General features: G+C 70.9%; 57 protein-coding genes and 1 pseudogene (1 of these 58 cut by a window edge). 32 read left to right on the top strand and 26 right to left on the bottom strand.

The genetic code is table 11. The features are described from left to right. The 5 genes from gap to AC1DE0_RS13780 all read left to right on the top strand — a co-directional run. Nucleotides 1–1,001 carry the 3' portion of a type I glyceraldehyde-3-phosphate dehydrogenase gene (gene gap / locus AC1DE0_RS13800; RefSeq protein ID WP_478101440.1) on the top strand. It extends 4 nt beyond the left edge of the window, so the window shows 1,001 of its 1,005 coding nt (coding positions 5–1,005); the start codon falls outside the window, past its left edge; it ends in the stop codon at nt 999–1,001. Between the two features lie 105 nt (nt 1,002–1,106). Next, the gene (locus tag AC1DE0_RS13795) at nt 1,107–2,315 is read left to right on the top strand and encodes a phosphoglycerate kinase (protein ID WP_478101438.1); all 1,209 of its coding nucleotides are present in this window, start codon (nt 1,107–1,109) and stop codon (nt 2,313–2,315) included. Then, on the top strand, nt 2,315–3,133 hold the full coding sequence (tpiA, locus tag AC1DE0_RS13790) for a triose-phosphate isomerase (RefSeq protein WP_478101436.1): 819 nt from the start codon (nt 2,315–2,317) through the stop codon (nt 3,131–3,133). Before AC1DE0_RS13795 ends, tpiA begins: the two co-directional genes overlap by 1 nt. A gap of 168 nt (nt 3,134–3,301) precedes the next feature. After that, entirely contained in the window at nt 3,302–3,547 is a 246-nt protein-coding gene (gene secG / locus AC1DE0_RS13785) for a preprotein translocase subunit SecG (RefSeq protein WP_045192358.1), read from the top strand. A 12-nt stretch (nt 3,548–3,559) separates the two neighbouring features. After that, nucleotides 3,560–3,910: an RNA polymerase-binding protein RbpA gene (locus AC1DE0_RS13780; RefSeq protein WP_081633871.1), complete on the top strand. Its 351-nt coding sequence runs from the start codon at nt 3,560–3,562 to the stop codon at nt 3,908–3,910. Nucleotides 3,911–4,007: 97 nt separating this feature from the next. Here AC1DE0_RS13780 and pgl read toward each other — a convergent pair whose 3' ends face one another. The 6 genes from pgl to tkt are packed head-to-tail and all read right to left on the bottom strand — an operon-like array spanning nt 4,008 to nt 12,837. Next, nucleotides 4,008–4,751 carry a 6-phosphogluconolactonase gene (gene pgl, locus AC1DE0_RS13775; protein WP_478101432.1) on the bottom strand — a complete coding sequence of 248 codons (744 nt, stop codon included), beginning with the start codon at nt 4,749–4,751 and terminating at the stop codon, nt 4,008–4,010. Continuing rightward, nucleotides 4,748–6,181 carry a glucose-6-phosphate dehydrogenase assembly protein OpcA gene (opcA, locus tag AC1DE0_RS13770; protein ID WP_478101431.1) on the bottom strand — a complete coding sequence of 478 codons (1,434 nt, stop codon included), beginning with the start codon at nt 6,179–6,181 and terminating at the stop codon, nt 4,748–4,750. Before opcA ends, pgl begins: the two co-directional genes overlap by 4 nt. Beyond that, on the bottom strand, nt 6,178–7,719 hold the full coding sequence (gene zwf, locus AC1DE0_RS13765; protein WP_478101429.1) for a glucose-6-phosphate dehydrogenase: 1,542 nt from the start codon (nt 7,717–7,719) through the stop codon (nt 6,178–6,180). The genes opcA and zwf overlap by 4 nt, the downstream gene beginning before the upstream one ends. Next, the gene (locus AC1DE0_RS13760) at nt 7,716–9,371 is read right to left on the bottom strand and encodes a glucose-6-phosphate isomerase (RefSeq protein WP_478101428.1); all 1,656 of its coding nucleotides are present in this window, start codon (nt 9,369–9,371) and stop codon (nt 7,716–7,718) included. The genes zwf and AC1DE0_RS13760 overlap by 4 nt, the downstream gene beginning before the upstream one ends. Next, the gene (tal, locus tag AC1DE0_RS13755) at nt 9,368–10,480 is read right to left on the bottom strand and encodes a transaldolase (protein WP_478101426.1); all 1,113 of its coding nucleotides are present in this window, start codon (nt 10,478–10,480) and stop codon (nt 9,368–9,370) included. The genes AC1DE0_RS13760 and tal overlap by 4 nt, the downstream gene beginning before the upstream one ends. Nucleotides 10,481–10,482: 2 nt before the next feature. Then, nucleotides 10,483–12,837 (bottom strand): transketolase, encoded by a 2,355-nt coding sequence (gene tkt / locus AC1DE0_RS13750; protein WP_478101424.1) that lies wholly within the window; start codon nt 12,835–12,837, stop codon nt 10,483–10,485. 222 nt (nt 12,838–13,059) lie between these two features. Here tkt and AC1DE0_RS13745 point away from each other — a divergent pair, with 222 nt between their 5' ends. Continuing rightward, the gene (locus AC1DE0_RS13745; RefSeq protein ID WP_478101422.1) at nt 13,060–14,034 is read left to right on the top strand and encodes a heme o synthase; all 975 of its coding nucleotides are present in this window, start codon (nt 13,060–13,062) and stop codon (nt 14,032–14,034) included. Nucleotides 14,035–14,181: 147 nt separating this feature from the next. Here the strand turns inward: AC1DE0_RS13745 and AC1DE0_RS13740 are convergent, their stop codons facing one another. The 5 genes from AC1DE0_RS13740 to AC1DE0_RS13720 all read right to left on the bottom strand — a co-directional run bounded on the left by AC1DE0_RS13740 (nt 14,182) and on the right by AC1DE0_RS13720 (nt 18,312). Beyond that, nucleotides 14,182–15,195 carry an NUDIX hydrolase gene (locus AC1DE0_RS13740; RefSeq protein ID WP_478101420.1) on the bottom strand — a complete coding sequence of 338 codons (1,014 nt, stop codon included), beginning with the start codon at nt 15,193–15,195 and terminating at the stop codon, nt 14,182–14,184. 46 nt (nt 15,196–15,241) lie between these two features. Then, nucleotides 15,242–16,207 (bottom strand): COX15/CtaA family protein, encoded by a 966-nt coding sequence (locus tag AC1DE0_RS13735; protein WP_478101418.1) that lies wholly within the window; start codon nt 16,205–16,207, stop codon nt 15,242–15,244. Nucleotides 16,208–16,277: 70 nt separating this feature from the next. Next, entirely contained in the window at nt 16,278–16,760 is a 483-nt protein-coding gene (locus AC1DE0_RS13730) for a DUF2231 domain-containing protein (RefSeq protein WP_478101416.1), read from the bottom strand. Between the two features lie 74 nt (nt 16,761–16,834). Then, nucleotides 16,835–17,605 carry an ABC transporter permease gene (locus AC1DE0_RS13725; protein WP_478101414.1) on the bottom strand — a complete coding sequence of 257 codons (771 nt, stop codon included), beginning with the start codon at nt 17,603–17,605 and terminating at the stop codon, nt 16,835–16,837. Beyond that, on the bottom strand, nt 17,602–18,312 hold the full coding sequence (locus tag AC1DE0_RS13720; RefSeq protein WP_478101412.1) for an ABC transporter ATP-binding protein: 711 nt from the start codon (nt 18,310–18,312) through the stop codon (nt 17,602–17,604). The genes AC1DE0_RS13725 and AC1DE0_RS13720 overlap by 4 nt, the downstream gene beginning before the upstream one ends. 68 nt (nt 18,313–18,380) lie before the next feature. Between AC1DE0_RS13720 and AC1DE0_RS13715 the strand changes: the two genes are divergently transcribed. The 10 genes from AC1DE0_RS13715 to AC1DE0_RS13670 are packed head-to-tail and all read left to right on the top strand — an operon-like array spanning nt 18,381 to nt 27,293. Beyond that, a complete protein-coding gene (locus AC1DE0_RS13715) occupies nt 18,381–19,046 on the top strand; it encodes a phosphatidylserine decarboxylase (RefSeq protein ID WP_478101410.1) in 666 nt (221 codons plus the stop codon). Next, the gene (locus AC1DE0_RS13710; protein WP_478101408.1) at nt 19,043–20,059 is read left to right on the top strand and encodes a CDP-alcohol phosphatidyltransferase family protein; all 1,017 of its coding nucleotides are present in this window, start codon (nt 19,043–19,045) and stop codon (nt 20,057–20,059) included. Before AC1DE0_RS13715 ends, AC1DE0_RS13710 begins: the two co-directional genes overlap by 4 nt. A gap of 46 nt (nt 20,060–20,105) precedes the next feature. Next, on the top strand, nt 20,106–20,951 hold the full coding sequence (locus tag AC1DE0_RS13705) for a helix-turn-helix transcriptional regulator (RefSeq protein WP_478101406.1): 846 nt from the start codon (nt 20,106–20,108) through the stop codon (nt 20,949–20,951). After that, complete coding sequence (gene sufB, locus AC1DE0_RS13700) at nt 20,948–22,369, top strand: Fe-S cluster assembly protein SufB (protein ID WP_478101404.1); 1,422 nt, start codon at nt 20,948–20,950, stop codon at nt 22,367–22,369. The genes AC1DE0_RS13705 and sufB overlap by 4 nt, the downstream gene beginning before the upstream one ends. A gap of 8 nt (nt 22,370–22,377) precedes the next feature. Beyond that, complete coding sequence (sufD, locus tag AC1DE0_RS13695; RefSeq protein ID WP_478101752.1) at nt 22,378–23,652, top strand: Fe-S cluster assembly protein SufD; 1,275 nt, start codon at nt 22,378–22,380, stop codon at nt 23,650–23,652. Nucleotides 23,653–23,656: 4 nt separating this feature from the next. After that, nucleotides 23,657–24,442, top strand: coding sequence for a Fe-S cluster assembly ATPase SufC (sufC, locus tag AC1DE0_RS13690; protein WP_478101402.1), 786 nt, complete (start codon nt 23,657–23,659; stop codon nt 24,440–24,442). Nucleotides 24,443–24,447: 5 nt separating this feature from the next. Then, entirely contained in the window at nt 24,448–25,824 is a 1,377-nt protein-coding gene (locus tag AC1DE0_RS13685) for a SufS family cysteine desulfurase (protein ID WP_478101399.1), read from the top strand. Continuing rightward, nucleotides 25,824–26,315, top strand: coding sequence for a Fe-S cluster assembly sulfur transfer protein SufU (sufU, locus tag AC1DE0_RS13680; RefSeq protein ID WP_478101395.1), 492 nt, complete (start codon nt 25,824–25,826; stop codon nt 26,313–26,315). Before AC1DE0_RS13685 ends, sufU begins: the two co-directional genes overlap by 1 nt. Beyond that, the gene (locus tag AC1DE0_RS13675; protein WP_478101393.1) at nt 26,312–26,647 is read left to right on the top strand and encodes a metal-sulfur cluster assembly factor; all 336 of its coding nucleotides are present in this window, start codon (nt 26,312–26,314) and stop codon (nt 26,645–26,647) included. The genes sufU and AC1DE0_RS13675 overlap by 4 nt, the downstream gene beginning before the upstream one ends. Nucleotides 26,648–26,666: 19 nt before the next feature. After that, nucleotides 26,667–27,293, top strand: coding sequence for an acVLRF1 family peptidyl-tRNA hydrolase (locus AC1DE0_RS13670; protein ID WP_478101391.1), 627 nt, complete (start codon nt 26,667–26,669; stop codon nt 27,291–27,293). A 55-nt stretch (nt 27,294–27,348) separates the two neighbouring features. Here AC1DE0_RS13670 and ypfJ read toward each other — a convergent pair whose 3' ends face one another. Together ypfJ and AC1DE0_RS13660 are read right to left on the bottom strand one after the other, a co-directional pair. Next, nucleotides 27,349–28,317 carry a KPN_02809 family neutral zinc metallopeptidase gene (ypfJ, locus tag AC1DE0_RS13665; protein WP_478101389.1) on the bottom strand — a complete coding sequence of 323 codons (969 nt, stop codon included), beginning with the start codon at nt 28,315–28,317 and terminating at the stop codon, nt 27,349–27,351. Then, nucleotides 28,314–29,405: a helix-turn-helix transcriptional regulator gene (locus AC1DE0_RS13660; RefSeq protein WP_478101387.1), complete on the bottom strand. Its 1,092-nt coding sequence runs from the start codon at nt 29,403–29,405 to the stop codon at nt 28,314–28,316. Before AC1DE0_RS13660 ends, ypfJ begins: the two co-directional genes overlap by 4 nt. A 222-nt stretch (nt 29,406–29,627) precedes the next feature. Between AC1DE0_RS13660 and AC1DE0_RS13655 the strand changes: the two genes are divergently transcribed. From AC1DE0_RS13655 to AC1DE0_RS13645, 3 genes are all read left to right on the top strand, one after another. After that, nucleotides 29,628–30,599, top strand: a complete 972-nt coding sequence (locus tag AC1DE0_RS13655) for a hypothetical protein (RefSeq protein ID WP_478101385.1) — start codon at nt 29,628–29,630, stop codon at nt 30,597–30,599. A 120-nt stretch (nt 30,600–30,719) separates the two neighbouring features. Further along, nucleotides 30,720–31,142 (top strand): YciI family protein, encoded by a 423-nt coding sequence (locus tag AC1DE0_RS13650; RefSeq protein ID WP_478101383.1) that lies wholly within the window; start codon nt 30,720–30,722, stop codon nt 31,140–31,142. 171 nt (nt 31,143–31,313) lie between these two features. Next, the gene (locus AC1DE0_RS13645) at nt 31,314–31,928 is read left to right on the top strand and encodes a GNAT family N-acetyltransferase (RefSeq protein WP_478101381.1); all 615 of its coding nucleotides are present in this window, start codon (nt 31,314–31,316) and stop codon (nt 31,926–31,928) included. Between the two features lie 21 nt (nt 31,929–31,949). Here AC1DE0_RS13645 and AC1DE0_RS13640 read toward each other — a convergent pair whose 3' ends face one another. The 5 genes from AC1DE0_RS13640 to AC1DE0_RS13620 form a co-directional block, all read right to left on the bottom strand. Further along, nucleotides 31,950–32,882, bottom strand: coding sequence for a patatin-like phospholipase family protein (locus AC1DE0_RS13640; RefSeq protein ID WP_478101379.1), 933 nt, complete (start codon nt 32,880–32,882; stop codon nt 31,950–31,952). A gap of 15 nt (nt 32,883–32,897) precedes the next feature. Beyond that, nucleotides 32,898–33,914: an alanine racemase gene (locus AC1DE0_RS13635; protein WP_478101377.1), complete on the bottom strand. Its 1,017-nt coding sequence runs from the start codon at nt 33,912–33,914 to the stop codon at nt 32,898–32,900. A 6-nt stretch (nt 33,915–33,920) separates the two neighbouring features. Then, nucleotides 33,921–35,039, bottom strand: coding sequence for a lipid II:glycine glycyltransferase FemX (locus AC1DE0_RS13630; RefSeq protein WP_478101375.1), 1,119 nt, complete (start codon nt 35,037–35,039; stop codon nt 33,921–33,923). Between the two features lie 102 nt (nt 35,040–35,141). Beyond that, a complete protein-coding gene (locus tag AC1DE0_RS13625) occupies nt 35,142–37,835 on the bottom strand; it encodes an MGH1-like glycoside hydrolase domain-containing protein (RefSeq protein ID WP_478101372.1) in 2,694 nt (897 codons plus the stop codon). 34 nt (nt 37,836–37,869) lie between these two features. Beyond that, nucleotides 37,870–38,406 (bottom strand): winged helix-turn-helix transcriptional regulator, encoded by a 537-nt coding sequence (locus tag AC1DE0_RS13620; protein WP_478101368.1) that lies wholly within the window; start codon nt 38,404–38,406, stop codon nt 37,870–37,872. A gap of 60 nt (nt 38,407–38,466) precedes the next feature. Between AC1DE0_RS13620 and AC1DE0_RS13615 the strand changes: the two genes are divergently transcribed. The 8 genes from AC1DE0_RS13615 (at nt 38,467) to AC1DE0_RS13580 (ending at nt 46,177) form a co-directional block, all read left to right on the top strand. Continuing rightward, complete coding sequence (locus tag AC1DE0_RS13615) at nt 38,467–39,954, top strand: MFS transporter (protein ID WP_478101365.1); 1,488 nt, start codon at nt 38,467–38,469, stop codon at nt 39,952–39,954. A gap of 34 nt (nt 39,955–39,988) precedes the next feature. Then, nucleotides 39,989–40,693, top strand: coding sequence for a MerR family DNA-binding transcriptional regulator (locus tag AC1DE0_RS13610; RefSeq protein ID WP_478101363.1), 705 nt, complete (start codon nt 39,989–39,991; stop codon nt 40,691–40,693). Beyond that, nucleotides 40,690–41,025: a hypothetical protein gene (locus tag AC1DE0_RS13605; protein ID WP_478101361.1), complete on the top strand. Its 336-nt coding sequence runs from the start codon at nt 40,690–40,692 to the stop codon at nt 41,023–41,025. The genes AC1DE0_RS13610 and AC1DE0_RS13605 overlap by 4 nt, the downstream gene beginning before the upstream one ends. Nucleotides 41,026–41,110: 85 nt before the next feature. Beyond that, a complete protein-coding gene (locus AC1DE0_RS13600) occupies nt 41,111–42,709 on the top strand; it encodes an ABC-F family ATP-binding cassette domain-containing protein (RefSeq protein WP_478101359.1) in 1,599 nt (532 codons plus the stop codon). A gap of 89 nt (nt 42,710–42,798) precedes the next feature. Next, on the top strand, nt 42,799–43,029 hold the full coding sequence (locus tag AC1DE0_RS13595; RefSeq protein ID WP_478101357.1) for a hypothetical protein: 231 nt from the start codon (nt 42,799–42,801) through the stop codon (nt 43,027–43,029). A 25-nt stretch (nt 43,030–43,054) separates the two neighbouring features. Next, entirely contained in the window at nt 43,055–43,828 is a 774-nt protein-coding gene (locus tag AC1DE0_RS13590; protein WP_478101355.1) for an enoyl-CoA hydratase/isomerase family protein, read from the top strand. 117 nt (nt 43,829–43,945) lie between these two features. Beyond that, nucleotides 43,946–45,871, top strand: coding sequence for an ABC transporter ATP-binding protein (locus AC1DE0_RS13585; RefSeq protein WP_478101751.1), 1,926 nt, complete (start codon nt 43,946–43,948; stop codon nt 45,869–45,871). Between the two features lie 54 nt (nt 45,872–45,925). Continuing rightward, entirely contained in the window at nt 45,926–46,177 is a 252-nt protein-coding gene (locus AC1DE0_RS13580; RefSeq protein WP_478101353.1) for an N-acetyltransferase family protein, read from the top strand. A gap of 8 nt (nt 46,178–46,185) precedes the next feature. On the opposite strand, the gene AC1DE0_RS13575 is transcribed toward AC1DE0_RS13580, so the two are convergent. From AC1DE0_RS13575 to AC1DE0_RS13560, 4 genes are all read right to left on the bottom strand, one after another. Beyond that, on the bottom strand, nt 46,186–46,740 hold the full coding sequence (locus tag AC1DE0_RS13575) for an SRPBCC family protein (RefSeq protein ID WP_478101351.1): 555 nt from the start codon (nt 46,738–46,740) through the stop codon (nt 46,186–46,188). A gap of 41 nt (nt 46,741–46,781) precedes the next feature. After that, nucleotides 46,782–47,582 (bottom strand): SURF1 family cytochrome oxidase biogenesis protein, encoded by an 801-nt coding sequence (locus AC1DE0_RS13570; RefSeq protein WP_478101348.1) that lies wholly within the window; start codon nt 47,580–47,582, stop codon nt 46,782–46,784. 108 nt (nt 47,583–47,690) lie between these two features. Then, on the bottom strand, nt 47,691–48,755 hold the full coding sequence (locus tag AC1DE0_RS13565) for an ANTAR domain-containing protein (RefSeq protein WP_478101344.1): 1,065 nt from the start codon (nt 48,753–48,755) through the stop codon (nt 47,691–47,693). Between the two features lie 119 nt (nt 48,756–48,874). Next, nucleotides 48,875–49,294, bottom strand: a complete 420-nt coding sequence (locus tag AC1DE0_RS13560; RefSeq protein ID WP_478101340.1) for a nitroreductase family deazaflavin-dependent oxidoreductase — start codon at nt 49,292–49,294, stop codon at nt 48,875–48,877. A 114-nt stretch (nt 49,295–49,408) separates the two neighbouring features. Between AC1DE0_RS13560 and AC1DE0_RS13555 the strand changes: the two genes are divergently transcribed. Then, nucleotides 49,409–49,549, top strand: a complete 141-nt coding sequence (locus AC1DE0_RS13555; RefSeq protein ID WP_478101338.1) for a hypothetical protein — start codon at nt 49,409–49,411, stop codon at nt 49,547–49,549. Nucleotides 49,550–49,585: 36 nt separating this feature from the next. On the opposite strand, the gene AC1DE0_RS13550 is transcribed toward AC1DE0_RS13555, so the two are convergent. Then, nucleotides 49,586–49,786, bottom strand: coding sequence for a LuxR C-terminal-related transcriptional regulator (locus tag AC1DE0_RS13550; RefSeq protein ID WP_478101749.1), 201 nt, complete (start codon nt 49,784–49,786; stop codon nt 49,586–49,588). A gap of 2 nt (nt 49,787–49,788) precedes the next feature. Continuing rightward, a pseudogene (locus tag AC1DE0_RS13545) lies at nt 49,789–50,139 on the bottom strand (AAA family ATPase); the annotation flags it as partial. 96 nt (nt 50,140–50,235) lie between these two features. Here AC1DE0_RS13545 and moaA point away from each other — a divergent pair. Continuing rightward, nucleotides 50,236–51,258 (top strand): GTP 3',8-cyclase MoaA, encoded by a 1,023-nt coding sequence (gene moaA / locus AC1DE0_RS13540; protein ID WP_478101336.1) that lies wholly within the window; start codon nt 50,236–50,238, stop codon nt 51,256–51,258. 48 nt (nt 51,259–51,306) lie between these two features. Here moaA and AC1DE0_RS13535 read toward each other — a convergent pair whose 3' ends face one another. Further along, entirely contained in the window at nt 51,307–51,552 is a 246-nt protein-coding gene (locus AC1DE0_RS13535; RefSeq protein WP_478101334.1) for a hypothetical protein, read from the bottom strand. Beyond that, nucleotides 51,549–51,812 (bottom strand): DUF3099 domain-containing protein, encoded by a 264-nt coding sequence (locus AC1DE0_RS13530; RefSeq protein WP_478101332.1) that lies wholly within the window; start codon nt 51,810–51,812, stop codon nt 51,549–51,551. Before AC1DE0_RS13530 ends, AC1DE0_RS13535 begins: the two co-directional genes overlap by 4 nt. Before the next feature lie 145 nt (nt 51,813–51,957). Between AC1DE0_RS13530 and fabG the strand changes: the two genes are divergently transcribed. The 3 genes from fabG (at nt 51,958) to AC1DE0_RS13515 (ending at nt 55,859) form a co-directional block, all read left to right on the top strand. Then, the gene (fabG, locus tag AC1DE0_RS13525) at nt 51,958–52,692 is read left to right on the top strand and encodes a 3-oxoacyl-[acyl-carrier-protein] reductase (RefSeq protein ID WP_478101330.1); all 735 of its coding nucleotides are present in this window, start codon (nt 51,958–51,960) and stop codon (nt 52,690–52,692) included. 80 nt (nt 52,693–52,772) lie between these two features. After that, nucleotides 52,773–53,534: an enoyl-ACP reductase FabI gene (fabI, locus tag AC1DE0_RS13520; protein ID WP_478101328.1), complete on the top strand. Its 762-nt coding sequence runs from the start codon at nt 52,773–52,775 to the stop codon at nt 53,532–53,534. A 63-nt stretch (nt 53,535–53,597) separates the two neighbouring features. Next, a complete protein-coding gene (locus tag AC1DE0_RS13515) occupies nt 53,598–55,859 on the top strand; it encodes a tetratricopeptide repeat protein (protein WP_478101326.1) in 2,262 nt (753 codons plus the stop codon). Nucleotides 55,860–56,158 lie beyond the last annotated feature (299 nt).

Genomic DNA, 56,158 nt, shown 5'->3' with positions numbered 1-56,158 from the left:
CCGTTCGCGTTGGTATCAACGGCTTTGGCCGCATCGGCCGCAACTTCTTCCGCGCCATCGTGGCGTCCGGAGCCGACATCGAGGTCGTGGCAACCAACGACCTCATGGACAACAAGACCCTCGCCCACCTGCTCAAGTACGACTCGATCCTGGGTCGATTCCCGGGCGAGGTCTCCTTCGACGACACGTCCCTCACGGTCGACGGCAAGTCGATCCGGGTGTTCGAGGAGCGCGACCCGTCCAAGATCGACTGGGCCGGCGTCGGCGCCGACATCGTCGTCGAGTCCACCGGCTTCTTCACCGACGCGGCGAAGGCCAAGGCCCACGTCGACGGCGGTGCCAAGAAGGTCATCATCTCGGCGCCCGCGTCCAACGAGGACATCACCATCGTGATGGGTGTCAACGACGACGCGTACGACGCGTCGAAGCACACGATCATCTCGAACGCGTCGTGCACGACGAACTGCCTCGGCCCGATGGCCAAGGTGCTCAACGACGAGTTCGGCATCGTCAAGGGCCTCATGACGACGATCCACGCCTACACGCAGGACCAGAACCTGCAGGACGCGCCGCACAAGGACCTCCGTCGCGCCCGCGCCGCGGCGCTCAACATCGTGCCGACCTCGACCGGCGCCGCCAAGGCCATCGGCCTCGTGCTCCCCGAGCTCAAGGGCAAGCTCGACGGCTTCGCGCTGCGCGTGCCGGTGCCGACCGGCTCGGCCACCGACCTCACCTTCGAGGCCAGCCGCGAGACCACCGTCGAGGAGGTCAACGCCGCGGTCAAGGCCGCCGCCGAGGGCCCGCTCAAGGGCGTCCTCGTCTACACCGAGGACCAGATCGTCTCCAAGGACATCGAGACCGACCCCGCCTCGTGCATCTTCGACGCCGGCCTGACCAAGGTCATCGGCAACCAGGTCAAGGTCGTCGGCTGGTACGACAACGAGTGGGGCTACTCCAACCGCCTCGTCGACCTCGTCGCTCTCGTCGGCCAGTCGCTCTGAGCCCACCCGGCCACCGCCCCCAGGACCCCACCCCGACCGGGAGGTTCACTGGGGCGGTGGCCGCACCCTTGCCCGGCTGATCCCCACCACTGAAGAGGCATCCGCGTGAAGACCACCAGCGACCTCGGCGACCTGCGCGGCAAGCGCGTGCTCGTCCGGTCCGACCTCAACGTGCCGCTCGACGGCTCCACCATCACCGACGACGGCCGCATCCGCGCCTCGGCCCCGACGATCAAGGCCCTCGCCGACGGCGGCGCCCGCGTCATCATCTGCGCCCACCTCGGACGCCCCAAGGGCGCTCCCGAGGCCAAGTACTCCCTCGCCCCGGTCGCGAAGCGACTGGGTGAGGTGCTCGGCACCGACGTCGTCTTCGCCGACGACACGGTCGGTGACGACGCGAAGGCCAAGGCCGCCGCTCTCGAGGACGGCCAGGTGCTGCTCCTCGAGAACCTCCGCTTCAACGCGGGAGAGACGGCCAAGACCGACGACGAGCGCGCCGAGTTCGCGGGCGAGCTGGCTTCTCTCGCAGACGTCTTCGTCTCCGACGGCTTCGGCGTCGTGCACCGCAAGCAGGCCTCTGTCTACGACGTCGCCCGGCTGCTGCCGCACGCCACGGGCGACCTCGTCTCCACCGAGGTCGACGTGCTGCGGCGCCTCACCAAGGACCCCGAGCGCCCGTATGCCGTCGTGCTCGGTGGGGCCAAGGTGTCCGACAAGCTCGGCGTCATCGGCAACCTGCTCGGCACCGCCGACCGCCTCCTCATCGGTGGCGGCATGGTGTTCACCTTCCTCGCGGCGCAGGGTCTCGAGGTCGGCAAGAGCCTGCTCGAGGCCGACCAGGTCGACACGGTCAAGGGCTACCTCGAGCGCGCCGAGAAGGAGGGCATCGAGATCGTCCTGCCCGTCGACGTCGTCGCAGCCGACGCGTTCAGCGCCGACGCCGCCCACGACGTCGTCGCGGCCGACGCGATCCCGGCCGACCGGATGGGGCTCGACATCGGCCCCGAGTCGAGCCGCCTGTTCGCCGAGAAGCTCGTCGACTGCCGCACCGTCTTCTGGAACGGCCCGATGGGTGCGTTCGAGATGGCCCCGTTCGCCGACGGCACCAAGGCCCTCGCGCAGGCGCTCGTCGACATCACCGCCAAGGGTGCGCTCACCGTCGTCGGCGGCGGCGACTCCGCTGCGGCGGTGCGCCAGCTCGGCTTCGAGGACTCCGACTTCGGCCACATCTCCACCGGCGGCGGCGCGAGCCTCGAGTACCTCGAGGGCAAGGAGCTGCCCGGGCTCACCGTGCTCGAGGAGGGCGACGCCTGATGGCCAAGGACACCAAGACCGTCCCCAGCGGGCGCATCCCGCTCATGGCGGGCAACTGGAAGATGAACCTCGACCACCTGCAGGCGACCCACCTCGTGCAGAAGCTCGACTGGACGCTGCGCGACGCGAAGCACGACCACGCGGCCGTCGAGGTCGCCGTGCTCCCGCCGTTCACCGACCTGCGGTCCGTGCAGACGCTTGTCGAGGGTGACAAGCTCGACCTGAAGTACGGCGCGCAGGACCTGTCGCCGCACACGTCGGGCGCCTACACGGGCGACATCTCGGGTGCGTTCCTGGCCAAGCTCGGCTGCACCTACGTGACCATCGGGCACAGCGAGCGACGCGAGGGCCACGGCGAGACCGACGAGGTGGTCAACGCCAAGGTGAAGGCCGCCTACACACACGGGCTCACTCCGATCCTCTGCTGCGGCGAGGCCCTCGACGTGCGCAAGGAGAGTCGCCAGGTCGAACACGTCGTCGAGCAGCTTCGCGCCGACCTCGACGGCGTCGCCAAGGAGCAGGCCGCCAGCATCGTCATCGCCTACGAGCCCATCTGGGCCATCGGCACGGGCGAGGTCGCGACCCCCGACGACGCGCAGGAGGTGTGCGCCGCCATCCGCACGCTGCTCGCGGAACTCTACAGCGGCGACGTCGCCGACGGCATACGCGTGCTCTACGGCGGCAGTGTCAAGGCTGGGAACGTGGCCTCGATCATGGCCCAGGAGGACGTCGACGGCGCCCTCGTCGGGGGTGCGTCCATCGACCCGGCCGAGTTCGCGTCGATCTGTCGCTACCGCGACCATCTGACGACCAGCTGACGCGCGTCCGAGACGACGCCGAGGCATTCCCATCGGCCGGGCGGCACCCGTGAGGGCCGTTCGGCCGATGGGGCCTCGGGCAGGTATCCTTGCCCGAGCCCCGAAAGAGCCGGGGGAGGGGCCCACCGGCCCGAACACCCCGAGATCCCGACGATTTGGAGTCACCACGTGGATGCGGTTCGCATCGTGCTTCAGGTCCTGCTGGTGCTGTCCAGCCTGGTCCTGACCCTGTTCATCCTGCTGCACAAGGGCAAGGGTGGCGGCCTGTCCGACATGTTCGGTGGGGGCATGTCCACGTCCCTCGGCGGCTCGTCCGTCGCGGAGCGCAACCTCGACCGCTTCACCGTGGCCGTGGCCGCTGTCTGGGCGGCATCCATCATCGGTCTGGGCCTGCTGGCCCGCTTCGCGAGCTGAGAGGAGACGTAGATGGCCAGCGGTAACGCCATTCGTGGAAGCCGGGTCGGCGCCGGCCCGATGGGCGAGGCAGAGCGCGGCGACGCCGCCCCCCGCGTCCACATCTCCTACTGGTGCTCCAACGGGCACGAGACGCGTCCGAGCTTCGCCGAGGAGCCCGGCATGGTGCTCCCCGAGACGTGGGACTGCCCGCGCTGCGGCTTCCCGGCCGGGCAGGACAAGGACAACCCTCCGGCCCCGCCGAAGGTCGAGCCCTACAAGACGCACCTCGCCTACGTGAAGGAGCGCCGCAGCGACGCCGACGGCGCCGCCATCCTCGACGAGGCCCTGAGCACTCTGCGCGAGCGCGGCCTCATCCAGTGACCTGAGCGTCCGCACCTGTGTCGGGTGCCCGCACCGAAGTGCCCACTCGATCGTGAAGACGGTCGAGTGGGCACTTTGCTGGGTTGGTCGGGTGCGGTCAGTCGGGTTTGCCGAGACCGGAGGCAGCGTCGGCGTCGACGAGCCAGAGGGTGGCGTCGGTGCCTCGCACCCCGGCGGCCGGCACGTCCCAGCGATCGGCGCCGGGTGCCAGCGCTGCGGCGACCGCCTCGGCCTTGTCTGCCCCCGCGACGAGGAACCAGACCTCGTGGCTCCGGTCGAAGCACTCGAAGGTGAGGCTGACCCGGTCGGGCGGTGGTTTGGGGGAGTCGTGCACCGCGACGGCGATCGCGTCCTCGATGCGCTGGGCCGGGTGGTGCGGGAAGAGCGACGCGACGTGGCCGTCGGGCCCGACGCCGAAGAGCACGACGTCCCAGGCCTTCTGGCCGTGCTCGCGGATGGTCTGGGCGTATGCCGTCGCGCTGGCCTCGGCGTCGGCGGACGCCTCGGGCCCGGCGACCCGGTGCACCTTGGCAGGGTCGAGCCCCAACGCCGACAGCCCGGCCTCGTCGTTCTGGGTGTCGTTGCGGTCGGGGTCGCCTGCCGGCAGGTACCGCTCGTCGCCCCACCACACGCGTACGCGGGTCCAGTCGACCGCAGACCGGCCCGGGACCGTGGCTATCGCAGCGATGATCGCCGAGCCCATCGACCCGCCGGTCAGGGCGAGCTGCGCCTCGGGCTTGCGCGTCTGGGCGTCGATGATCGCGGTGACGAGCCGGGCGGCCGCCGCGTCGGCGAGCGACTGCTTGTCGGGGTGGACGACGACCCGCGGCTCCGCGCTCACGAGCTCGCCTTCGTCGTGGCCGACTTGGCCGCGGCGGTCTTGGCCGTGGCTGCCTTGGCCGTGGCTGCCTTGGTCGCGGGCGTCGTGCGTGCGGTGGTCTTACGCGCGGTGGTCTTACGCGCGGTCGTCTTGCGCGTCGTGGTCTTGCGCGCGGAGGACGAGCTCGTGGCCGCCGCCTTCGTGGCGGTCGTCGACGCGGCACTCGACTTCCGGGCAGCGGCCTTGCGCGTGCCCGCCGTCTTCGCGGCCCCGCCGGAAGCGGCGCCGGCCTCGACCGCCTTCTTGCGGTCCTTGGCGGCCTGCTTCTCGCGCGGCGTGCGCTTGCCGGCGAGCTTGCGCACGGTGGCGGCCCGCACGTCGGCGGTCTCGGCGTGCGAGGGCGGCGCGGAGGCCGTGATCATCGCGCTGGCCTCCTGGGCCGACTCGTCGCGGCTCAGGCGTGCGGCGAGACGGCGCGACTCGGCCGGGTCGGGGGCCTTGCCGGCCTTGGCGGCCGCGGCTGCCGTGAGCCGCACCGGCTGGAGGGCGCCCAAACCGTGCAGGAGCGCGTCCTCGTACGCATCGTCGGGGTCGAGGCGACGCAGCTCGTCGGCCAGGCACTCCGGCAGCTCGCGCCGCGGAAGGCTGATCCGACGGTCGGGCTGGCCCGACTGCGACAGGGTCGCGACCGAGTCGCCGGGGCGCACGAGGTCGATGGGTCCGCTCTTGCGCTCGAGGCGCACGGCGGCGATCCCTGACCCGCGAGGCGTCGACACGCGGTGCACGGGCACCCTGAGCCGCCGCGAGAGCCACGCCGCGAGCAGGTCGGACGACGGGGAGTCTGGCGCGCCGCTCACGACGGCGCCCGTGATCGGTTCGTATGGCGGCTGGTCGAGGGCCGCTGCGAGCAGGCCACGCCAGCGGGTGATGCGCGTCCAGGCGAGGTCGGTGTCGCCGGGCGCGTAGGTCGCCGCGCGCTTCTTGAGCATGAGCCGGGGGTTGCGGTGCTCGGCCACGTCGGTGATGCGACGTTGAGCCATGGCGCCGATCGGGTCCTTGGCGACGTCGGCGGGGGCCTCGCCGGGCCACCAAGCGACGATGGGGGAGTCGGGCAGCAGCAGCGGCACGACGACGCTCGGGCCGTGGTTGGCCAGGGCGCCGTAGAGCCGCAGCACGACGATCTCGCTCGCACCCGCGTCGCCGCCGAGGCGGATCTGGGCATCGAGGCGGTTCTTGCCGCGGCGGTCGCCGGCGATGACCACGATGATGCGGCAGGGGTGCTGTCGGCTCGCCTGGTTGGCGACCTCGATGGCGTTCTGGGCATCGGTGTCCTCGACGACGACGACGAGTGTCAGCACCCGCCCGAGTGCCAGAGCGCCCACCTCGTTGCGCAGGCGCACCAAGGTCTTGCTGATCCCTGTGGTGCTGGTGTCGGTCAGGTCGCGGATCACGGCATCCTCCACGTGCGTCTGTCGCGTTCGAGCATCCGGTCGGCCGACGGCGGTCCCCACGTGCCGGCGGGGTACTGCTCCGGCTTGCCGCCCTTGGCCCAGTGGCGCATCAGAGGGTCGAGGATGCGCCAGGACGACTCGACCTCCTCGTGCCGTGGGAAGAGCGGCGGGTCGCCGAGGAGCACGTCGAGGATGAGGCGTTCGTACGCCTCGGGCGAGGCCTCCGTGAACGACGAGCCGTATCCGAAGTCCATAGTCACGTCGCGCACCTCCATCTGCGCACCCGGCACCTTGGAGCCGAAGCGCAGCGTGACGCCCTCGTCTGGCTGCACCCGGATGACGATGGCGTTCTGGCCGAGCTCCTCCGTGGCGGTGTGCTCGAAGGGCAGGTGCGGCGCCCGCTTGAAGACAACGGCGATCTCGGTGACCCGCTTGCCCAGGCGCTTGCCGGTGCGCAGGTAGAACGGCACGCCTGCCCAGCGTCGGGTGTCGACCTCGAGCGTCACCGCGGCGAAGGTCTCGGTCACCGACTTCGGGTCGACGCCGTCCTCCTGGAGGTAGCCGACGACCTCCTCGGCGCCCTGCCAGCCACCGGCGTACTGCCCGCGCGCAGCGCCCTTGTCGAGGTCCGCTGGAAGGCGAACGGCCGAGAGCACCTTCTCCTTCTCGGCCCGAAGGTCCTTGGCGTCGAAGGAGACCGGCTCCTCCATGGCCGTGAGCGCGAGCAGCTGGATCAGGTGGTTCTGGATGACGTCACGAGCGGCGCCGATGCCGTCGTAGTAGCCCGCTCGTCCCGCGATGCCGATGTCCTCGGCCATCGTGATCTGCACGTGGTCGACGTAGTTGGCGTTCCACACCGGCTCGAAGAGCTGGTTGGCGAAGCGGAGCGCCAGCAGGTTCTGGACCGTCTCCTTGCCGAGGTAGTGGTCGATGCGGAAGACGGAGTCGGGGGTGAAGACGCCCTCGACGATCTCGTTGAGCTCCTGGGCGCTCTTGAGGTCGTGGCCGAACGGCTTCTCGATGATGACGCGCCGCCAGCTGTCGCCCTCGGCCCTCGTCAGTCCGCAGCGCTCGAGCTGCTCGCAGACCGTCGCGAAGAAGCCCGGCGGGATGGAGAGGTAGAAGGCGTGGTTGCCGCCGGTGCCGCGGTCGCGGTCGAGCTCCTCGACCGTCTTGGCGAGCAGGTCGAACGCGGCGGGGTCGTCGAAGGTGCCTGGCACGAAACGGAATCCCTCGGACAGGTTGCGCCACACGTCCTCGCTGAAGGGCGTGCGCGCGTGCTGCTTCACCGCGTCGTGGACGACCCGCCCGAAGTCCTGCGTGGCCCAGTCGCGCCGGGCGAAGCCGACGAGAGAGAAGCCCGGCGGCAGGAGCCCGCGGTTGGCGAGGTCGTAGATCGCCGGCATCAGCTTCTTGCGGGCGAGGTCGCCGGTGACTCCGAACAGCACGAGACCACAGGGGCCCGCGATGCGCGGGATGCGCTTGTCCTCGGCCGTGCGAAGCGGGTTCTGTCCGTGGGCGATCCGCGCTGGACTCATCCACGACCTCCTTCTGGGGACGAGTCCGAGAGGGCCTCGCGCAGCTGCGCCAGCCCTGCGTCGTGGTCGGTGAGGTGCAGCTGGAGCACGGGTCGGCCGTGGTCGGCGAGCACCGCCGCGTCTCCGCCGGCCTGGGAGGCGATGAAGTCGCCGAAGGTGAACTCCCGACCGGGGATCGGGAGGTCCTGCTTCGGCGCTGCCGTGACCTGCAGGTAGACGCCGACCGCCGGGCCACCCTTGTGGAACTGACCGGTGGAGTGCAGGAAGCGCGGGCCCCAGCCGAACGTCACCGGTCGCTCCGTGCGACGCGCCAGCGGAACCCGGCACTCCGCCAGGTCGGCGTCGGCGAGCCGGTCGAGGTAGGCCATGACGGCGACGTAGCCCCGGGCCGGGTCGAGCTGCCCGATGAGGGCGTCGAGCGCCGCCGCGACCGTCTGGGCGTCGCCCAGCCACGAGCCGTCGCCGCCGAGCGCGCGGATCTCGATCGCTCCGTCGGTCGCGGCCGGTGCCTCCGCGGAGCCGGTGCCCTGGTCGAGCAGCTCGCGTGCGGCCTTCTTGGCACTCTCGACGTCGGGCTGGTCGAACGGGTTGATGCCGAGCAGACGCCCCGCGACGGCCGTCGCCACCTCCCAGAGGAGCAGCTGGGCGCCGAGGGCGCCGCCCACGCGTACCTCGGAGTCGGCGTCGCCCGAGGGCGTGTCGTCGTCGGTGTCGGACGCGACGAGCCGAGCCACGGTGATGTCGGCGGCCGGCCACGCGACCTCGGGGTCGGCGTCTCCGGCGGCGACGACCGGCAGCACGCCGGTGCCGTTCTTGCCGGTGGACTCGGCGATGAGCTGCTCTGCCCAGTCGGCGAACCCGACGATGCCGGAGCCGTCGTCGACGAGCACGAGCTTGTCGCGCAACGGCTCGGTGCCACCCATGGCGGCGCCGAGGCGAAGGCCGGGGTTGGCGTCGTCGTCGGCCGCGAGCAGGTCGGCGACCGACTCCGCCTCGTCGAGGAGGGCCTCGACGTCGACGCCGGCCAGCCCACTGGGCACGAGGCCGAACGCCGTGAGGGCCGAGTAGCGCCCACCGACGTTCGGGTCGGCGTTGACGACGCGGTAGCCCTTCTCTCGCGACGCCTTGTCGAGCGGGCTGCCCGGGTCGGTGACGATGACGATGCGCGACGCGGGGTCGATGCCTGCGTCGGTGAACGCCTGCTCGTACGCGCGTCGCTGCGAGTCCGTCTCGACCGTGGACCCCGACTTGCTCGACACGACGACGACGGTGCGCTCGAGATCGTCACCCAGCGCGCGGCGTACGTAGTCGGGGTCGGACGAGTCGAGGATGACGATCGGCTTGCCCGCGGTGGCGCAGATGACCTCGGGGGCCAGGGACGACCCACCCATGCCGCAGAGCACGACGTGGTCGAGGCCCTGCTCGGCGAACGAGTCGCGCAGGGCGGCGATCTCGCCGACGAGCGGACGCGACGAGCGGGGGAGCCCGACCCAGGAGAGGCGGATCCGCGACTCGGACTCGGCGTCGGGCCCCCACAGGGTCGCGTCCTGGGCGAAGAGCTTGCTCGCGACGGAGTCCTCGACGAGGGCCGGCACGTGCTGCCCGATCGCGTCCGCCGCTGCACCTGACGCGGTGACGGACAGTGAGCTCATGCGCTCACCTTCTCCATCTCCGCCGTCACGCCCTCGAGCAGCTCGCCCCATGCCTTCTCGAACTTGTCGACGCCCTCGACCTCGAGCAGGTCGACGACCTCGTTGTAGGAGACGCCGACGCCCTCGAGGTCGTCGAGCACCTTGCTCGCCTCGGCGTAGCCGCCGGTGATCGTGTCGCCGGTGACCTTCCCGTGGTCGGCCGTGGCCTCGAGCGTCTTCTCCGGCATCGTGTTGACGACGCCCGGCGCGACGAGCTCGGTGACGTAGAGGGTGTCGGGGTAGGCGGGGTCCTTGACGCCGGTGGAGGCCCACAGCGGACGCTGCGGGTTGGCGCCCGCATCGGCCAGCGACGTCCAGCGCGGCGTCGAGAACACCTCCTCGTAGGCCTGGTAGGCCAGGCGCGCATTGGCGACGCCGGCCTTGCCCTTGAGCGCGACGGCCTCGTCGGTGCCTATGGCATCGAGACGCTTGTCGATCTCGGTGTCGACGCGGGAGACGAAGAACGAGGCGACCGAGTGGATCTTCGACAGGTCGTGGCCGTTCGTCTGTGCCTTCTCGAGCCCCTCGAGGTAGGCGTTCATGACGGCCCGGTAGCGCTCGAGCGAGAAGATCAGGGTCACGTTGACGCTGATGCCCTCGGCGATGGTGGCCGTGATGGCCGGAAGGCCAACCTTGGTGGCAGGGATCTTGATGAGGACGTTCGGGCGGTCCACGGCGGCATACATCTGCTTGGCCTGCTCGACCGTCTTTTCGGTGTCGTGCGCGAGGCGCGGGTCGACCTCGATGGACGCGCGACCGTCGACGCCCTTGCTCGACTCGTAAATCGGCAGGAAGAGGTCGCAGGCCTCGCGCACGTCGGCGGTGGTCAGCTCGAAGACGACGTGCTCGACGTCGTTGCCGTCCTTGGTGAGCTTCGCCAGGTCGTCGTTGTAGCGGTCGCCCTTGGACATGGCCGCCTGGAAGATCGACGGGTTCGACGTGAGGCCGACGACGTTGCGCTCCTCGATGAGGTCGGAGATCTTGCCGGTCTCGAGGAGGTCGCGCGAGAGGTCGTCGAGCCAGATCGAGACTCCGGCGTCGGAGAGGGCCTTGGTGTTCGGGTTGGTCATGTTCACTTCCCCTTGCTGGTGGCGGAGGCGGCAGCTTTCTTCGCTGCCGGGGTGCCGAGCTCGGCACCCATGACATCGGTGGCGGCGCTCTGGGCGGCGCGGGCCGGGTTGGTCTCGGTGACGCCGGGGGCCTTCGTCGCGGCGGCCTTCGCGGCCTTGACGGAGTCCTTGGCCGCCTTGACGACGGCCTCGGCGGTGATGCCGAACTTGCGGTAGAGCGTCTGGAAGTCGGCAGAGGCACCGAAGTGCTCGATGCTCACCACGCGGCCGGCGTCGCCGACGATGTCGTGCCAGCCCATCGAGACACCCGCCTCGACGCTGACGCGGGCACGCACCGACGGCGGCAGCACCTTGTCCTGGTAGGAGCGCGACTGCTTCTCGAACCACTCGCGGCACGGCATCGACACGACACGCGTCGAGACCTTCGACTTCTCGAGCGTCTCGGCGGCCTGGACGGCCAGCTGCACCTCGGAGCCGGTGGCGACGAGGACGACGTCGGGGTCGCCTGCGCGGGACTCCTCGACGAGCACGTAGGCGCCCTTGGCGACACCGCTCACCTTGCCGTAGGTCGAGCGGTCCCAGGTGGGCACGGGCTGACGCGTCAGGCACAGCGCGGCCGGACCGTCGGTGCGGGTGAGGATCTGGGCCCACGCGGCAGCGGTCTCGTTGGCGTCCGCGGGGCGCACGACGTCGAGGCCGGGGATGGCGCGCAGGGCGGCGAGGTGCTCGATCGGCTGGTGCGTCGGGCCGTCCTCGCCGAGACCGATCGAGTCGTGGGTCCACACGTAGGTGACCGGCGCCTGCTGGATCGAGGCGAGACGTACGGCGGGGCGCATGTAGTCGGAGAAGACGAGGAACGTGCCGCCGTAGGGGCGGGTCAGGCCCTCGAGCGCGATCCCGTTGAGGATCATGCCCATCCCGTTCTCGCGGATGCCGAAGTGCAGGGTGCGGCCGTAGGGTCCGCCCTTCCACTCGCGGGTCTGCTTGCCGCTGGGGATGAACGACGGCTCACCCTCCATCGTCGTGTTGTTCGACTCGGCGAGGTCGGCCGAGCCGCCCCACAGCTCGGGCATGACGTCGGCCAGCGCGCTGAGCACCTTGCCTGACGCGGCGCGGGTGGCGATGCCCTTTGCGTCGGCCGGGAAGGTCGGCAGGGCCTTCGCGAGGCCGGCCGGCGCCTTGCCGGAGACGACGCGGTCGAGCAGGGCGGCACGGTCGGGGTTGGCCTTGCGCCACGCCTTGTACGCCTTGTCCCACTCGCGGTGGGCGGCCTTGCCGCGCTTGACGACGTCGCGGGCGTGCTTGAGCACGGCGGGCTCGACGGCGAAGGACTTCTTCGGGTCGAAGCCGAGCAGCTCCTTGGTGGCGCCGATCTCGGCGTCGCCCAGGGCAGAGCCGTGCGACTTGCCGGTGTTCTGCTTCGTCGGGGCGGGCCACGCGATGATCGTGTGGAGCACGACGAGCGTCGGCTTGTTGCTGACCTTCTCGCCGCTCTTGATGGCAGCCAGGAGGGCGTCGACGTCCTCGACGTACGTGGACCCGTCGGCGTCCTTGCGCCAGTCGACCTCGACGACGTGCCAGCCGTAGGCCTCGAAGCGAGCGCCGACGTCCTCGCTGAAGGCGATGTCGGTGTCGTCCTCGATGGAGATCTGGTTGGCGTCGTAGACGACCGTCAGGTTGCCGAGCTCCTGGTGGCCGGCCAGGGCGCACGCCTCGTGCGAGACACCCTCCTGCATGTCGCCGTCGGAGGCGATGACGTAGATGTTGTGGTCGAAGGGGCTGGTGCCTGCCTTCGCGTCGGGGTCGAAGAGCCCGCGCTGGCGACGCTGTGCCATGGCCATGCCCACGGCCGACGCGAGACCCGAGCCCAGCGGGCCAGTGGTGATCTCGACACCCGCCGTGTGGTGGACCTCGGGGTGGCCCGGCGTCAGCGAGCCCCACGTGCGCAGCGACTTGAGGTCGTCGAGCGAGAGGCCGTAGCCGGAGAGGTAGAGCTGGACGTACTGCGTGAGGCTCGAGTGCCCGCACGAGAGCACGAAGCGGTCACGGCCGAGCCAGCTCGGGTCGGACGGGTCGTGGGTCATGACGTTCTGGTAGAGCAGGTACGCGAGCGGCGCGAGCGACATGGCCGTGCCGGGGTGGCCGTTGCCGACCTTCTGCACGGCGTCCGCTGCCAGCAGACGGGTCGTGTCGACGGCTCGGACGTCGAGGTCAGTCCACCCGGCCTTCTTCGCGACGGGCAGCGGCAGACCCGGGTCACGCTGTGCCAGCACGCCCTTCGCCTTCGTCGCCCGCGTGCTGCCGGATCGGGTGGGCTTCTTCGCCTTGGTGGCGGTGCTGGACGCAGCGGTTGGCACGGAACGGGTCTCCTTCGGAAAACGTGGATCGCGTACGGCCACGAGCCTAGTCCGTGCGTTGTGAGCGACGACACCTCGCCCGAGGGGCGGTACCGGCGCGCTGCCGGACGCTGGACGGCTGTGCGTCGGATGGGGACCGGCGCGTGTCGACCGGCTCCGGCGACGGTCTAGACTTGCGACGCAATGCTCACGTACCCAACGGGTCGGAGCGACGTACCAGCGGTGAGGATCTCAGTGACAACGGTGGACCCCCGCGCCGACCTGTCGGCGCTGCACGGTCCGGACGGCAGTGGGCTGAAGTTCCGCCTGGGACAGTACGTCTCGCTGATGAAGCCGCGGATCATCGAGCTGCTCCTCATCACGACCATCCCCGTGATGTTCCTTGCCGAGCAGGGCGTGCCCGACCTCTGGCTGGTGATCGCCACCGTCGTGGGCGGCACGCTCTCGGCGGGCGCGGCCAACACGCTCAACTGCTACATCGACCGCGACATCGACGCGGTGATGCACCGCACCAGCCGGCGGCCGCTGGTGACCGGCACGATCAGCCCGCGGGGTGCCCTCGTCTTCGGCGCGGCCCTCACCGTGGCTTCGACGCTGTGGCTCGGGCTGCTCGTCAACTGGCTCAGCGCCTGGCTCGCGCTCGGGGCGCTGCTGTTCTACGTGTTCGGCTACACGCTGCTGCTCAAGCGGCGCACGGCCCAGAACATCGTCTGGGGCGGCGCGGCCGGTTGCATGCCGGTGCTCATCGGCTGGTCGGCGGTGACCGACTCGATCAGCTGGTCGGCCTTCATCCTCTTCATGGTGATCTTCTTCTGGACGCCGCCGCACTACTGGCCGCTGTCCATGCGCTACAAGGACGACTACACCGCCGCGCACGTGCCGATGCTGCCCGTCGTCGAGCGCTTCGTCGTCGTGGCCAAGCAGGTCGTGGCCTACTCGTGGGCCATGGTCCTGACGTCGCTCGCCCTCATCCCCGTCCAGCGGGTCGGCTGGGTGTACGCCGTCGCAGCCGTCGTCTCGGGCGTGCTGTTCCTGGGCGAGGCGCACCGCCTGCTGTCGCGGGCACGCGCCGGTGCCGCCGAGGACGTCCTCAAGCCGATGCGTCTCTTCCACTTCTCCATCACGTACCTGACGATCCTGTTCGTCGGCGTGGCCCTTGACCCCGTCTGGCACCTGCCGCTCCCGTTCTTCTCCTGAGCCCCGGCCCGTCAGCAATCGAGAGAACACTCCGTCACATGACGGAGTGTTCTCTGGATCAAAGGGGTGGGCCGTCCTTCCCGATCGAGGGAACAGGTCGTCACGCATCTGTGGTGACGGAGTGTTCTGTCGATCGGGGAAGGGGGCTCAGCTGACGGGGGAGCCGCCCTCGAGGTAGAGGGTGCCCCCGGTGTGGCCGTCGAGCACACTGAGCAGGCGCTCGTTGTAGGGCGCCACACGTCCGGCCCAGTCGCCCCGGGACGTCCAGTGCACGGCTCGGATCTCGCGCGCCTGCAGGTGCGCCCGCTCGACGACGGACGCGTCGACCGTGCCGAGGTCGAAGACGAACACGGTCGCGTCGGTCCACCCATGCAGGGCGGGGAGCCAGTTGACGGCCAGGAGCGGCCCGGCGCGCACCACGAGGTCGAGCTCCTCGCGGATCTCGCGCACGACGCAGGCAGCCGGCGACTCGTGCCGGTCGACGACGCCGCCGGGCAGGTCCCACTCGCGCTTGTAGACGAGCTCGCAGAGGAGCAGCTCGCCGGCGGGTGAGCGCAGCATCCCCTGGGCGATGGCGCGCTTGGTCGGCAGGGTCGAGTCGAGCATCGCGGTGAAGCCGTCGCGGGTGTCGGGGTGCGCGTCGTCACGGCGGCGGCCCAGCACGACGGTGTCCTGGCGTATGCCGCCGAGTGTCGCGTTGCCGCGCAGCAGCCCTTCGCGTCGCAGCCCGGCTCGCAGGGCGGTGCGCAGGGAGGCTCGGTTCTCGGGGTTGACGTGGGCCTCGACCCGTTCGAGGTCGAGCGCCTCGAACGCCCACTCCACGAGCATGCGGACCGCTCGCCAGGCGAGCCCTCGCCCGCGGAACGGCGCGTAGACGGCCCACGAGAGCACGCCGACGCCGGGGTCGCCGACGCGCACGTCGACCGATCCGGCCGGTCGCCCACGCCACTCGACGAGGAAGGTGGCCTTGCGTCGTTCGGTCCACTCGACGCCGGTCTGCGCGATCCAGTCAAGGTGCTGCTGCTCGGGCGGCACGACGTCGGGGAAGTCGAACCAGCGCGCGATCTCGGCGTCGTGGAGCGTCCGGGTGGCGTCGCTGTCGTCGGGAGCCCACGGCCGGAGGACGAGGTCGCCGTCGCGCAGGGTGGGCTGGTCGGTCACGACGCCAGCCTAGGCAGCAGCGGTGCCGGGTGGGCGCTCGGCAGGCTCAGACGGGGTGGCGTCGAGTGGCGAGCACCCCGAAGGTCAGGGTGACGACGAGGAGGCTGGCGCCGAGCATGTGCACCAGCACGAGGAGCTCGGGCAGCTTCGTGAAGTACTGGACATAGCCGATGAGGCCCTGGGCGAGCGTGACGACCAGAACCATGTCCCACGCCCGCTTCGCCTCGTCGGTGGTCGCGGTGATGCGCACCGCGACGAGGGTGGCGATGACGAGGCCGCAGAAGAGCATGACCGCGTCGGCGTGCATCCACGACACGAACCGCGGGTCGAAGCCGGTGCGTGCGGGTTTGTCGGCGTCGCCCGAGTGCGGACCCGAGCCAGTGACGATCGTGCCGAGCAGGAGCACGACCGCCCCGACGGCGCTCGTTCCGAGCGCGAGTCGCCGCGCCAGGGGGTGGACGACGAGCTCGCCCGGACCGGACACGTCGTCGCGGGCGCCGCGCACGAGCGCCGTCGACAAAGCGATCAGCACCATCGACAGCAGGAAGTGCGCCATCACGGTCCACGGGTTGAGCCCGGTCAGCACCGTGATTCCACCGAGCACGGCCTGCGCCGGGATGCCGGCGAGTACGCCGATCGCGACGGCATGGAGACGCCTGCGCTGCGGCCAGGTCCTCAGCACGACGAAGAGGGACACGAGGGCGAGGACGCCGACCACGCTGGTCAGCGTGCGGTTCCCGAACTCGACGAGGTCGTGGTAGGCGCTCTCGGGAGTGCGCACGGGCGTGAACGAGCCGGGTTGGCACTCTGGCCAGGTCGTGCAGCCCAGACCGCTTCCGGTCAGCCGGACGATGCCGCCGGTGACGACGATGCCGACCTCACCGACGAGGTTGGCGAGCAGGAGCGGGCGGACCCAGCGGGCTGGCGCGGCCGGGAGGCGGCCAGCGGCACGGGCGAGACGGCCCGCGCCCGGCGCCGCGTCTGCGCCCGTCAAAGTGGGGGTGGAGGACACCCCGCAAGGGTATGCCGCCGGGTCGGGAGCGCCGAATCCGACGCCCCCCGGGGCCGAGGAGCTGCGGCGGTCAGGCCAGCCCGGTCCACACGACGGTCGACCCGGCGTGGCCGGCGACGACCACGGTCACGAGCGCGGCAACGGCCGAGAGGACGACGAGCGTGCCGATGAGCATGTCGAGCGCATGCCCTCGGGGCGCTTCCTCCTCCGGCGGCCTGACGAACCAGACGGCCACGAGTGTGAGCACCATGAAGACGAGGCAGAAGAGGCGGGCCCGGCTGCCCCATTCGGTGTGGGTGTTCAGCAGGTCGAAGTTCGTCGTGCTCGCCCGGGCCTGCGAGATCCTGCGCTGGAGTGCCTCGCCGCTCTCGGCGGCGACGAACGCGGACCCACCGGCGATGACGGCCAGGGCTGCGGTGGGCCAGCGCAGCAGCCGACGCCAGGCCGGTCGAACGACGTACGCGATGGCAGTCAGGGCAGCCAGCGGAGCGAGGATCACGACGACATGGATCACGAGGGCGTGCACGGGAAGACCGAGGATGATGTCGAACACGTCGCCTCCAGGCTCGTCGGGTCGTCGGGTCGTCGGACGGTGGGCCCGCCCGCGCTGCGGTCAGTCTGTCTGGTTCAGTCGTCGAAGCGGAACAGACGCGCCGCCAGGGCCGTCGACACCACTCCCCACGCGAGGACGACCACCAGGGCGAGAAGGTTCAGGTCGCCGTCCACCAGCGCAGACCTCAGGCCGTCGGCGAGCCCGGCCGAGGGGAGGAACGCGACGGCCTGCCCGACGCCGCCCGGCAGCTCGGTGCGCGGCACGATGACGCCGCCCACACCGAGGAGCAGCACCCAGACGAGGTTTGCGATCGCCAGCACTGCCTCGGCCCGCAGGGTGCCTGCGAGGAGCAGGGCCAGCGCCACGAAGGCCCACGTGCCCGCGACGACGAAGAGGACGGCATACGCGATCCCGGCGGCAGCCGGCTGCCAACCCAGCACGAGACCGAGGACGGCGATCACCGCGATCTGCACCACCTCTACGGCGAGCGTGGCGAGCACCTTGCCGGCGACGAGGCCGCCGCGGCCGAGGGGCGTGACGCCCAGATAGCGGAGAACGGCGTAGCGCCGGTCGAAGCCGGTGGAGATGGCCTGGGCGGTGAACGCTGCCGAGACGACGCAGAGGGCGATGACCCCGGCGGTGGCGACGTCGACGCGTCGGCCCGGCCCGAGGGACGGGGAGGAGGTGAGGCTGAGCCCGACCAGTGCGAGGGAGGGGAGCACGAGCGAGACGAGGAGCTGCTCCCCGTTGCGCAGCAGGCTGCCGAGCTCGAAGCCCGCCTGGGCCAGCACCCTCCGCCGGGGGGCAGCCGCACGGGCGGGGGTCGTGGTGGCGTCGGTGGTCACGCGGCTCCCTTACGGGTCAGGCTGAAGTAGACGTCCTCGAGCGGGCGCCCGCTGGTCACGGACTCGGGCGTGCCCTGCGCGACGGTGCGGCCGGCGTTCATGATGACGAGGTGGTCGGCGAGCCGCGCGGCCTCCTCGAACGAGTGCGTGGTGACGACGACCGTGGTTCCGCCGTCGCGCTGCTCGGCGACGAGGTCCCACACGTCGAGCCGCCCGTGCGGGTCGAGGCCTGCCGCGGGCTCGTCGAGGAAGAGCACCTCGGGTCGTCCGAGGAGCGCCGCCGCAAGGGCCAGCCGCTGCTTCTGGCCGCCGGACAGCCGGCGCACCGTCGTGGACGCGAAGTCGGTGACCCCGAGCCGCTGAGCGACCTCGTCGACGTCGACCGGGTCGGCATAGAGCCGGGCGAGGTGGTGCAGCAGGCGAAGGGGCTTCGTGCCGTTGGGCAGGCCGCCGGACTGGAGCATGACGCCGACGCGGGCCCGGTGGTCGGCGCCGGCCAGCCACGGGTCGGTGCCGAGCACGCGGACCGTGCCCTGGTCGGGGCGGCCGAGTCCGACCGCGCACTCGATGGCTGTGGTCTTGCCGGCGCCGTTGGGCCCGAGCACGGCCGTGATGCGTCCGGCGGGGGCGCTCCAGGTCAAGCCGTCGAGCGCCGTGACCCGACCGAACGCGCGGTGCAGGCCGGACAGTGTCACCGCGTCGGTCATGGCCCATGAGTCTAGGCTCGGTGCCGACGCCCCCCGACCCCGCCTCGCCCCTGACGGAGACCCCACCCGTGAAGATCGACCCAGCCGCCAGACCCTTCACCCTGATGGCTGCCATGCCGACCGTGATCGCCGCGCTGGCCCGGCGGCCCCGCACGACCGCTGCTCTCGGCCTGCTCACCGCGGGGGTGACGCTCTTCTTCCGCGACCCCGACCGCACCCCTGACCGTGCGCCCGTGGCCGACCCTGACGTCATCCTGGCCCCTGCCGACGGGATCGTGATGCACGTCGGTGAGCCGCAGCCGGGCATCGCCCCGCCCGGGCAGTGGCAGCAGGTCAGCATCTTCCTGTCGCTGCTCGACGTGCACATGAACCGATCGCCCTACGGCGGCCGCGTCATCGACGTCACCCACACTCCCGGCCGCTTCCTGGCGGCCTACCGCGCCGAGAGCGCGACGAAGAACGAGCGCAGCGAGATCATCGTCGAGCGCGTCGTCGCCGGCCGGCCGCGCCGCATCATCTACCGCCAGCTCGTCGGGCAGCTCGCCCGGCGCATCGTCACCCGCATCCAGCCGGGCGACGACATCGCGACGGGTGAGCGGATGGGCCTGATGAAGTTCGGTTCGCGCATGGACGTCTTCGTGCCGCCGGAGGTGCAGCTCGAGGTCACCAAGGGCAAGCGCGCCATCGGCGGCGAGACGGTGCTTGGGCGCTTCCCGGCCGCGGACCTGTCGTGAACGGCGATCCCGCGGGCGACGCGGCGCTCTCGGACGGCGGCGAACGCCCTCGCCGGCGAGACCGGGTGACCCGGCGCATCCGTCTGGTCTCCGCCACCGGGGCGCGGGTCATCCCGCTCGACCGGCTCAACCCCCGCGTCCGGGCCCGAGCGACCCTGCCCAGCCTGTTCACGCTCGGCAACATGCTCTGCGGCTTCTCGGCGGTACTGCTGTCGTTCCAGGGGCACTTCCGCGCGGCGGCCGTGCTCATCGGTATCTCCATCGTGCTCGACATCTGCGACGGTGCCGTGGCCCGCGCCGTCGGGGCCATCACGCCTTTCGGGCTGCAGTTCGACTCGCTCGCCGACCTCATCTCGTTCGGCATCGCCCCGGCCGTGCTCGTGTACACGTGGGCCCTGCCGGCGCACCCGGTGTGGGCGTGGGCGGGCGCGATGTTCTGGCTCGCGTGCGCGGCCTTCCGCCTCGCGCGGTTCAACGTCACCATCGACCCGCTCGCCGACAAGCGCTACTTCGTCGGCCTCGCCAGCCCCGGCGCCGCGGGCGTCGTCATCGCCACCGTGATGGCGATCGGCGAGCCGCTCTACGACTGGGCGCCCCTGCTACCCATCGCGGCGGGCGTCGTGCCGGCGGCGCTGATGGCCTCGTCGTTCCGTTTCCGCTCGTTCCGTGACCTGCTGTCGCCGAGGCACCTGCGCATCTCCGTGCCGCTGGCGGTCCTCATCGTCGTGGGGCTCGTCTTCGTCCCTGGCATCACCGGCATGGTCATCGCCTACGGCTACGTCCTCACCTGCCCGCTCGGCTGGCTCACGGCGCCCTTGCGCCGTCGGTGGTTCGGCCCGGAGGCCGTGGCCCCGCCACGCACCAGGCTCCCGTCGGTGATCATGCCGCCCGAGCTCGACGACGAGGACGACGACTGCGACGACGGTGACGACGACGAGATCGACCTCGACCACGACGAGGACAGCGACGAGAACGGCGACGAGAACGGCGACAACGGGCGTCCACGCGGTTAGGCGCACCTAACTGGAGTGTCGCCGGCAATTACGTCACAATGGTGTTGTGTTTTTCGGAGAGCACGCATCGCGTGAGACGAAGGACGGTGACGACGGTCAGCACGTCTCGCCGCTCGAGTCCCGCACGCGCTCCCGAGTGCTGCACATGGTCTCCGCCGACGGGCCGATCACGGCCGCCGAGCTCGGCCGACACCTCGACCTGACCCCCGCAGCCGTACGCCGCCACCTCGACGCGCTCGTCGAGCAGGGAGCCGTCGTTCCGCACGAGCCCACCGGTGGCCGCCGCGGTCGCGGGCGCCCGGCACGCGCGTACGTCGTCTCCGAGATCGGCCACGGCTCGCTCGAGGCGGACTACGACTCGCTCGCCGTCGAGGTGCTGCGATACCTCGAGGGCACCGCGGGGGCATCCGCCGTCACCGACTTCGCGCGCACGCGCGTGGCAGCCCTCGAGCAGCGGTATGCCGCCCGGTTGGCCCAGGCGGGTGACGACCCGACCGCACGCACGAGCGCCCTCGTCGAGGCGCTGAGCGAGGACGGCTTCGCCGCCACCGCGCGCCCCGTCGGCGCGGGCAGCCTGACCGGGGTGCAGCTGTGCCAGGGCCACTGCCCCGTCCAGCACGTCGCCACCGAGTTCCCCGCCTTCTGCGAGGCCGAGACCGACGCGTTCTCCCGACTGCTCGGCGTGCACGTCCAGCGCCTCGCCACCCTCGCCGGCGGCCACCACGTCTGCACCACCTTCGTCCCGACCGGTGGAATGACCGCACGACCCCGGAAGACCGAGGCGACCGGCGGTGTTGACGCCGACACGAGCGCCGAACGCCTCACGGGCACCAGCACGAGCACCACCCCACGAACCGACACGCTCACGCACGTCAAGGAAGGTTCCTCATGACCACCCACATCGAAGAGCTCAACCCGGGTCTGAAGGGCATCGGCACCTACGAGTACGGCTGGGCTGACAGCGACACCGCCGGCGCGACCGCTCGCCGTGGACTCAACGAGGACGTCGTCCGCGACATCTCCGCCCGCAAGAGCGAGCCCGAGTGGATGACGAAGCTGCGCCTCAAGAGCCTCTCGCTCTTCGGCAAGAAGCCGATGCCGTCATGGGGCTCCGACCTCACGGGCATCGACTTCCAGAACATCAAGTACTTCGTGCGGTCCACCGAGAAGCAGGCCGCCACGTGGGACGACCTCCCCGAGGACATCAAGAACACCTACGACCGCCTGGGCATCCCCGAGGCCGAGAAGCAGCGCCTCGTCTCCGGTGTCGCCGCGCAGTACGAGTCGGAGGTCGTCTACCACCAGATCCGCGAGGACCTCGAGGCCCAGGGCGTCATCTTCCTCGACACCGACACGGCCCTCAAGGAGCACGAGGACATCTTCCGCGAGCACTTCGCGACGGTGATCCCCGCCGGTGACAACAAGTTCGCCGCGCTCAACACTGCCGTGTGGTCGGGCGGCTCGTTCATCTACGTGCCCAAGGGTGTCCACGTCGACATCCCGCTCCAGGCCTACTTCCGCATCAACACCGAGAACATGGGCCAGTTCGAGCGCACCCTGATCATCGCCGACGAGGGCTCCTACGTGCACTACGTCGAGGGCTGCACGGCGCCGATCTACAAGTCGGACTCGCTGCACTCGGCCGTCGTCGAGATCATCGTCAAGAAGAACGCGCGCGTGCGCTACACGACGATCCAGAACTGGTCCAACAACGTCTACAACCTCGTCACGAAGCGCGCGACCTGTGAGGCCGGCGCGACGATGGAGTGGGTCGACGGCAACATCGGCTCCAAGGTGACGATGAAGTACCCAGCGGTCTTCCTCATGGGCGAGCACGCCAAGGGCGAGACGCTCTCCATCGCCTTCGCCGGCGAGGGTCAGCACCAGGACACCGGCTCCAAGATGGTCCACGCGGCGCCCAACACGAAGAGCTCGATCATCAGCAAGTCGGTCGCCCGTGGCGGCGGCCGTGCGAGCTACCGCGGCCTCGTGCAGGTGCTCGAGGGCGCGTCGCACTCGGCCTCCACGGTCCGCTGCGACGCGCTGCTCGTCGACACGATCAGCCGGTCCGACACCTACCCCTACGTCGACATCCGCGAGGACGACGTCTCGATGGGCCACGAGGCCACCGTCTCGAAGGTGTCCGAGGACCAGCTGTTCTACCTCATGTCCCGCGGCATGGCCGAGGACGAGGCCATGGCGATGATCGTGCGCGGCTTCATCGAGCCGATCGCACGGGAGCTGCCGATGGAGTACGCCCTCGAGCTGAACCGCCTCATCGAGCTGCAGATGGAAGGAGCCGTCGGCTGATGAGCCTTCTGGCTGACACGACCACCGACACCCCCGAGACCCAGCAGAGCGAGACCACGGTGCCCGACGCCGCCCCGACCGCCACCATCCCCGGCGCCACCGCGCACACCGACTCGGCCGCGGCCTTCGTGCCCGTGCAGTCGCGCGCCGAGCGCACGGCGTCCTTCGACATCGCTGACTTCCCGCTGCCCTCGGGCCGCGAGGAGGACTGGCGCTTCACCCCGGTGAAGAAGCTCCGCGACCTGCTGTCCGAGGGGGTCGCCGGGCGTCTCGACGTCTCGACGCAGCTGCCCGAGGGCGTCACGACGTCGACCATCTCGGCAGTCGACGCCAAGGGCCTCGGCATCCTGCCCCCGCAGGACCGCGCTGCCGTCGTCGCGGCGGCTGCCGACGGCGCCCTGCTGCTCGACATCCCCGCCGAGGCAGAGCTGGACGAGCCGGTCCGGATCTCGCTCGTGGGTCAGGGTGGCGAGCCCGTCCACGGTCACCTCGTCGTGCGCGCCGGCCGTTTCTCCAAGGCGACGGTCGTGGTCGAGCACACCGGCTCGGGCCGCTACTCGCAGCTCGTCTCGGTCGTGACCGGCGACGGCTCCGACCTCACCGTCGTGTCCGTGCAGCGCTGGGCCGACGACGCCCAGCACCTCGCGCAGCACGACGCGCTCGTGGGCCGTGACTCCCGTTACAAGCACGTCTCGGTGACGCTCGGCGGCGAGGTCGTGCGGGTGAACTCGAACGTCCGCTACGCCGGCCCCGGCGGCGACGCGACCCTGCTCGGCGTGTACTTCGCCGACTCGGGCCAGCACCTCGAGCACCGCTCGTACATCGACCACAACGCGGCCCACTGCAAGAGCCGCGCCACCTACAAGGGCGCGCTGCAGGGCGACACGGCCCGCACCGTGTGGGTCGGCGACGTGCTCATCCGGGCCGAGGCCGAGGGCACCGACACCTACGAGCTCAACCGCAACCTGATCCTCACCGACGGGGCACGTGCCGACTCGGTGCCGAACCTCGAGATCGAGACCGGCGAGATCGAGGGCGCCGGGCACGCTTCTGCCACAGGCCGATTCGACGACCTGCAGCTGTTCTACCTCCAGTCGCGCGGCATCAGCGAGGACGAGGCCAAGCGCCTCGTCGTGCGCGGCTTCTTCGCCGACATCATCCGCGAGATCCCGCTCGCCGACCTGCGTGACGAGGTCACGGCGGCTATCGAGGAAGAGCTCGCGTCCACCGCATACGCGGCTCCCACGCAGCACACCCCCAGCACCACGAACAAGGAGAACTGACCCAATGAGCACGCTCGAGATCAAGGGACTGACGGTGTCGGTCGACACCGAGGACGGCCCCAAGGAGATCCTGCGCGGGGTCGACCTCACCGTGAAGTCCGGGGAGACCCACGCGATCATGGGGCCCAACGGCTCCGGCAAGTCGACGCTGGCCTACAGCATCGCCGGCCACCCCAAGTACACGGTGACCGGCGGCACCGTGACGCTCGACGGCGAGGACGTCCTCGCGATGAGCGTCGACCAGCGCGCCCGCGCCGGACTGTTCCTCGCGATGCAGTACCCCGTCGAGGTCCCCGGCGTCACGGTCAGCAACTTCCTCCGCACGGCCAAGACGGCCATCGACGGCGAGGCGCCGAAGCTGCGCACGTGGGTCAAGGACGTCAAGGAGGCCATGGGCAACCTGCGCATGGACCCCGTGTTCGCCGAGCGCAACGTCAACGAGGGCTTCTCCGGTGGAGAGAAGAAGCGCCACGAGATCCTCCAGATGGAGCTGTTGAAGCCGAAGGTGGCCGTCCTCGACGAGACCGACTCCGGCCTCGACGTCGACGCGCTCAAGATCGTCTCCGAGGGCGTCAACCGCGCCAAGGACTCGAGCGACCTCGGCGTGCTGCTCATCACGCACTACACGCGCATCCTGCGCTACATCAAGCCCGACTTCGTGCATGTCTTCGTCGACGGCAAGATCGTCGAGGAGGGTGGCCCCGAGCTGGCCGACCGCCTCGAGGACGAGGGCTACGACCGCTACCTCGCTGCGGCGCCGACCGTGCCCGCCGTGGGTGTGGAGGCCTGAGCCGCATGACGCACGTCCTGCCGTTCACGGACGGGGAGCTCGCCGCGATCCGCGGTGAGTTCCCCATCCTGGCGCGCACGGTGCGCGACGGCAGGCCGCTCGTCTACCTCGACGCCGGGGCGACGTCGCACAAGCCGACGCCGGTCCTCGACGCCGAGCGCGCCTTCTACGAGCAGCACAACGCGGCGGTCCACCGCGGCGCGCACCAGCTCGCCGAGGAGGCCACCGACGACTTCGAGGCGGCCCGCGCGACCATCGCGTCGTTCATCGGGGCGCCGGCCGACGAGGTCGTCTTCACGAAGAACGCGACCGAGGCGCTCAACCTCGTCGCGTACGCCTTCTCCAACGCCGCGCCCACCGACGAGCCCAAGGACGAGCGGTTCGTGCTCGGTCCCGGCGACGAGGTGCTCGTCACCGAGATGGAGCACCACGCCAACCTCGTGCCGTGGCAGGAGCTGTGCCGCCGCACCGGCGCCACCCTGCGCTGGGTGCCCGTCGCGGCCGACGGCACGCTCGAGCTGTCGGGGCTCGACGACCTGCTCACCGAGCGCACCAAGGTCTTCGCGTTCACGCACGTGTCCAACGTGCTGGGCACGGTCAACCCCGTCACCGAGCTCGCACAGCGGGCCCACACCGTGGGGGCGCTCGTCGTCGTCGACGCGTGCCAGTCGGTGCCGCACCTCGCGGTCGACGTGGCGACGCTCGGTGCCGACTTCATCGCCTTCAGCGGCCACAAGATGTACGGCCCCATGGGTGTCGGTGTGCTGTGGGGTCGAGGCGAGCTGCTCGACGTCATGCCCCCGTTCCTGACGGGCGGCTCGATGATCGAGCTCGTCACGATGGAGCGGTCGACCTACGCTCCGGCACCGCAGAAGTTCGAGGCGGGAGTGCCCAACGCAGCCCAGGCCGTGGGACTCGCCGCCGCCGTGCGGTGGGTCGAGGCCCAAGGCATCGACCGCATCCACGCCCACGAAGCCGCGCTCGTCGATCTGCTCCAGCGCGGTCTCGCGGAGCGTCCGTGGGTGCGAGTCGTCGGTCCGGCAGTCGGCACCCCGCGCGGAGGCGCTGTCGCCTTCGTCGTCGACGGCGTGCACGCCCACGACGTCGGGCAGGTGCTCGACGACGCGGGCGTGGCCGTACGCGTCGGGCACCACTGCGCGTGGCCGCTCCACCGGGCGCTCGGTGCCGCGGCGACCACCCGGGCGTCGTTCTCCGTGCACAGCACGGTCGGCGACGTCGAGGCCCTGCTCGCGGCCCTCGACCGGGTGCCCGAGATCTTCGGCATCGACGTGAGCGTCACCGACCCCGACGCCGACCTGGACGCCCGCCACGACGCGCGCGCCCTGCGCGGTGAGCACGAGAGCGCGAAGGCGGCCAGCTGATGGACCTCTACCAGGAGCTGATCCTCGAGCACTCCAAGCGTCCGCACCGAGCCGGGCTCCGCGAGCCCTTCGACGCCGAGGTGCACCACATCAACCCGACGTGCGGCGACGAGGTCACCCTTCGCGTCGACGTCACCGGCTCCGGGCCCGACGCCGTCGTCACCGACATCTCGTATGCCGCTCAGGGCTGCTCGATCTCCGTCGCCAGCACCTCGGTGCTGGCCGAGGAGGTCATCGGCCACCCGGTGTCCGAGGCGCTCGAGACGTTCGAGGCGATGCGTGCGATGTTGACCTCCAAGGGCAAGGTCGCCGGCGACGAGACCGTCATCGGCGACGGCGTGGCCTTCGCCGGCGTCTCGAAGTACCCCGCACGCGTGAAGTGCGCGCTGCTCGGCTGGACCGCTTTCACCGACGCCCTGGCTCGCGCCGGCGTCGACATCTCGACGACCACCAATACGAGTTCCGCCTCCCCACAAGGAGTTTCGTCATGACCCAGACGGTTCCCGCGTCCACCCCGCCCAACGTCGCCGACGTCGAGGAGGCGATGCGCGACGTCGTCGACCCCGAGCTGGGCATCAACGTCGTCGACCTGGGCCTCGTCTACGGCATCACCGTCGACGCCCAGTCGCACGCCGTCCTCGACATGACTCTCACGTCGGCGGCCTGCCCGCTCACCGACGTCATCGAGGACCAGACCGCGCAGGCCCTTGAGGGGCTCGTCACGACGCACCGCATCAACTGGGTGTGGATGCCGCCGTGGGGCCCTGACAAGATCACCGAGGACGGCCGCGAGCAGCTGCGCGCGCTCGGCTTCAACCTCTGACCGCGCCCGCCTCAGGCTCGTGACGACGCGCGTCATCGAGGTCGGCCCCGAGAGGTTCGACCGGTGGATGGCCGGCTTCGCCGAACGACACGGCCCCTACGACGCCGCCGAGGAGCCCGCTCCCGGCGGCGTCGTCGTGTCTGCCTGCGCCGCCGACGGATCCACCGTCGTGGCAACGCCCTTCACGTTCGACCCGCTGGGTCTGGTGCTGGTCAGACGCGGCGGGTATGCCGTGGGGCTGGCTTCGGGCGGCGTCCTGACCGCTTCGAAGGTCGGCACCCGGCACGTCCAGTCGCGCACGGCCGCCGGCGGCTGGTCCCAGCAACGTTTCGCGCGGCGTCGCGGCAAGCAGGCCGACGAGCTGGTCGATGCCGTCGTGGGTCACGCGCGCAGGGTGCTGCTCGGCGACGACGAGTCACCGCCCGTGGGGGCTGACGGCATACCTCGTGCTCTCGTCGTCGGGGGAGACCGCGCCCTCGTGCGCGAGGTCGTCGGTGACCCTGCGTTGCGCGCCCTGGCCGGGCTGCCGGTGCGCGAGCTCTACGACCTGCCCGACCCGAAGCGAGACGTGCTGGAGGCGGCGTTGCGCCGCGGTCGCGCCGTCAGGGTCGAGCTCACCGAGACCACCCACCTGACCGCTCCTTGACCATCGAGAAAGCAATCCGGCCGGACGGATCGCTTTCTCGATGGGGAGCTGGGGGTCAGCTGACGGTGTCGACGCCGAAGGTGTTGCACTGGTTGATGTCGCCGGTCTGCCAGCCCTGGGTGAACCACTTCATCCGGGCCTCTGCCGAGCCGTGGGTCCAGTTCTCGGGGGTGACGCGGCCCTGCATCTTCTCCTGGATGCGGTCGTCGCCCACGGCGGACGCCGCCGACAGCGCCGACTTGATGTCGTCCTCGGTGATGGCCTTGAGCAGCGGGGTGCCGGAGGCGTCGGCCGTCTCAGTCGCGTGCTTGACCCACGTGCCGGCGAGGCAGTCGGCCATGAGCTCGATGCGGACGGCGCCGGAGTTGGGGCCCTGGGGGTCTTGCTGGGCGCGGTCCAGGATGCCGAGGAGGTTCTGGACGTGGTGGCCGTACTCGTGGGCGAGGACGTACTCCTTGGCGAGCTGGCCGCCGTCGGCGCCGAACTTGCTCTGCAGCTCCTGGAAGAAGCTCGCGTCGACGTAGACCTTGGAGTCGAGCGGGCAGTAGAAGGGGCCGACCTGGGAGTTGGCCGTGCCGCAGCCGGACGGCGTCTGGCCCTGGTAGATCACGGTCTTCACGGGCTCGTAGTTCATCTGGTACTTCGGCAGCGTCTTCTGCCAGTAGTCCTGCACGCTGTTGACGGTGCCGATGATGAGGCACACGTCGTTCTTGTTGGCATCGGCCCCGGTCTTGCACTGCGAGAACTGGCCTTGGTTGACCTGGCCGGCCGCGGCGACCTGGCTGGTGTCGAGCCGCTGTGACGGAAGGCCGCCGGCCGAGCCGCCGGAGTCGCCGCCGCCGAGGATCTTGCCGCCGCCGAAGATGAGCATGAGCACGAGCAGGATCAGCCCGCCGATGCCGCCGCCGACCTGGATGCCTCCCGGGAAGCCGCCGCCGCCACCATCCCCGCCACCACCGAATCCGCCGCTCGAGCCCGCCTCGACCTGCGAGGTGTCGAGCTGGGCGTTGTCGTTGAAGCTCATGTCACCGCTCCTCGGGATCGGGACCGGGTGCTCCCCGGTCCGGTCGAGATCACCCTAGTGCGCGGCGCCTCGGATTCGTCCTGTCCTGCACCGGGGTCGTACCCGCTCGGCGCCTGCGGAACGCGGGGTGCGGGGCGCGCGGCACGTGCCGACCGCGACAGCCGGGCCCCGAGTGCGGCGGTGGCGTCGACGAGGGCCGGGGAGCCCTGCACCTCGAACTCGAGGGGGGTCACCGCGAGCTGTCGGGCGTACCACTCGGGGTTGTCGGTCGTGGCCCGGAGCAGCACCCCGCCCTCGGCGGCCTCGAGGCGCCCGAGGCTGCGGGGCACCCACCGCGCGGTGTCGTCGAAGGACTCCCGGAAGAGCACCTCGACCGGATGGCGCCACCCCTGCGAGAGGTGTTCCTCGAGGGCGCGCAGGGCGTCGAGGTCCGGCGGCGGCGCGAACGTCTGGGAGGTCGTGAACACCGACACGATGCGGTCGACGCGCAGGGCGCGAACGGCCTGCCGGGTGTGGGAGAAACCGAGGAGGTACCACCGGCTGTGGCGCAGCACGACCGCCCACGGGTCGACCTCCATCGGCCGCTCGGTCTCGGGTCCGAGCCGGTAGGTCAGGTGGACGCGGCGGGCCTTCGTGCAGGCCTCGACGAGCTGGCTCGTGACCGCGACGTCGACGCGACGGCTCTCCTCCGGCGCCGGTCCGGTCTCACGGCGGACCGCCCGGAGTGGCTCGGCCACGGGCTGGGGGAGCACCCGCAGGATCTTCGACAGCGCAGCGCCCACGAGCTCGGTCGGGTCGGCGGCGTCGCGGTGGCCCTCGAGGACCGCCATGACGAGGCCCAGGGCCTCGGCTGCCGAGAACATGAGCGGCGGCAGGCGCAGGCCGCGGCCGACGCGGTAGCCGCCGCTCGGCCCGGTCGCCGAGTCGATGGGCAGGTCGGCCTCGCGGAGGATGGCGACGTAGCGGCGGGCCGCACGTTCGGTCACGCCGAGCAGCTCGCCGAGCCGCTGTGCGCTGATGCCGGGGGAGTCCTGGATCGCCTCGAGGGCGAGCAGGGCCCGGGCGGTGGGGCTGGTGTCGTGCCGCATGTGCTTCCCCGTTCCGGACGCGGTTCGTCCGGAACGACGCTAGCGCGTCCGTCGCGTCCGGTGGCCAGGACGCAGCCGACGCAGTTTCGGCGGCGGCCGTCCTCCCCGGGGCGGCGCACGACCAGGCGCGGGCGCTTGCGCAATCCTTGCGAAAACGCTGCGCAGAAATAGCAAGATCCGGACAATTCGGAGAGTCGTCGTCCTAGTCTCCGGAGTCATCACATGTTTGCCACGCCTCGCGCCCGCCGCCCCCGCCACGTCCTTGCCCGCGTCGCTGGCTCGCTGCTCGTCGCCATCGGCGTGGCCGCGGTCGCCCTGGCAGTCGCCCCGGGCGCGGCTGCGGCGTCGAAGGCGCGCACGACGACCACGACGACCACGACTGCGAGCACCACGGTGACGACCTCGGCCACCTCCGACACCCGCGCGATGTGGGTCTGGGACACCAGCACCCCCACGGCAACGGTCGACCTGGCCGTGAGTGCCGGCATCGACCAGCTCTTCGTCGCGGTCCCGCCGAACCTGACGACGTCGAGCCAGCTGCCGGCCATCCGCACCCTGGCCGAACGCGCCAAAGCGGCGGGAATCCGGGTGGACGCCCTCGGCGGCGACCCCGGGTGGGTCGACAACCCGACGTGGGTCGTCACCTACTGGCTCAAGCCGGCCAAGAGCAGCGGTCTGTTCACCGGCATCCACGTCGACATCGAGCCCTACTCCACTCTCGCCTGGACCTCTGACCAGCCGACGGTCGTGTCGAAGTACCTGGCGCTTCTCGACAAGCTGAAGACGAATGCCGGAACCTACCCCATCGAGGCCGATATCCCCTTCTGGTTCAACACGATTCCCGCCTCGGCAAACGGGGGAGCCGCGTCGAGCCTCGACCGCGAGATCATGAAGCGCACGGCCGGGGTCACGGTGATGGCCTACCGCAACACCGCGTCCGGCCCCGACGGGACGCTCGGCATCTCCGCTGCCGCACTGACGGCCGGCGCCGCCCTGGGCAAGCCCGTGCGGCTCGGTCAGGAGACGACCTACCTCGGCAACACCCCCGTAGACGCGAAGCAGACCTTCTACGGCTGGACCCGCACGAACATGGAGACGCAGCTCGCGCAGGTGAACGCCGGCGCCGCGGCATACGCCTCCTACGCCGGCCTCGCGATCCACAGCGCCAGCGGGTATGCCGCCATGACCCCCTGATCCGACGGCTGGCGCACACGACTTTGTCGAAGCCTGCCCATTCCCGTTCGACGTCCCGGTGAGTCAGGGTGTTGTCGGTCGACAGGACCGAGCCCGACCCGACCCGAAGGGAGTGCAGCGATGAAGGTCATGATCCTGGGCAAGGCGACGGCGGCGTCCGAGGCGGGTGAGCTCGGCAGCCCCGAGGAGTTCGCGGCGATGAACGCGTTCAACGAGCAGCTCATCGAGGCCGGCATCGTGCTGGCCGGTGACGGGCTCCAGCCGTCGAGCAAGGGCAAGCGGGTCTCGTTCGACCGAGAAGGCCGCCCCACGGTTCTCGACGGACCCTTCGCCGAGACCAAGGAGGTCGTCGCCGGCTACGGCATCTGGCAGGTCTCCTCGATCGACGAGGCTGTCGAGTGGGTGAAGCGCTCACCCCTGCGCAACAGCGAGGTCGAGATCCGCAAGATCCTCGACGCGTCGGACTTCGACCCCGAGCTCGCCGACCAGATCGCGGAAGCCGAGGGACACGGGCGTCACGAGGCCGCCTCCCCGTCCGCCTGAGCGACGGCCCCAGGACCCGGTCGGGCGGCGCAAAACCACCTGCGCCACGGGTGCGTGGTGGGGTTGGATCGTGCCGGCGGCCGGGTCGCGGTCGCCGGGCGACAGCCGCTTCCCACGACCATGAGAGCAGCGTGACCGACGATGAAGAGTTATCCGCTCCTGGGCGTGCGGGTGAGCACCCCGACACTCGAGCTGCACAGCGCCACCGACGAACTGCTGGACGAACTCTCCGAGCTCGTGCGCTCCGGAAAGACCCACGCAGAGCCAGCCCCCTACGACGACCCGATGTCCTTCTACGAGAAGGATCCCGACGTGCGCGTGGCCAAATGGCTCCGGGGGATCTGGCGCGGCCGTGGCCACGTCGAACCGGAGGGCTGGCGCCTCTACTTCGTGGTCATGGTCGAGGGTCGGCCGGTCGGCGAGCAGACGGTGAGTGGAGTCGACTTCGCGACCCTGGGCACCGTCACGACGTTCTCGTGGCTCTCCGCCGACCTGCGTGGCCGAGGCCTCGGACGCGAGATGCGTCAAGCGATCCTGCACCTCGCGTTCGACGGCCTCGGCGCCAAGGAAGCCGCCAGTGACGCCTTCGTCGACAACCAGGGCTCCAACGCCGTCTCCCGCGCCCTCGGCTACGAGCCGAACGGGTCCGAGTGGGCGACGCGTCAGGGCGAGCCCGCCCTGCTGAACCGCTGGCGGCTCACCCGGGACGCCTGGGAGCAGCGACGACGCGACGACATCGAGCTCCACGGCGTCGAGGCCTGCCGGGCCCTCCTGCCACTGTCCTGACGCCGTGTGCCGGCCGACCCATCAGCCCCAGAAGTCGGCGAGCCGCTCGGCGAGCTCCAGGCCCTGGGCGTGGCCGCCGCGCGCTGCCTGCGGCATCGTCGAGGGGTCCAGGGCGTTCGCGTCGAACACGTCCCCGGAGCGGGCATCGGGAAACACCGTCTCGACGGTGCTGCCGCCGGCGCGCAGCTCGGCAACCTGGCTTGCGAGGTCCATGCCCCAGCCGGACGGCATGCGCGATCGGCCGCTGAAGGGCGACATCACGAGGACGCGCCCGAATCCCGTTGCGAGGTCGGCGTTCTCGCTACGACGGTAGCCGCCGTTGAGGTAACGCTCCTCGCCGATGGGGTAGGGCGTCATCGCGGAGGTGCTCGCGGCGACCGCGTCGACCAGGTCGACGCCGCTGCGGCGGTCGAAGACCACGGGCACACCCGTGTGGGCGTTCACGGCCACGATGCGAACGTCCTGAGTCGGCCACTCGTGGCTCGGCAGGCGCGAGGCGACGATGTCGCGCCACCGTGAAGGGCCAGGACCCACGGACGAGTCGAGCTCGAGGGCCGCCGCACCCAGACGGCGACGCATGTCGGCCGGGTCGGACGCCGACTCGATGATGGCGTTCGACCACTCCAGGTAGCTCGGGCTCGAGACGTTGGCGCCACGCGGTGGGCCGGCCGGCCTGGACAGCCCACCCCCGGCGGAGCTGCCACCCGGCGGTGGCGCCATGGCTGCCAGGACGGCATACAGCTCGGCGGGCGACGTGCCGCTCGTCACCTGGGCGGCCACCGTCGAGCCTGCCGATGTGCCGATGACGAGCTCGGCCCCGGTCACGTCGACCCCGCCGGCCCCGAGCCCGGCGATGAGACCGAGCTCCCACGCGTTGCCGGCAGCGCCCGCGCCCGCGAGCACCAACGCCCGCCCGTCCGGGTGACTGAGGTCGGCCGTGGTCGGGGACGTCATCGTCGTAGCGGCCCGTCAGGAGACGACGACGGCGTCGGGGGTGGTGGTGGTGAGCCGCATGCGCACGGTGACCTCGTCTCCGACGCGGGGTGGCGCGACGCCGGCGGGCAGCGACAGCAGGCTGCACTGCATGTGCGGGGGCTCGGCGAACCGGGGCATGACGCCGGAGACGGTGAACGGTGAACGCACCCGATGGGCGGCCTCGAGCACACCCTCGGTGACTGCGATGGCCCGAGACCGCGCGGTGGCGGCGGACGACGGGCTCTCCATCGCGACGCCGTGGGACGTGCCGCCGCTGACGACGACGATGTGGCCGGCTGCGAGCGGGCGCTGCCGGTAGCCCACGCGGGCGCCCTTCGCAACGGGCCGGACGTCGAGCACGTGGGCCCGCACCTCGTAGGACCCCTTGTCGGAGTACCAGAGGTCGGTGCCGATGCGGGGCCGGAACTCGTGCTCCGGGTGCCGGGCTGCCAGGGTCGCGAGCTCGGTGGCGGACACGTGTGAGACGAACCACGAACGGACGCCTGGCACTGCGGCGATGAACTGCCTGATCTCGTCGACGTGGCCGGTTCCCAGCGGCAGGTGGAGCGTGACCCCGACCGCGTCGGCCGCGCCGGCGAGCTCGGCGACGTCGGCGGCCGGTGTGCCGAAGCGGTTCATGGACGTCAGCCCCTCGACGACCACCCGCGCGTCCGGGGAGGCCCGCCGCAGGTCGTCGAGGTCCTCGTGCGTCGTCACCGTGTGCACCGCACGCCGGTTCGCGAGGTCGGGGACACCACCGTGGATCGCGGCGCGGTAGGGCTCCATGACGAGCACGTCGCCGCCGTAGGCCGCAAGGGCCTCGGGCAGCTCGGTGTAGGTGCCGACGGCCACCATCGAGACGCCCAGCCGGGACGCCTCGGCGCAGAGCAGGTCTCGGCCGAAGCCGTAGCCGTTGCCCTTGATGACCGGCACGATGCCCGGCCGGTCGGCGACGAACTGGTCGTGTCCGGACCGCCAGCGCTCACCGTCGACGTGCAGCACGAACGACACGAGAAATCACCGCCGCTTCATGTAGAGGTCGAAAGCCTTGTACAGCAAGCGGTTCAGCGGGAGGTCCCACTCGCCCGCGAGCCGCACCGCCTCACCGCCGGTGCCCACTTTGAAGCGGATCAACCCGATGTGCGGGTTCGCCTCGTCGACGGTGTTGGTGATGCCGCGGAGGTCGTAGACCGTGGCGCCGGCAGCGATCGAGTCCTGCATCATCCGCCACTGGATCGCCGTCGAGCCCTGCAGCTCGCGCTTGGCGGCGCTTGACGCACCGTAGGAGTACCAGGCGTGCTCGCCGACCCGGATGAAGACCGTCGCGGCGAGGACGTCGCCCTCGTGCTCGGCCAGGTAGACGCGGATGCGCTCCGGGTTCTCGGCCGACAGGGCGGCATACATCTGCTGGAAGTACGCGAGCCCGCGCGGCGTGAACCGGTCGCGCTCGGCCGTCTCGACGTAGGTGCGGTGGAAGGCGGGCAGGTCGGACGCGTCGCCGACACGCACCGTCACGCCGTTCTTCACGGTCTTCTTGATGTTGCGGCGCCACAGCTGGTTCATGCCGGCGAGCACGTCGGCCTCGGTGCGGCCCGCGAGTGGCACCTGGAAGACGTACTCGGGCTGTCCGGCGGCGAAGCCGTCCTCGGGGGAGAGGTGCCGGAAGCCGAGGCGACGCAGCTCGGCGACGACGGCCGTGCCGACCGGCTCGACGACATCGGGGGTTGCCTCGTCGTAGCGCCGCACGGACGGGTCGCCGATCGCTGCCTTGATCGTCGCCGCGCTCCAGCGGTGCGTCGCCACCGGCGGCCCCAGCCGCAGCGCAAAAGCGCCCTTGGCCTTGAGGTGGTCGCGCAGCGCGCGCAGCAGCTCGACGAGCCTCGGCGACGACCAGTCGATGCACGGCCCCTCCGGGACGTAGGCGAGCGACCGGCCGATCTTCGGAAGCGACCGGTGCAGCACGAGTGCTGCGCCCACCATCTGCTCGCCCTCGAACCAGCCGACGGACTCGGAGCGCCACTCCTTCTTCACGTCGGCCCAGGCCGGCGTCTGCAAGAAGCTCGCCGACGGCTGGGTGCGCAGCCACGCGAGGTGCTCGGCTGCGGTGATGTCACGGACGGAGATGGGCGCGCTCACGGTCGCTCACGCTACCCGAGCGTGAGCCCGCCCCCGACATGCCGCGCCTCCGCGGTGGCCGCACGTCACGGCATACGTCATCGGGGGCGTATGCGGCCTGCCTCAGCCCCAGCCCATGCTGCGGGGGTCGGGGGGCAGGCGCGGGTTGAGCAGGTGCGCGACGAGCGCGGTCCAGCCGGTCTGGTGGGTGGCGCCGAGGCCCTCACCGGTGTCACCGTCGAAGTACTCGGAGAAGGTCGGGTGGTCGGACCACAGCGGGTCGGGACTCGACTCGATGCGCTTGCCGTCGGAGGGACGCCGCCCGTCGACGGGCCGGAAGAGCGCCGTGAGCCCCCCGTCGATGACGTCGGCCGCCTGGTCGAGGGTGCACCAGTTGCCCGAACCGGTCGGCACCTCGATGGTGAAGGAGTCGCCGAAGTAGCGCCCGTAGGTGCGCAGCTTGTCGGCGAGCAGCACGTTGACGGGGAACCACACCGGCCCGCGCCAGTTGGAGTTGCCGCCGAACATGCCGGTGCGAGACTCGCCCGGCTCGTACTCGATCGACACGGTCTCGTTTCCGACGCGTGCCGTCACCGCCTGTCGCTGGGCCGCGGACAGGGAGCGAATTCCGTAGGGAGACAGGAACTCCTCGGTGTCGAACATCCGCTGCAGGATGCGCCGCAGCCGCTTCGGCGGCACCAGGGTGAGCAGCATCTTGCCGTCCGCACGGGCCAGCATCGGCTTGACGAGCTCGGGCCGGCGCTCCTGGAGCCACGTGAAGCGGCTCGTGACGTCGGGGCACTCGTCGACGACCCACGACGGGATCTCGGTCGCGCCCAGGATCGGCAGCAGCCCCACCATCGAGCGCACCCGCATGTGCGGCGCCCGGCCGTCGGGCTGCACGAGCACGTCGTAGTAGAAGCCGTCCTCCTCGTGCCAGAGGCTCTTGTCGCTCGAGCCGAAGTGGCGCATCGCCTGCGCGATGGAGAGGAAGTGCTCGAGGAACTTCGTCGCGACGTCGTCCCACGCCTTGTCGGTGCGCGCCAGCTCGAGGGCGATCTTCAGCATCTGCTGGCAGTAGAAGGCCATCCAGCTCGTCGCGTCGGACTGCTCGAGCCGGAAGCCGGGCGGCAGGGGAGCCGACCGGTTGAACAGGCCGATGTTGTCCATGCCGAGGAAGCCGCCCTCGAAGAGGTTGCTGCCGTTGGCGTCCTTGCGGTTGACCCACCAGGCGAAGTTGAGCAGCAGCTTGGTGAAGACGCGCACGAGGAACTCGCGGTCGCGGTAGCCGTCGATGCGGTAGACGTGCCATGCCGCCCACGCGTGGACGGGCGGGTTGACGTCGCCGAACTCCCACTCGTATGCCGGCAGCTGGCCATTGGGGGCCATCGCCCACTCGCGGCACATGAGGAGCAGCTGCTCCTTGGCGAACTCGGGGTCCACGTGCGCCAGCGGAAGGCAGTGGAAGGCGAGGTCCCACGCGGCGAACCACGGGTACTCCCACTCGTCGGGCATCGAGATGACGTCGGCGAGCGCGAGGTGCCTCCAGTGCTCGTTGCGGCCCTGCTTGCGCGACTCGGGGGCGGGGTGGCCCACCGGGTCGCCGTCGAGCCACTGGCGTACGTCGTAGCGGTAGAGCTGCTTGCCCCAGAGCAGCCCGGCGTACGCCCGGCGGGCCACGTGCCGGTCCTCGGCGCCCAGCGACGGGTCGATGACGTGCTCGTAGAACTCGTCGGCCTCGTAGGCGCGGGTCGTGAGCCGCTCCTCGAAGTCGTCACCGAACCACGCTGGGTCGGGGTCGCCCGTGGCGAGGCGCAGGTCGACGGTGACCGTCTCGCCGGGCTCGACGGTGTCGAAGCGGTACCAGAAGGAGCACTTGCTGCCGTAGCCACCGGGGTTGGTCGCCTTCGTGCGGCCGTGGACCACGCGCTGGTTGATCGCGTCCTTGGGGTAGAGCGAGTGGTTCGCCGGGGCAGCGTCGCCGAAGAGGTGGTTTGCGTTGGTCTCGTTGTCGCAGAAGAGCGTCGTCGGCGAGCCCGAGGCCGCGAGCACGTAGCGGCCCAGGAACCCGTGCGTGACCTCCGCGGCGCGGTAGCCGCGCGGCGGGCGGCCGTTGCGCCGGATCTCGTGCAGCTCCGTGACGCGGTTGTCGGTGCCCCACGACCACGTGTTGCGCAGCCAGATCGTCGGCAGCACGTGCAGCGGCGCGGCCTCGGGGCCGTGGTTGGTCGCGGTGATCCGGATGCAGATGTCGTCGGGTCCGGCCTTCGCGTACGTCATGAGCACGTCGAAGAACTCGTTGTCGTCGAGGATCCCGGTGTCGCCGAGCTCGTACTCGCGCTCGTGGCGGCTGCGCTCGCGGTTCTCGCGGCGCAGCTGCTCGTAGGGGAACTCGGCCTGCGGGTAGCGGTAGAGCCACTGCATCCACGAGTGGGTCGGCGTGCCGTCGAGGGCCCACCAGTACTCCTTGGCGTCCTCGCCGTGGTTGCCCTCCTCGTTCGTCAGGCCGAAGAGACGCTCCTTGAGGATCGGGTCCTTGCCGTTCCAGAGGGCGACGGAGAAGTTGAGGAAGCCGAACCGGTCGCTGATGCCGCCGAGGCCGTCCTCGCCCCAGCGATAGGCCCGCGAGACCGCCTGGTCGAAGGGGAACTCGGACCACGCGTTGCCGCCCGCGGAGTAGTCCTCGCGCACCGTGCCCCACTGGCGACCTGACAGGTAGGGGCCCCAGAGGCGCCACGGGGCGTCGTGACCGGAGGAGTCGGCGAGCCGGGCGTGCTCGGGGCTGGGCGGCTCGTCCGGGTCGAGCGGGCTGTTCATCCGCACATGGTGACGCATCGAGGTGTCGGGTGCGTTACGACCCGTCGCGAGGTGGAGTGTCGCGCAGCGGGACGAGGAGGCGGTGCGGCGAGCGGAGCAGGACGGACAGCGGGTTGGTCGGAGGGTCGGTGTGCGCGCCGGGGCCCGGTCGCGTCTCGAGCTCGCGGGCCGGCGGGGTGGCGCCGCAGACCGGGCAGCGGCCGGACGAGTCGAGGTCGGCGGCGCAGGTCACGTGCCGGAAGAGCCGCCGAGCCCCGTCGGGCGAGGTCTGCTCGTCGCCCCACTGCATGAGGGCGTGAACGGCGGGCCAGAGCGCCTCGCCGGCCGGAGTGAGGGCGTACGCGTCGTGTGACTCGTGCGCCTGTCGCTCGAGGACTCCGGCCGCGACGAGCGAGCCGAGCCGCTGCGTGAGCACGGCCTTGGAGATGCCGAGCCGACGGCGGAAGTCGCTGAACCGGGTGACGCCGAGGAAGGCGTCTCGCACGAGCAGCAGGGACCATCGCTCGCCGACGATCTCGAGGGCCTTGGCGAGCGAGCAGTCCTGTCCGGCGTAGTCCGTTCCGAGGGGCATGGAATGAAGATACGTCGTGGTCTGTTCATAAGACCAACTGCCGGACCAATGGAGGACGTCATGAACCGAGCCACACCCAGCGCCCCGGGCAACGCGCCTGCCGCACCGTCCGGCGCTGGAGGACCTGCTCCATCGGCCGCGGTCGCCACCGGAGAAGGCGTCTCGTCCGGCACGCAGCCCCGCCGAGCCCTGGCCGTCGCCGCGCTGGCGACGGTGATCGCACTCGTCGCCTTCACGGCGCCCCTCGCCACGGTCGGTTCTGTCGCCGCAGCCGTTGCTGCGGACGTGGCGGGACGCACGTGGATCCTCAGCTCGATGGGGATCGGCCTCGGGGCCGCGTTGCTCACCGCAGGTGCGCTCGCCGACGACCGGGGTCGCCGCCGGGTGCTCGTCGTCGGCCTGGTCGTGCTCGCCGGCTCGAGCATCGCTGCCGCGCTTGCCGGTGGCACCCTCACCTTCGTGCTGGCCCGCGTGGCCCAGGGAGTCGGCGCGGCCGCGGTCGTCGCGGCGAGCCTYGGCCTCGTCGCGCACTGGTTCGAGCCCGGCCCCGCACGAGCCGCGGCGAGCGGCGTCTGGGGTGCGAGCGTCGGAGGTGGCATCGCACTCGGGCCACTGCTCGCCGGCTTCCTCGACCGCTGGGCCTCGTGGCGCGAGGTCTACTGGCTCCTGGCCGTTGCCGCCCTCGTCCTCGCATCGCTCGCCCAGCGCGGGCTCGTGGAGACCCGATCGCACGAGCGCAGACCGCTCGACGTGCCCGGGGCGCTGCTCCTGGCGCTCGCGACGGTCACCTTCCTCGCGGCCCTCGTCGAGGGGCGCACCGGGTGGGGCCGGCCCGACGTGCTCGTCCTGCTCGGGGCCGCCGCGGTGGCCGCGGTCGCCTTCGCCGTGGTGGAGAGGAGGGTCGCGTCGCCCATGGTCGACCCGGCCCTGCTGCGCAACGGGCGCTTCGTGGCCGCGACGGTGGCCGGGCTGGCCACCGGAGCGGGCATCATCGGCCTCCTCTCGTTCCTGCCCGGCTTCCTCGCCCTCGCTCTCGGTCTGCCACCGACCACGGCCGCCGTCCTCTTCCTGACGTGGTCCGGCACGAGCGTCGTCTTCGCCCTGCTCGCACGCCGCCTGCCTGTCTCGTGGTCGGGACGGGGCCAGCTGGCGGGCTCTCTCGCCGTCGTGGCAATCGGCCAGCTGGCGCTGTCGGGCCTCACGCCGGGGGAGTCGTGGGCCCGGTTCGTGCCGGGCCTGGTCGTCGCAGGCATCGGCAGCGGAGTCCTGAACGCTGCGCTCGGCCGCGAGGCCGTCGCGAGCGTGCCGCCCGGCCGCGGAGGCATGGGCAGCGGTGCCAACAACACGGCGCGCTACCTCGGCTCGTCCGTCGGCGTCACGGTCGTGTCCGTCGTCGTGGCCGCGCACGCATCGAACGCCGCGGGCGTGGCCGGGCTGCTCTCCGGCTGGAACGCCGCGGCGTGGGTCACGGCCGGCGTCTCGCTCGCCGGGGCTACCGTCGTCTGGGCCACGATGCTCGCGGACCGTCGCTCCGACGCCTCTGCTTGACCTTCGACCGGGTCGAGGGGTCAGGGTTGCGCCCATGCCGCACATGCGCGACCCCGACTCCCACCTCACCATCGGCGAGGTGGCCCGCGAGAGCGGGCTGACCGCGAGCGCACTCCGCTTCTACGACAGGGAGGGAGTGCTCGTCCCTGCCGACGTCGACCCGCTCACGGGCTACCGCAGGTATGCCGTCTCGCAGGTTCGCGCGGCACGTCTCCTCGCGTCCTTGCGCCGGATCGGGATGCCGCTCGTGGGGGCGGGGCTCGTGCTCGACGAGGACGCCCGCGGCGCAGCGGGCGCGGCCGCCAGGAGCCCCGGCCGCCAGGAGCCCCGGCCGCCGGGACGCCAGACGGGCTCGACCTGCCTGTGCATCCCTACCCCGCTCGTCCCCGGCACCTTCCCCGACTACCGGAGCATCCTCGACCCTGGTCTCCTGTCCTTCGGCGACGGCGAGGTGCCCGGCCACGCGGGCACGGTCGACGTCGCAGCCCTACAGCCGCTGCTGCCGGTCGAGGCGCAGACGGTCGGCCTGGTGGTGCTGGAGGGTTCCGTCCGCCTCGCCGACCCCTCGGGCGCGCCGGCCTCCGTGGCCGACGTCTACGTCGACCCGGAGTTCCTCCACGAGGCGCTCGCCGTCGCAGGCTCCCGGCCGATCCTCGTGCTCGACGGGCCCCACCGACCCCTCGCGATCCGCGGCAGCGGGGTCGGCTTCTCGGTGCTGATGCCCGTGGCGGTCCCGTGAGCGTCCTCGTCCACTTCTGCCTGACCTGCAGCCACCAGGAGGCCTGGCACGAGGGCGGCAACGGCGGTCACACCCTGTGCCGCTGCTGCCTAGCGGGCGCGTGCGACCCCGATCCCGAGCCCACCCTGCTGCCCCCGATGTGGTTGCCCGGCTCCATCGGAGGGCTGTGGCCGCGCGGCGGGCTCCGCAACGCGGGCACGATGCACGCCGCACGCACCTGTGCGGGCTCCGCCTGCGAGGCGACGCTCCGCGCGGCAGGGGCTGGTTCGCGGGGTGCGCTGGGCGGGCCGGACACCGACGCGCGGAGCGACCCGGACCGTGCGGCCGGATAACGCGTCGAGAGCACCCCTTCGCGGCTCCTAGACTGGTGGGGTTGTCCGGCCGCTGACGTAGTGCGGCACCGATAGGAGGAATGCCGTGATCGTCGCCACCGGGATCGAGCTGCGCGCAGGTGCACGCCTGTTGCTCGAGGACGCCAGCTTCCGCATCGACTCGGGCGACCGCATCGGTCTCGTCGGCCGCAACGGTGCCGGCAAGACGACCCTGACGAAGGTGCTCGCCGGAGAGGGGCAGCCTGCGGCCGGGACGGTGACGCGTACGGGCGCGGTCGGCTACCTCCCGCAGGACCCACGCACCGGCGACCTCGAGATCCTGGCCCGCGACCGCATCCTCTCGGCCCGCGGCCTCGACACGATCGTGCACCAGCGCTCCGAGGCCGAGGCCCGCATGGGCAGCGACGACGAGAAGATCCGCGACAAGGCGATGCGCAAGTACGCCCGCCTGGAGGTCGAGTTCGAGGCGCAGGGTGGATATGCCGCCGAGTCCGAGGCCGCGTCGATCGCGAGCGCCCTCGGGCTCGAGGAGCGCATCCTCTCGCAGCCGTTGCGCACGCTGTCCGGTGGTCAGCGCCGCCGCGTCGAGCTGTCGCGAATCCTCTTCTCCGGCAACGAGACCCTCCTGCTCGACGAGCCGACCAACCACCTCGACGCCGACTCGATCGTCTGGCTCCGTGAGTACCTGCGCGCCTACAAGGGCGGCCTGGTCATCATCAGCCACGACGCCGAGATGCTCGACGCCGTCGTCAACAAGGTCTACCACCTCGACGCGAACCGCGCCGCGCTCGACGTCTACAACGTGAACTGGAAGACCTACCTCCAGCAGCGCGAGACGGACGAGAAGCGCCGCCGTCGCGAGCTGCAGAACGCCCAGAAGAAGGCCGGGGCACTGCTCGCCCAGGCCGACAAGATGCGCGCCAAGGCGACCAAGGCCGTTGCCGCCCAGAACATGGCCAAGCGGGCCGAGCGCCTGCTCGCGGGCGTCGAGGGCGAACGCGTCCAGGACAAGGTGGCCAAGCTGCGCTTCCCGAAGCCGGCCGCCTGTGGCAAGACGCCGCTGCGGGCGTCCGGGCTGTCTCGCTCGTACGGCTCGCTCGAGGTCTTCACCGACGTCGACCTCGCGATCGACCGGGGGAGCAAGGTGGTCGTCCTGGGCCTCAACGGTGCCGGCAAGACGACCCTGCTGCGGATGCTCGCCGGCGTCGACGCCCCCGACACGGGTGAGGTGGAGCCGGGGCACGGCCTGCGCCTCGGCTACTACGCGCAGGAGCACGAGAACCTCGACGTCGACCGCACGGTCCTGGAGAACATGAAGTCGTCGGCCCCCGAGCTGGGCGAGACCGACGTGCGCAAGGTGCTCGGGTCGTTCCTCTTCTCCGGTGACGACGTGCTCAAGCCTGCGGGCGTGCTGTCCGGCGGCGAGAAGACGCGGCTCTCCCTCGCGATGCTCGTGGTCTCGGCCGCCAACGTGCTGCTGCTCGACGAGCCGACCAACAACCTCGACCCGGCGTCGCGTGCCGAGATCCTCGGGGCGCTCAAGACGTACGAAGGGGCGGTCGTGCTCGTCACCCACGACGAGGGCGCGGTCGGCGCGCTCGAGCCCGAGCGCATCCTGCTGCTGCCGGACGGCGTGGAGGACCTGTGGGGCCCGGACTACAAGGACCTCATCTCCCTCGCGTGACCCGGCATGCTCCTCGGATAAGTAAACGTTTTGGATCACATGATGGATGCTTATTGTATCCAGCCCTCCGGCTCGCGACACTGTCTGTCATGCCCACCGACCACCACCTCAGCTGCCCGTTCTGCACGGGCGACGACGTGACGCCGTTCCCCGACCCGACCGCAGCGTGGTCGTGCCTGGACTGTGCGCGGGTCTTCCGGGTGGAGGTCGTGCAGCCGGCGTCGGTCAGCGGCTGGGGGATCATGCGGGTCGTGCCTCCGCGCGCCGCGTCCTCGCCATCGCCACCGTCCTCGTCGGCGACGACGCCCGCAGCGGCGTGAGGTGACTGGTCGGTAGCCTGCGTCCATGACGCACCCCCACCTCCTGGTCGAGACCGACGGGCCTGTCCGGAGCATCACCCTCGACCACCCCGAGAAGCGCAACGCGCAGACGCCCTCTCTGTGGTCGGCGCTCGCCGACGAGGCGCGGTCCATTCCCGAAGACGTACGCGTCGTCGTCCTCCGCGGGGCGGGTGACGCCTTCTCCGCCGGCATCGACACGGCGATGTTCACGCCCGAGGGGGTGCCCGGCGAGGAGAGCGTGGCCCAGCTGGCCGCCGGGGGACCCGAGGCGATCCAGCGGGGCATCGCGGCCTACCAGGACGGGTTCACGGCCTGGGGCGAGTGCCCGGCGGTAGTCGTGGCCGAGGTGCACGGCTATGCGATCGGCGCCGGCTTCCAGCTGGCTCTCGCCGCCGACCTGCGGATCGCCGCCCTCGACGCCTGGTTCGCCATGCGCGAGACCAGCCTCGGTCTAGTGCCCGACCTCGGGGGCACGGGCCCGCTCGTGCACCTCGTCGGCTACGCCCGCGCCCTCGAGATCTGTGCGACGGGGCGCAAGGTGTCGGCCCCGGAGGCGCTCGACATCGGACTCGTCGGGTCACTCGCGCCGGCAGCCGACCTCGCGGAGGCCACGGGCTCGCTCGTCGAGGCGCTCCTCGCGGCCCCGGCCCCGGCCCTTCGCGCCCTCAAGCCGTTGCTGCGCAGCGCCGTCGACGCCGACCGCGCCACCCAGCTCGGTCGCGAGCGTGACGCGCAGACCGCCCTGCTGCAGGCGATGCTCGGCGGCTTCGGCGCCTGACACGGCAGTCCGTCGCGGCCTCCATCTCGGGGTCGCGTCGGATCGGGGGGTGGCTCGGGGAATCGCTGTCACCACCTCGCGGTTGGATCGGAGAGAACAGGAGGTGGTTGCGTGGGCATGCAGCCGTGGATGGCCATGAGGTCGATGTCGCGTGACTCGTCGGTGGCCGAGCTGTCACTTCGTCCGGGCACGCGTCGCCGCGTCCTGACGTATGCCGCCCCGTACAAGCGGGCGATCGCCACCTTCCTCGCGGTCGTGGTGCTCGACTCGGTGCTCGTCGTCACCGTTCCGCTCCTGCTCAAGAGCCTCGTCGACGACGGCGTCATCCCCAAGGACTCCTCGGTGGTCGTGCGGCTCGCGCTCGTCGTGGCAGCCATCGCCCTGCTGGACGCCCTGCTCACCGTCGTGTCGCGCTGGTACTCCTCGCGCATCGGCGAGGGCCTGATCAACGACCTGCGCACGCAGGTCTTCGGCCACGTGCTCCGCCAGCCGATCGCCTTCTTCACCCGCGCCCAGACCGGCTCGCTCGTCTCGCGCCTCAACAACGACGTCGTCGGCGCCCAGCAGGCCTTCACCTCGGTGCTGTCGAACGTCGTGTCCAACATCGTCTCGGTCGTGCTCGTCGTCGGTGCCATGCTCGCCCTCTCGTGGCAGCTGACCCTCGGATCGCTGCTGCTCGTGCCGCTCTTCCTCGTGCCGGCCAAGCTCATGGGCAAGCGGCTGGCCGGACTGGCGCACCGCCAGATGACGCTCAACGCCGACATGGGCACGCGCATGACCGAGCGGTTCAACGTCGCCGGTGCGCTGCTCGTGAAGCTCTTCGGCAACCCCGTGCGAGAGCAGGCCGAGTACGCCGAGCGGGCCGGCCGGGTCCGTGACATCGGCATCCAGATCGCCCTCAACCGCACCGTCTTCATGGCCGCACTCACGGCGGTCGCGGCCCTCGCGACCGCGATGGTCTACGGCTTCGGCGGCGTCATGGCCGTGAACGGCAGCCTGTCCGTCGGCACGCTGCTGGCCCTGGCAGCGTTGCTCGCCCGCCTCTACGGGCCGCTCACGTCGCTGTCCAACGTGCGCGTAGACATCATGACCGCCCTCATCTCCTTCGAGCGGGTCTTCGAGGTGCTCGACCTCGAGCCGCTCGTCAAGGAGCGCCCCGGCGCCGTCGACCTGCCGGCGGGTCCGCTCTCGGTCGAGCTCGACGACGTCTCCTTCCGCTACCCCTCCGCCGACGAGGTCTCGCTCGCGTCGCTCGAGTCCGTTGCCTCCGGCGACCGACGGGGGAGCGGCGTCGTGCTCCACGACGTGTCGCTGACGGCGCCGGCCGGGCACCTGATCGCCCTCGTCGGCCCCTCGGGGGCCGGCAAGACGACGCTGACCTCTCTCGTCTCCCGGCTCTACGACCCCAGTGGCGGCTCGGTCGTCGTGGGTGGTCGCGACCTGCGCGACGTCACCATGTCGTCGCTCCGCGACCGCATCGGCGTCGTCACCCAGGAGGCGCACCTCTTCCACGACACCATCCGGGCCAACCTGCTCTACGCCCGTCCCGAGGCGACCGACGACGAGATCCATGCAGCGCTGCGCGCGGCGCAGATCAGCGACCTCGTCGCCGAGCTGCCAGAAGGGCTCGACACCGTCGTCGGCGACCGAGGGCATCGGCTCAGCGGTGGCGAGAAGCAGCGTCTGGCCATCGCCCGGCTGCTGCTCAAGGCCCCCGACGTCGTCGTCCTCGACGAGGCCACCGCACACCTCGACTCCGAGTCCGAGGTCGCCGTGCAGCGCGCGCTCGACGCCGCTCTCGAGGGCCGCACGTCGATCGTCATCGCGCACCGGCTCTCGACCATCCGGCAGGCCGATCTCATCGTCGTGCTCGACCACGGCCGCGTCGTCGAGACCGGCCGGCACGCCGAGCTGCTGGCTGCGGGAGGGCTCTACGCCGACCTGCACGCCACCCAGTTCGACGAGCGGGCCGTCGAGCGTTCCGATCGGGACGCGCGAGTGCTGGCCCCGGACCGTCCCACCGACGCCCTCGACCACGTCTGACGAGCGGCCTCGGCCGACCGAGATCTCGACCGCTTCGGCTACACGGAGAGCTTCGTGTCGGCGCACGACTCGGACTTCGTGCTGCAGGACGACACTCTCGTCGACCGCGCCCACCGGGGCATGGGGCTGGGGGCGCTCCTCCAGGCCGCCAACCTCGAACAGCTGGCCTCGATGGGTGACCTCGTCGAAGGCCGGCGGTGGCTCCAGACGCACACCGAGCAGGGCAACGTGCCGATGCAGCGCACCAATGAGCGGTTCGGATTCCGCCGCGTCGACGTCCTGCACGCGTGCGAGGGACCGCTCTGAGGCGCTGCTCAGGCCGAGACCCGCTCCTCGAGACCCGCGGCCAGTCCTGCGATGGTGGCCAGGTCGACGAGCCCGCCGAGGTTGTCGGCAATCCGCCGGTGCCGCACCGGCCCGAGCCGGAGCCTCAGGTGCACCCGGGTGCTGTCCGGCCCAGCAGCGATCAGGCGGATGCACCACGTGAGGTGCATCCGACCGCGCGTCGAGGAGAAGAGCACGTGCGAGGCCGGCTCGAGCTCGACKACGGTGAAGGTCGCGTTTGCCCCACCCCAGTCCGGGATGACGTCGCCCACGGCGAGTCCCTGGTGCTCCGGCGCGATGCGGCGCAGGGCGCGACGCGATCTCGGGACGAGATGCTCGACGGAGCGCGGCAGGTACCAGCCCGCGCGTTCCTTGCCGAGCTGCACCAGCCACGGCCACACGCGTACGGGCGGTGCGCTCAGGGTGAAGGCGCGGTCCATCACCACGTCGGCCGCGACGAGGCCGTCACCCGGCAGGGCGGCCTCGCGCTCGGCCGGCGTCGGCCGGACGAGCAGGCTCTGGATGACGATCGGCGTTCTCGTCATCGGCGCGGGCTCGTCACGCGTGCCGCGGGGAGGGACGTCACTCAGGCATCCTCCTCGTCCCAGATGCGGACCTTCTTCGGCTTGGCGGGTCGCGACCCGATCGGCTCATTCTCCGCCCGCGCGGCCTCGGCCTCCCGCCGGATCGCGAGAACCACGAAGACGAGTCCGCCCGGCATGAAGAGCCACCACTGGTACGCGTACGCCTGGTGCGGACCGAGGTCCTCCTCGGGGCGGGGAAGCACGCGTACGGGGTGGCCCCCGGCCGAAGGAGCCGGTGATTGGGAGCCGAGGACGACGTACGCGTCGAGGTCACCCAGCGCGGGCACCTGCGCCCGAGCGTCGGCGACGTTGATGCTGGCCAGCTGAGGGTGGGGCAGGTCGCGGCCCAGGCTCACCTCGCCGGTGTGCAGCCAGCCCGTCACCTCGACGGTCCCGCTCGGCGGCGGGTCCACGGGCGGGCTCGTCTCGGCATCCGCCGCGTTCGGCACCCAGCCCCGGTCGACCAGGATAGTGACGCCATCCGCCTGGAAGGGCGTCAGCACCTCGAAGCCCACCGTCTGGTCGAGTGTGCGGTTCCGCACGAGCAGGTCGGTGCCTGCGGCGTACGCCCCCATGAGGGTGACGCGGGTCCACTGACGTTCCTGAGGGAGGCCGGCGCCGACCAGGTTGGGGGAAAAGGCGACGGGAGAGGCGCCGTAGTTGCGCGCGATGGCGTCGACCTTCGTGCGCTGCTCGACGTGACGGTGCCACTGCCAGAGGCCGAGGTAGAAGCACGCGACCCCGAAGAGGACCGCGACGAGCGTGCCCAGCAGCCACCGCCGCGTGAGCCAGAGTCGAAGCACGCATCGACGGTACCCGTCGTCGGTATGGACTCGGATACCGGTCTCTGGCCATGGCTGACCTGGGAACGCCTGACGCCGGCGCCTCGCTCGCACGGCTGTCGACGCGGGTCAGGTCCGGGTGATGTCGGTGGTGTCGAACTCGCCGGTCTCTGTGATGAGGCGGGCCACCGCCTGGAGCTTCTCGTTCAGGCGGTTCGACGAGTGCCGCAGGGCGTCGAAGGCCTGTTCCGGCGTGAGCTTCAAGCGTTCCATGAGGATGCCCTTGGCCTGACCGATGACATCTCGGGTCAACAGTGCCTCGCTCAGGTGCTGCGCCTGGTCTTGGAGGTGGCCGCGTTCGCGGACCACGCCCGCTGCCATGGACGCGTGTGCCGCCAGGATGAGCCCGATCTCCTGGGCCTCGGCGCTGAAGGCAGCGGTCTCGGTGCCGTAGAGGTTCAACGACCCGCTGGTGCCCGTGATCGGAGAGTGCGCCGCCGCGAGACGGTAGGAGGCCGCTGACCGCACACCCAGCTCGACCGGCCGGGACCCCAGCGACGGCCAGCGGGCGTCCGGGAACGTCTGCGCGTAGACCAAGGGCGTTGCGACGGCGTCCAGGCCGGGGCCCTCGCAGGCGTCGTACTGTGCCCGATCGACTGCCGATGCCACGGCTGCCGTCGAGGCTGCCGTCCGGTAGACCCCCCTCTCACCGAGGGTGACGCTCGCCATGGCGCACCCGGCCACGGTGCTGACCGCGGCCTCGGCGATCCGCAGGAGGGMAGCGTCATAGGAGTCCGCGCCGTAGAGGTTCTCGGCGATGGCAGCGAACGTCGCTGCGAGTCTCGTGGTCGGCGTCTCCTCGAGCCGTCGCTCCGCGGTCTCATCACGCGCGTCAGCGGCAACCTCGCGAGCGACGTGTGCCTCCTCGCGGCTGTGCCTGGCCTCCAGCCGAGCGGCACGGGCCTCGGCACGCTCTGCTCGCTCGGCGGTGTCGGGACCGACCGTGAGCTCGGCCGCGCGGGCGTCCAGTCGCCGCTCCCGCTCGTCGAGTGCCGACTCTCGCACGTCGGCCGTCAGGTCTCGCGCGTCGGCGGCAGCGTCTCGCTCGGCGGCCAGCTCGTCCCGACGGTCGGCGACAAAGTCACGCTTGTCGGCCGCCCACTGGATCTCCTCGGTGGATGAGTGCCCAGCCATCGGATCGGCCTCCTTCCGAGACGGCGCCCTCCTTGGACTCTATGCCCGAAGCTCCGGTCCGGGTGGGCACATGACGACAGTGCAGAGACGCGGCCGCGGAACGCGTCAGGGCGCCCTCGTCAATGGTGCTGACGGCCCGACTGACGTTCATCGGGGCGAGCGACCGTGAGGACGATGAGTGGACTGTGCCGGAGCATCTCGGGCACGTCCGTGCGTCGCCACCGCCTGGCCGCCGCCTCGATGAAGGGTCGGCGTTCAACGGGGTCGGTGACGACTCGCGCCGTGGCCGGCACGTCGGCGACGACCGACTGCTTCAGGTGCACCACGACATGGGGATCAGCCTCGATGTTGTGGATCCAGTCCCGCGTCCGATCGGCCCGCGGCATCCCGGTGATGAACAATTGGTCGTCGTCGTGGTGCAGGAAGATCTCGATGCGCCGTTGACGACCGGTCCGCCGACCGGTCGTCGTGAGATCGATGATCTGGCTGTGGTTCAGCGCCGCAAGGGTGGCGTCACCCGGAGAGCTGTCGGGGTCCATGACGCGATCCTCTCGACGGAACCGACCCGGCAACTCTACGTCGATCGCACCACGTCCACTGCGCACGGGCCGGGGCGATCGTTGGCATTTCGGCGCCCGACGGAGGTTCAATGGATGGTGGCCCGAGACCGGTCGAGGCGGTTCGCCTACTACGTGCCTCTCATCATCGCGCTGGCTCTTCTGGCCGTCGCGGTCATCGCCGCCGCGGACCTGGCGCACCGGCTGGCGAACGCACTGTACGACTGGACGCGCTAGTGGTGAGGCGCGATGGAACCCGGTCGCAGGGGCGGCTCAGGTGTGGTTCTGCATAGCGGCGGAGCGTGCGACTGCAGCGGCCTGTCCTCGACTGGAGACGCCGAGCTTGGTGAGCACGTGCCCGACGTGGGCGCTGGCCGTCTTCTCGGTGATGAAGAGTGACGCCGCGATGGCTCCGCGGCCCCGAGCAGTCTCTCCAAGGACTCTTCCCCGTATGCGCTGGGCTCGCCCAGCCACGCCGCCGGCCTTGGCACAGCCTCACGATCCTGGAACTGGCGCACCCGGGCCCGAAGCGCCTCGACGACGGGCCCGAATGGCCGTCCGACTGCGATGTCGAGGCAGTGGCCGACGGCGAAGGCCACTCCGAGCGTCGATGCGCGCGCACCGACGGCGTGCATCAGGGTCGTCTTGCCGATGCCGGCGTCTCCGCCGACCAGCAGGACCCGGCCGGGCGCCGCCTGCGAGTCTGAGTCCCCGAGCAGATCGCGGAGCATCGTCTCGGCGAGTTCGAGTTCCTCGTTCCTGCCGACCAGCCCATCAAGGTGGAACGCGTGCGCCACTGGCCCCTCTCCAACCGGTCCGATGGCCATTTGGCGGTCCATCCAGAGTAGGTCGCCGAAGACGTGGCTTTCAGACGAACGCCGACGTCTGCAAGACCGGGCCGTCCCCGGCTTAGAGTGGAGACCATGACCGCCCTTCCCGACCCGAGCGTTCGACCGGCAGGCCTGGCCGACCAGTTCGGCCGGGTGGCACGCGACCTGCGCGTTTCCGTGACCGACCGCTGCAACCTGAGATGCACCTACTGCATGCCCGCCGAGGGGCTGCCGTGGATGCCCCGGGCCGAGATGCTCACCGATGAGGAGATGCTCCGGATCATCGGCCTCTTCGTGCGCGACGGCGTCACCCAGGTGCGCCTCACCGGCGGCGAGCCCCTGCTCCGGCGCTCGCTCGTCGAGCTCGTGGCGGGCATCGCCGCGCTCGAGCCGCGCCCGAGGATCGCGATGACGACCAACGGTGTCGGCCTCGAACGCGTGGCGATCGCGCTCAAGGCGGCAGGGCTCGACCGCGTCAACGTCAGCCTCGACACGATCGACTCCGAGACCTTCACCCAGCTCACCCGCCGCGACCGGCTGGCCGACGTCGAGGCGGGCCTCAAGGCGGCCGCCGACGCAGGTCTCACGCCGGTCAAGGTCAACGCGGTCGCCATGCGCGGCATCAACGACCACTCGGCGGCCGACGTGCTCGCGTGGTGTCTCGAGCGTGGCTACGAGCTGCGGTTCATCGAGCAGATGCCGCTCGATGCGCAGCACGCCTGGGACCGCAGCAGCATGATCAGCGCAGCCGAGATCCACGCCCGCCTGTCGGAACGCTGGGAGCTCACGCCGCTTCCCGCAGCGGACCGGGGGAGCGCCCCTGCTGAACGGTTCCTCGTCGACGGTGGCCCCGAGACCGTCGGCATCATCGCCAGCGTCTCCTCTCCCTTCTGTGCGGCCTGCGACCGCACCCGCCTCACCGCCGACGGCCAGGTGCGCAACTGCCTCTTCTCCAACACCGAGACCGACCTGCGCGGCCCGATGCGCGAGGGCGCCACCGACGACGAGCTGCTCGCCCTGATGCGGGGCGAGATGTGGCGCAAGCGGAAGGGGCACGGCATCGGTGACCCGGGCTTCGTCCAGCCCGACCGGCCGATGTCCGCCATCGGCGGCTGACCCTGCCCCGGGCCCTGTCGGCGGCGGCCTTCGTCACGAAAGGTGTATCTACCCGTCGGCGTCGGTGAGCGCCTCGACCGGGACGACCTCGATGAGGAAGCCTCGCAGCGCCACGAAGTCGGCCAGCGACTTGTGGTGCTCGTCGCACGCGAGCCACACCTTGCGGCGCTCGGGCTTGTGCAGCTTGGGGTTGTTCCAGACCACCGCGTGCCGCGCCGGCGCGCGGCACCCCTTCGCGCTGCACACCTGCTCTGCGGCGCCCGCTGGGGGAGCCGCGCCGAACAGGTCGCTCACTGCTCGATGCGGCGGGTGTCGTCGCGCGGCGTGACGGCCTGCAGGTCGCCCGGCTGCTGCGGCGCGACCGCATTCGCGATGACCACGGCGATGTAGGGGATGACCACGGCGCCGACGACAGCCGTCCAGCGCACCCAGCCCGACGTCACGAAGACGAGACCGAAGAGGGCCACGCGGATGCCCATCATCGTCAGGTAGCGCTTGATGCGCTTGTCCTGGTCGTCGGTCGTGGAGGTCGGCGCCGACGTGACGCTGTGCACGACGGGTTCGTGGTGGGCTCTTGGCACACTCCAACCATAAGCCCGTCCAGCACGCATGCAGCGTGCTGTCTACCCTTCGGTAGTCCGTTAGGTTTCGGGGCAGGACCGAGACTCCGGCACTGCCGGACGGATGGAGGAACGCACTGTGTCAACGACGGCGGAGACGGCAACCACGGCGCGCAACGTGCTCGTGACCGGGGGAAACCGCGGCATCGGCCTCGCGATCGCACGCGCCTTTGCCGAGGCCGGCGACAACGTCGTCATCACCCACCGGTCGGGCCAGCCACCTGAGGGCCTCCACGGCGTCACCTGCGAGGTGACCGACTCGGCGTCCGTCGATGCGGCGTTCACGGCTGCCGAGGAGATCTTCGGCGGCCCGGTCGAGGTGCTCGTGGCCAACGCCGGCATCACGCGCGACACCCTCCTCATGCGCATGAGCGACGAGGAGTTCGACTCCGTCATCGACACCAACCTCGCCGGCGCCTTCCGCTGCGCCCGACGCGCCGCCACCGGCATGATCCGCAAGCGCCGTGGCCGCATCATCCTCATCAGCAGTGTCGTCGGCCTCTACGGCTCGCCCGGCCAGACCAACTACGCCGCCTCCAAGTCGGGCCTCGTCGGCCTCGCACGCTCGATCTCGCGAGAGCTCGGCGGTCGCGGCATCACCGCCAACGTCGTCGCGCCGGGTTTCATCGACACCGAGATGACTGCCGTGCTCCCCGACGACCAGAAGAAGCAGTACCTCTCCAACATCCCCGCCGGCCGCTTCGCGACGCCCGAGGAGGTCGCGTCGGTCGTGCGTTTCGTCGCCAGCGACGACGCCGCCTACATCACGGGCGCCGTCATCCCCGTCGACGGCGGCCTCGGCATGGGGCACTGACCCACCCGACGGCATACGGCCGTATGCCGTCGATGTCGTTGCGCACCAAGCGTCCCCACCTACCCGAGAAAGTTGCAGGCATGGGAATCCTCGAAGGCAAGAAGCTCCTCATCACCGGCGTCCTCATGGACAGCTCCATCGCGTTCCACGTCGCCAAGCTGGCGCAGGAGGAGGGCGCGACCGTCATCCTCACCTCCTTCGGCCGCACGATGAAGATCACGCAGACCATCGCCAAGCGACTGCCTGAGACGCCGGTCGTCATCGAGCTCGACGTCGCCGACCAGGAGCACCTCGACACGCTCGCCGACCGGCTGCGCGAGCACGTCGACGGGCTCGACGGCGTGCTCCACTCGATCGGTTTCGCGCCCCAGGGCGCCTTCAACTTCCTCGAGGGCACGTGGGAGGACGTCTCGACGGCCCTGCAGATCTCCGCCTACAGCCTCAAGGCGCTGGCCGTCGCCACGCTGCCGCTCATGCCCGAGGGCGGCAGCGTCGTCGGACTGACCTTCGACGCCAAGTTCGCGTGGCCGGTCTACGACTGGATGGGCGTCGCCAAGGCAGCCTTCGAGTCCACCAACCGCTACCTCGCCCGCGACCTCGGTCCGAAGTCGGTGCGCTGCAACCTCGTCGCGGCCGGCCCGATCCGCACCACCGCGGCGAAGTCGATCCCGGGGTTCGAGCAGTTCGAGCAGATCTGGGACGAGCGGGCGCCCCTCGGCTGGGACGTCAACGACCCGGTGCCCGCCGCGAAGGCGTGCGCCGCCCTGCTGTCCGACTGGTTCCCGGCCACGACCGGCGAGATCGTGCACGTCGACGGCGGCGTCCACGCGATGGGTCAGTGACCGGGCGCCCCGCCCGGCAGGTGACCGGGCGATGCCCCGGCTGCTCTCGCTAGAGTCCTGCCCATGCCTCACGCCGGGACCGAGTCCAGCACCCTGACGACGAACGACACGGAGAAGGATCTGGCGACGGTGGCACCGGTCCGTGTGGACGAGGTGCGGGTCCTCGACGGACCCAACCTCTACTTCGCACGGCCGGCCATCAAGGTCATCCTGCACCTGCCCGGCTACCTCGACCTCAAGCGCACCGAGGCCGAGACCCTGGCCCGTCGACTGGGCATGCGCTCGGCCCGCCCGGGCAAGCGCGGCACGGCGTTGCGCCAGCGTTTCGTGATGCGGCTGATCCGCAACGTCACCCGTCGCGTCGGCACCGAGATCGGGGCCGGGCGCCTCGGCGTACGCGTTCGGGCGGGTCAGACCGTCGAGGACGTCGTGCTCGCGTTCCCGTGGGTGCACCGCACCCGCGGTCGGGTCGCCGGTGAGCAGTTCGGTGCCGTCATGGCGGGCCTGCTCGACAGCTCACGCCGGGTCGACGACGTCATCGAGGAGGTCGCAGCCGTCATCATGGCCGCCCCCGACGGGCCGGGGCCGAGCGTCATCACGCCCACGGTTCCCGTCGCGTCGGTCACGGGCACCAACGGCAAGACGACGACCACCCGCCTGATGGCGCACATGTGCATGACGGCCGGCCTCACGACGGCGTGGAGCTCGACCGACGGTGTCGTCGTCATGGGCGAGACGAAGGAGGAGGGTGACTTCTCCGGGCCCGCCGGTGCGCGCGGGGTGCTCGAGACCCCGGGTCTCGACATCGGCATCCTCGAGACGGCCCGCGGCGGCATGCTGCTCAAGGGCATGGGCGTCACGGCCAACGACGTCAGTGTCGTCACGAACGTCAGCGCCGACCACCTCGGCCTCCAGGGCATCGACACCCTCGACCAGCTCGCCGAGGTCAAGGCGATCGTCACGACCGTCACGAAGCCGCAGGGCTGGGTGGTGCTCAACGGTGACGACCCGCGCGTCTGGGCGATGCGGTTCGGCATCAAGGCCAAGCCGTGGGCCTTCAGTCTCGACCCGGCGTCGCCCGCCCTGTGGGAGTCGATCAACTCCGGCGGGCGTGGCATCACGGTGCTCGACGGCGAGATCGTCGTCCTGTCGCCCAACGGCGACCCCGACCGCCTCGTGAAGATCGTCGACGTGCCGATGACGCTCAGCGGCCTGTCGCAGAACAACATCGCGAACGCCCTCGCCGGCGCCGCCGCCGCCCTCGGCCTCGGTGTGCCTCGCGCCGCGGTGGTCGAGGGACTGCGCACCTTCGCGCCCGACCCCCAGCACAACTGGGGTCGCCTCAACACCTACTCGCTGCCGCTTCAGCAGGGCGGCAAGGCGACCGTCATCGTGGACATGGCCCACAACGAGGCCGGCCTCGAGGCCCTCCTCGACGTCGCGCGCGGTCTCGCCGCCCCGGGTGGGGCCGTACGCCTGGGGCTGGGTTGCGCGGGTGACCGCGCCGACGAGGCGATCACCGCCATGGGTGAGATCGCCGGCCACGGCGCCGAAGAGGTCGTGCTCAAGGTCGCGCAGCACTACCTGCGCGGCCGCCAGCCCGACGAGCTGCTCGGGCTCTTCCGCGACGGTCTCGCGAAGGTCGGCGTGCTCGACGTGCCCGACTACGACACCGAGCTCGAGGCCGTCGAGGCCCTCGCGCCGCACGCCCTCGACGGCGACGTCATCGCCCTGATGTGCCACGCCGAGCGCACCGAGGTCGACCGCTGGATCCGGGAGAACGGCGGCAAGGTCGACGACGCCCGCGCGATCCGGCGCAAGGTCGTGGCCGCACGTGGAGAGCACGAGCTCGAGGCCGAGATCGCTGCCATCTGGGAGACCGACGACGAGGCTGCCCGGATCACCGCCGCGCAGGCTCTTGTCGACGCGCACCCGGGCGACCCTCGCCTCGTCTTCGAGCTCGCCGGCGCCGAGGACGCGAGCGGTGACGAACAGGGCGCGATCGGGCACTACGAGGATGCTCTCGCGGGCGGTCTGCGCGAGCCGCACCGCCACCGGGCGCAGCTGCAGCTCGCCTCGAGCCTGCGCGTCGTCGGGCGGGCCGCGGAGGCCCAGACGCTCCTCAGCGACGTGCTCGAGGCGCGACCGCACAACACGGCCGCGCTGATGCTGCGGGCACTGGTCCAGGCCGACCTGGGGCAGGAGCGCCAAGCCGTGGCCGACCTCATCCGGGCCACGCTGGAGGCGACGACCGACGTCGACACCCAGAGCTACCGCCGGGCCCTGCGCGCCTACGCCGACGAGCTCGCCCCCGCGTCCGACTAACCACCCGGCAGCAGACGCCCCCACCAGTCGAGTGCCCAGTTTCCGACCGTCAGGAACTGGGCACTCGACCAGACCTTGGCATCGAGTGCCCAGTTTCCGACGTGTGGAAATGAGCACTCGACCAGACGTTGGCATCGAGTGCCCAGTTTCCGACGTGGCGGATTCAGGCGGTGGGTGCAACACCGTTGATGTCGTTGTCGGACAGTAGCCGCTCGAGCTGCTCGGCGGGGGTGGCCCACTGGTGGCGTTTGCGGGGTCGTCGGTTCATCTCGGAGGCGACATTCGCCAGGATGCCGGCG

The organism is Terrabacter sp. 05T424 (assembly GCF_056396225.1).
The sequence above is the reverse complement of the archived record's forward strand: the minus strand, read 5'-3'. Positions and strand labels throughout refer to the sequence as shown.

Bases quoted from the DNA above. Each gene is read 5' to 3' on its own strand.
- tpiA (WP_478101436.1), top strand. From the start codon at position 2,315: ATGGCCAAGGACACCAAGACCGTCCCCAGCGGGCGCATCCCGCTCATG.
- AC1DE0_RS13780 (WP_081633871.1), top strand. From the start codon at position 3,560: ATGGCCAGCGGTAACGCCATTCGTGGAAGCCGGGTCGGCGCCGGCCCG.
- zwf (WP_478101429.1), bottom strand. From the start codon at position 7,719: ATGAGTCCAGCGCGGATCGCCCACGGACAGAACCCGCTTCGCACGGCC.
- AC1DE0_RS13760 (WP_478101428.1), bottom strand. From the start codon at position 9,371: ATGAGCTCACTGTCCGTCACCGCGTCAGGTGCAGCGGCGGACGCGATC.
- tal (WP_478101426.1), bottom strand. From the start codon at position 10,480: ATGACCAACCCGAACACCAAGGCCCTCTCCGACGCCGGAGTCTCGATC.
- AC1DE0_RS13720 (WP_478101412.1), bottom strand. From the start codon at position 18,312: ATGACCGACGCGGTGACACTGTCCGGCCTGCACCGCGCGTTCGGTCGG.
- sufB (WP_478101404.1), top strand. From the start codon at position 20,948: ATGACCACCCACATCGAAGAGCTCAACCCGGGTCTGAAGGGCATCGGC.
- sufC (WP_478101402.1), top strand. From the start codon at position 23,657: ATGAGCACGCTCGAGATCAAGGGACTGACGGTGTCGGTCGACACCGAG.
- AC1DE0_RS13685 (WP_478101399.1), top strand. From the start codon at position 24,448: ATGACGCACGTCCTGCCGTTCACGGACGGGGAGCTCGCCGCGATCCGC.
- sufU (WP_478101395.1), top strand. From the start codon at position 25,824: ATGGACCTCTACCAGGAGCTGATCCTCGAGCACTCCAAGCGTCCGCAC.
- AC1DE0_RS13675 (WP_478101393.1), top strand. From the start codon at position 26,312: ATGACCCAGACGGTTCCCGCGTCCACCCCGCCCAACGTCGCCGACGTC.
- ypfJ (WP_478101389.1), bottom strand. From the start codon at position 28,317: ATGAGCTTCAACGACAACGCCCAGCTCGACACCTCGCAGGTCGAGGCG.
- AC1DE0_RS13660 (WP_478101387.1), bottom strand. From the start codon at position 29,405: ATGCGGCACGACACCAGCCCCACCGCCCGGGCCCTGCTCGCCCTCGAG.
- AC1DE0_RS13655 (WP_478101385.1), top strand. From the start codon at position 29,628: ATGTTTGCCACGCCTCGCGCCCGCCGCCCCCGCCACGTCCTTGCCCGC.
- AC1DE0_RS13650 (WP_478101383.1), top strand. From the start codon at position 30,720: ATGAAGGTCATGATCCTGGGCAAGGCGACGGCGGCGTCCGAGGCGGGT.
- AC1DE0_RS13640 (WP_478101379.1), bottom strand. From the start codon at position 32,882: ATGACGTCCCCGACCACGGCCGACCTCAGTCACCCGGACGGGCGGGCG.
- AC1DE0_RS13625 (WP_478101372.1), bottom strand. From the start codon at position 37,835: ATGAACAGCCCGCTCGACCCGGACGAGCCGCCCAGCCCCGAGCACGCC.
- AC1DE0_RS13620 (WP_478101368.1), bottom strand. From the start codon at position 38,406: ATGCCCCTCGGAACGGACTACGCCGGACAGGACTGCTCGCTCGCCAAG.
- AC1DE0_RS13610 (WP_478101363.1), top strand. From the start codon at position 39,989: ATGCCGCACATGCGCGACCCCGACTCCCACCTCACCATCGGCGAGGTG.
- AC1DE0_RS13595 (WP_478101357.1), top strand. From the start codon at position 42,799: ATGCCCACCGACCACCACCTCAGCTGCCCGTTCTGCACGGGCGACGAC.
- AC1DE0_RS13590 (WP_478101355.1), top strand. From the start codon at position 43,055: ATGACGCACCCCCACCTCCTGGTCGAGACCGACGGGCCTGTCCGGAGC.
- AC1DE0_RS13585 (WP_478101751.1), top strand. From the start codon at position 43,946: ATGCAGCCGTGGATGGCCATGAGGTCGATGTCGCGTGACTCGTCGGTG.
- AC1DE0_RS13560 (WP_478101340.1), bottom strand. From the start codon at position 49,294: ATGGACCCCGACAGCTCTCCGGGTGACGCCACCCTTGCGGCGCTGAAC.
- AC1DE0_RS13555 (WP_478101338.1), top strand. From the start codon at position 49,409: ATGGTGGCCCGAGACCGGTCGAGGCGGTTCGCCTACTACGTGCCTCTC.
- moaA (WP_478101336.1), top strand. From the start codon at position 50,236: ATGACCGCCCTTCCCGACCCGAGCGTTCGACCGGCAGGCCTGGCCGAC.
- fabI (WP_478101328.1), top strand. From the start codon at position 52,773: ATGGGAATCCTCGAAGGCAAGAAGCTCCTCATCACCGGCGTCCTCATG.
- AC1DE0_RS13515 (WP_478101326.1), top strand. From the start codon at position 53,598: ATGCCTCACGCCGGGACCGAGTCCAGCACCCTGACGACGAACGACACG.